The organism is Vibrio sp. OPT24 (assembly GCF_015163545.1).
GTDB classification, from domain to species: domain Bacteria; phylum Pseudomonadota; class Gammaproteobacteria; order Enterobacterales; family Vibrionaceae; genus Vibrio; species Vibrio cyclitrophicus.
The window spans coordinates 1-57,671 of the sequence record NZ_JADDYI010000048.1; the positions used below are offsets into that span (position 1 = coordinate 1).

Below are 57,671 nucleotides of genomic sequence, written 5' to 3' on the forward strand. Positions count from 1 at the left end.
GCGTCTGTAACTGAAGACGGTAAGCTACAAATGTTTACTGGTAACAACAAAGTTGAAGGCGAAGTGGCGTTCTCAGGTAGCCTAGCGGGTGAGCTTGGTATGCAACCTGGCAAAGACGTAACGGTTGATACTATCGACGTAACGTCAGTGGGTGGTGCACAAGAGTCTGTAGCAGTAATTGATGCGGCACTTAAGTACGTAGATAGCCACCGTGCTGAACTGGGTGCTTTCCAAAACCGTTTCGACCACGCTATCAGCAACTTAGACAACATTAACGAGAACGTTAACGCATCTAAGAGCCGTATTAAAGATACCGATTTTGCGAAAGAAACGACTCAGATGACTAAGTCTCAGATCCTTTCTCAAGCTTCAAGCTCGATTCTTGCTCAAGCGAAGCAAGCACCGAACTCGGCACTTAGCCTACTCGGTTAATCGATTGAAAGGCCACGTTGACCCATGACCCAATGCGTTAACGTTTGGTTTCCACAAATTAGCTCGTGGTGAGAGATGAGCGCTAAACAGACCCAGCTTCGGCTGGGTTTTTTATTGCCTGTGATTTAGCTAAGAGTGTAGTTTGAGAAAGTGCCGTAATGCTGAAAGGAGCAAAAGCGAGATTCCCTATAACGCTCGTCCCTCGCTGTAGGGAATGACGACTATAGAGAGGTAGTTATCCATTGTTTACCTGAATCGAAGTCGTTGGTCGTCATCTCAGAATCGATCTGAGCGAGATATCAGAGGTCTGTGTCTACCTGAAGTTATACCGCGTTATCTAACATGCAAGGTCAGCGCCTAGGGTGCGTTTAACTGGGTTTAATAACAAAGTAGTGCGGTTAGTTGGCAATTAAGGATTGGTATTGCTGTGGCTTATTGAGGGGCTGTCTACAAGGAGGTGAAGAGCGGCAGTCAGAACCGTTGTTTAAGGAACTCGATCAATATAACAGGCACAAAAAACGCCACCCTTGGGTAGCGTTTTTATTAAAGCAGATAAGTAATCAGAATTACTTAGTTACTTTAAGAACTGGAGTTTCACCAACAGTTACAGAACCAGAAAGCTTGTTCAGCTCTTTGATTTCGTCCATGTTAGAGATAACAACTGGAGTAAGCGTAGATTTCGCTTTCTCTTCTAGAAGCGCTAGGTCGAAAGTGATGATAGTGTCACCAGCTTTAACAGATTGACCTTCTTCAGCTACACGAGTGAAGCCTTCGCCTTTAAGTTCAACAGTATCGATACCGAAGTGAACGAAAAGCTCAACACCGTCGTCAGACTCGATAGAGAATGCGTGGTTAGTTTCGAAGATCTTACCGATAGTACCGTTAACTGGAGCTACCATTTTATCGCCAGCTGGTTTGATAGCGATGCCGTCACCAACGATTTTTTCAGCGAAAACTACATCTGGCACATCTTCGATGTTTACGATTTCACCAGAAAGAGGTGCGATGATTTCGATTGCACCAGCATCAGCGCTGTCATCAGATACAAGCTTTTTCAGTTTGTCAAACAGACCCATTGTGTCATGCTCCTAACGTTTAGTTTTATTCTGTAGAATATACTATACCAATCTAACAAATTAGACGACTATTTTTAGCCGTCTAATCTTATTAAGCTCTTGGCGATTACTGAGTTTTCTCAGCAATGAACTTTTCTACACAAGCTTCAATTTCTGCTGCTGTAGGTAGAGATAGTGCTTCATCTGCCATCGCTTTAACTTCAGCGAAGTTAGAGTTACGGATTACTTTCTTAACTTTAGGAATAGAGATACCGCTCATAGAGAACTCGTCTAGACCCATACCAAGAAGAAGTAATGTTGCACGTTCGTCACCAGCAAGCTCACCACACATACCAGTCCACTTACCTTCAGCGTGTGATGCGTCGATCACTTGCTTGATTACTGTAAGAACAGCAGGAGATAATGGGTTGTATAGATGAGAAATCATTTCGTTACCACGGTCTACCGCAAGAGTGTATTGCGTTAGGTCGTTAGTACCGATAGAGAAGAAAGACACTTCTTTCGCTAAGTGGTGTGCGATTGCAGCAGCTGCTGGAGTCTCAACCATTACGCCGATTTCGATTTCTTCATCAAAAGCTAGGCCTTCAGCGCGAAGTTCAACTTTGTACTCTTCGATTGCTTTTTTCAGTTCACGGATCTCTTCAACAGAAATGATCATTGGGAACATGATACGTAGTTTACCGTGTGCAGATGCACGTAGGATGCCACGCAGTTGGTCACGTAGGATTTCACGACGATCCAAGCTAATACGTACTGCACGCCAGCCTAGGAAAGGGTTCATCTCTTGTGGAAGGTCCATGTATGGTAGGTCTTTATCGCCACCGATATCCATAGTACGGATAATCACTGACTCGCCTTCCATTGCTTCAGCTACTTCTTTGTAAGCAACGTATTGCTCTTCTTCAGTAGGAAGCGCGTCACGGTCCATAAATAGGAACTCAGTACGGTACAGACCAACGCCTTCACCGCCATTACGCAGGATACCGTCACAGTCTTTTACTGTACCGATGTTGCCACAAACTTCTACACGGTGACCGTCTAGAGTTTCAGCATGCAAATCTTTTAGTTTTGCTAGTTCAACCGCTTCAGCTTCGAAATCTTCTTTGATTTTCTTAGCTTCTGCTAGCTCAGCTTCAGAAGGGTTGATGATGATTTTGTTGTTCATCGCGTCTAGCACAAGCATGTCGCCGTTCTTAACTTGCTTAGTGATATCGTTAGTACCAACGATAGCTGGAAGCTCAAGTGAACGTGCCATGATTGAAGTATGAGATGTACGACCGCCGATGTCACAAGCAAAACCAAGAACGTAATCTAGGTTGATTTGTGCAGTTTCAGATGGTGTTAGGTCGTAAGCAACTAGGATAACTTCTTCATTGATATCTGCTAGAGAAACAATGTTGATGCCTAGTGCATTTTTAACGAAACGAGTACCGATATCACGGATATCAGTCGCACGTTCTTTTAGGTACTCATCATCAAGTGACTCAAGTGCAACAGCTTGCTCTTCGATCACTGTGTAGATCGCGTTGTCTGCGTGCATTTTGTCTTTCTTGATGAGTGCTAAAATCTCTTCTTCTAGCTCTTCATCTTCAAGCAGCATGATATGGCCTTCAAAGATTGCTTCTTTTTCTTCGCCAAAAGTTTCAAGTGCTTTTTGCTTTACAACTTCAAGTTGTTGAGAAGATTTGTTACGAGCGTCAAAAAAACGCTGAACTTCTGCTTCAACTTGATCGTCTGAGATAGATTGAGTGTTTAGGACAATTTCATCTTCTTGAAGTAGTAGTGCTTTACCGAAAGCAATACCAGGAGATGCTAGGATGCCTGAAATCATAGCCTTACCTTAGTTGTTCAACTGTAAACGGGAGAATGTGTGACTTTAAGTCGTCGACTAATGTCGCGTTTATTGCTATCTATTTCGAACAAAGCCACTTTGCTATGCAAAATGGCTTTGAAAGAAGAAGACCGTATTAGTGTAGTTGATCCATAAGAGCAACTAGGTGGTCTACTGCTTGCTGAGCTTGAGGGCCTTCAGCAGAAATAGTAACGTTAGTACCTTTTACTAGGCCTAAAGTTTGTAGTTTGAACAGGCTTTTTGCGCTAGCGCTTTTGCCGTTAGAAGTCACTGTGATGTCAGCGTCGAAAGATTTTGCTTCTTTAACGAACTGTGCAGCTGGACGAGTGTGAAGGCCGTTTTCTGCTGTGATTTCTACTTGCTTCTCGTACATTTTATATACCCCAATTAATTTATTTTTTGTAAGTTTGTAACCAGATTAGCTTAACTGCTTTAGCCCAAATGCGCTAGAGGCTAGTACGCCATGTTCGTGTTAGAACTTAGACTGGTTATAAATTTTTATCCAGCCATGGTCATCTTTTATTGAGTACTCATGACTTTCAGAATTTGTTTATTGCTTCTTTTATTTTGAAGCGAAAAATAAAACAGACCCGATATTACCAAAGGTGGGGCAGGGATCAACAAAAAAGCCCCTAAACGGGGCTTTTTTGGACGAAAAATTGATTTGACCACATATTATTGTTGGTTCTCTTTTTCCGTAAAGATGCCAGCAAATAAGGCTGTACTTAGGTAACGTTCGCCTGAGCTTGGTAACACGGTAACAATGGTTTTTCCTTCAAATTCAGGTAGTTCCGCGATTCTGTTTGCCGCTACTACTGCTGCGCCAGATGAGATGCCCGCTAGAATACCTTCCTCTTTCATTAGGCGTTGAGCCATCTCAATCGCTTCTTCAGAAGTTACTGGCTCTACTCGGTCAATCAGGTCTAAATCTAGGTTACCAGGGATAAAACCGGCACCAATACCTTGGATTTTGTGTGGAGCGGGTTTGATTTCTTCGCCAGCAAGCGCTTGTGCAATCACTGGAGACTCTGCTGGTTCAACCGCGACTGAAGTGATTGCTTTACCTTTCTCGCCTTTGATATAGCGACTTGTACCTGTAAGCGTACCACCCGTACCCACGCCAGCGACAAAGACATCGATCTCACCGTCTGTTGCTTCCCAAATTTCAGGGCCTGTTGTCTTCTCGTGAATTTGTGGGTTAGCTGGGTTGTTGAATTGCTGAAGCAGCAGATACTTTTCTGGGTCTGAAGCGACAATTTCTTCTGCTTTAGCGATTGCGCCATTCATGCCTTTTGGCGCTTCAGTCAGTACTAAGTTTGCGCCTAACGCCTTAAGTAACTTACGACGTTCAAGGCTCATTGATTCAGGCATCGTTAGCGTTAGCTTGTAACCGCGAGCAGCTGCTACGAATGCAAGAGCAACACCTGTGTTACCACTTGTAGGTTCAACAAGTTCAATACCTGGTTTTAGAGTACCTGCTTTTTCTGCTTCCCAGATCATGTTTGAACCGATACGACACTTCACGCTGAAGCTTGGGTTACGAGCTTCAATTTTAGCTAGGATATTGCCTTTGCTTACTTTATTAAGGCGAACTAGAGGCGTGTTACCAATCGTTAGTGTGTTGTCTTCGTAGATCTTGCTCATGCGATATTCCTTCATTTAATGACAGAACTAAACGTAGTATATCAATCACTTTACCGTCTAGTGTCTTTCGATGTTTGTTTAGCTTGAATTTAGATTAAACAACTTGAAAAAAAGGTAAAAGGATTAAAAAGTTATATCATATAGATATGTCGCAGAATTCACGCCTATCTTTATGGAAATAAGAACTTCAAAAAAGATAGGCGCAGTTATTAAAAATTGAGGGAGTTTATAGGCGAGAACGTAGCGCTTGGTCTTTAAACTCAGCAACCCACATCGCAGTAGCGCCGCAGACGGCAACCGGCATAACGATGAGGTTTAGAATTGGAATCGTTGTGAACACAGAAACAAGCGCTCCGAAGCTGTAGGTCTTGCCTTGTTTTTGTTTCAAATTGTTTCTCATGTCATCAAATTTGATTTTATGGTTATCAAATGGGTAATCAGCGTATTGAATCGCTAACATCCATGCTGTAAAGATAAACCATAAAAACGGTGCAACGGTTTGTCCTAGCGCTGGAATTAACAAAAGTAGGAATAAACCGATCGCTTTTGGCAGAACGTAGACAAGTTTGCGCCATTCTCTCGCTAATATACGTGGAGTGTCTTTGAGAACATCGAGTAAACCATCATCATTGACTTTTTTGCCACTGAGCAACTCTTCTACCTTTTCTGCAAGCAAACCATTGAAGGGCGCGGCAATGAAGTTAGCAAGTGTGCTAAAGAAATACGAAAATGTTGCCAATACGGTTAATACTAAGAGTGGCCATAAAATATATGACAACCAAGACAAAAAGCTTGGCAGTGCTCCAATCCAGCCTTCTATCCAAGTGTTCAGATTGGAGAAAATATAAAATAGAGCACCACCAACGAGTAACACGTTAGCGATGAGAGGAAGTAGTACAAACTTACGAATACTCGGCGACAAAGCGATCTTTATTCCGAAAATAAAGTAGCCAAAGCCAGAGCGGGGAACAGATTCAATAGTCATATTTAAATTAGGTCACATGTGAATTTGGTTAAATAGCAAACATCCCTAGTGTACTCGACCGAAATTAAGAAAAAAAGCGTGGCGAAAATCACACCATGTAAGGAACTAATTGTATTAAGTTGTTCTAAAACAGTGGCTACTTTTGATAGAGTAGTGAAATTGGCCAAATTAACCCAACTTAGTGACAGCATCTTTATAGCTAGTTGACTAAGAAAGCTGAGAGCGAAAAATGCAGGAATTGCGATTTGTACTCATTATTGTTGGCGCATTAGCTATCGCCGCATTATTGTTTCACGGTCTGTGGACGAGTAAAAAAGAAGGAAAAGCAAAATTTGGTGATAAGCCGCTTGGTAAGCTTGATAACGATAGCTTAGATGACGCAGAAACTATCCCAAACCGTTCATTCGCCCCAGAAGATGATTTTGAGATAATCCGAAAAGAGCGTAAAGAGCCGGATTTTGCGGTTTCGCCATCTGCGACGGATCCTCTGATTGACTCAGATCCGTTAACCGCGCCACAAACAAAAGAAGTGCACGAAGATGGTATAGAATTGAGTGATCTTCCTTCTTTCAGTGTTGAAGACCCAATCAAGGTAGAAGAACCTAAAGAGCTTGAAGAAGTGGTTGAACATGAAGTTCCAAGCTTTGATTTGACTGATGAGCAGAGAGAAAATCACGCTGGCTTCCGAGAACAATATGGTTCTTTTGATGACAAGTCAGACGAGGTGATTGATGGACCTTTAACTCAAAGCGAGCGCTTGACGCCGAATGAGCCGTTCATTACAACAGAAGCCGTTGTGACACAAAGTGCTGCGCCTGTTGAAGAAGTTAAGCAAGATGAAGAGTTAGGTCTGGAAGTGATTGTTCTTAATGTTCACTGCGCTGGAGAGATTCCATTTGTTGGTACTGAACTTTTCCGTAGTATGGAGAGTAACGGCTTAGCCTATGGTGAGATGTCTATCTATCACTGTTTTGCGCAATCTAGTGCCAAGCCCAAAGTTATTTTCAGTGTTGCGAACATGATGCAACCAGGAACTCTAGAACACGACGATCCTGCTGACTTTACCACAAAAGGTATTTCGTTCTTTATGACGCTGCCTTGTTATGGCCAAGCTGATCAAAATTTCAACGTTATGCTCAGTGCTGCTCAGAAAATTGCCGACGACATGGGCGGTAACGTATTAGATGAGTCACGTAACTTAATGACACCAAACCGCTTGTCTGACTACCGTAAACAAATCAGAGACTTTATGACGGCTTCCAATGCCTAGCCTCATTGTTTAGCCTTGTAAATAATCTATATTTATAGAAAAGGGCTCCTAAGGGAGCCCTTTTTGATATTTCAATCACGACAGAGAATGATATGAAAGAATCGATTCAAGTTACCTTAGAGCAGTTAAGAGAAACTCTGCACTATCATGCCGTTCGTTATTACGTAGAAGATAGCCCTGAGATCCCTGATGTCGAATACGATCGCTTAATGCAGCAGTTGCTCAAGATTGAGGAAGAGAACCCGGAGCTAGTGACGGTAGATTCTCCGAGCCAGCGTGTTGGTGGCCAGCCTTTAGAGGGCTTCACGCAAGTGACTCATGAGATACCAATGCTTTCTTTGGACAATGCTTTCTCTGATGAAGATTTGGATGCGTTTAATAAGCGTATGTCTGATAGAGCGCCAACGGCAAACCTCAAGACTTTCTGTTGTGAGCCTAAACTTGATGGTTTAGCGGTGAGCTTACTCTATGTAAATGGCTCTTTAGTTCAAGCTGCAACTCGTGGTGATGGCGCAACAGGTGAAAACATAACCGAAAACGTGCGTACGATCAGTTCTATTCCGCTTAAGTTGCAAGGTGAAGGTTGGCCTGAGCGCATTGAAGTTCGCGGTGAAGTGTTTATGCCAAAAGCAGGCTTCAACAAACTGAATGAACTGGCGTTGAAAAAAGGCGAGAAAGTCTTTGTTAACCCTCGTAATGCCGCCGCAGGTAGTCTACGTCAGCTTGATTCTCGTATTACGGCAAAGCGACCATTAGCTTTTTACGCGTACAGTGTCGGTGTTGTGCAAGGTGCTGAGCTCTCTACTAGTCACTACCAACGTTTTATACAGCTTAAAGGCTGGGGTTTACCAATGTGCCCAGAGACCAAGCAGCTAACTTCACTCGATGATGTGAAAGCGTATTACCAAGATATTATGTCTCGTCGTGATGCTCTGGCCTATGAGATTGATGGGGTGGTGATTAAGGTCGATGACATTGCCGCACAAGAAACTTTAGGCTTTGTTGCACGAGCACCTCGTTGGGCTATTGCTTACAAGTTCCCAGCTCAAGAAGAGATTACTTTACTTAACGATGTTGAGTTTCAGGTTGGTCGTACTGGCGCGATTACGCCAGTGGCTAAACTAGAACCTATCTTTGTTGGTGGTGTGACGGTAAGTAATGCCACGCTTCACAATGCTGATGAGATTGCTCGTTTAGGCGTGAAGGTGGGCGACAGCGTTATCATTCGCCGTGCTGGTGACGTTATTCCACAAATAGTGGCTGTTGTACAAGACCGTCGTCCTGATACTGCTACAGACATTGTTTTCCCTGATACTTGTCCTGTATGTAACTCTACTGTTGAGCGCGTAGAAGGTGAGGCGGTAGCGCGTTGTACTGGCGGTTTGGTGTGTCAGGCACAGCGTAAGGAAGCGCTTAAGCACTTTGTCTCTAGAAAAGCACTTGATGTTGATGGTCTTGGTGTAAAAGTAATTGAGCAGCTTGTGGATCGTGAAATGGTAGAAACTCCAGCTGACTTATTTAAGCTCAGTGCAGGTGTGATTACGGTACTTGATAGAATGGGGCCTAAGTCAGCTCAGAACGTGGTGAGTGCTCTTAACAAAGCTAAAGACACAACACTGGCACGTTTCCTTTACTCACTAGGTATTCGTGAAGTGGGTGAAGCGACAGCAATGAACTTAGCGCAACACTTCAAGACTCTCGATTTAGTTCAAACAGCAACACATGAACAATTGGTTGAAGTGTCAGATATTGGCGACATTGTTGCTAGTCATATCACAAGCTTCTTCTCACAAGAGAAAAATAGGGCCGTAATCGAGCAGTTGCTAGAGCTCGGTGTTAACTGGCCTGCAATTGAAGCTGTTGCGGATGACCAAGATCTACCATTAGAAGGTAAAGTCGTTGTGTTAACAGGTTCATTGTCCCAATTAGGTCGAAGTGAAGCTAAAGCTGCGCTACAAGCATTAGGTGCGAAAGTGACGGGTAGCGTATCGAAGAAAACCGACATATTATTTGCTGGCGAAGCGGCAGGTTCTAAATTAACCAAAGCACAAGATTTAGGTATCGAAATAAGAACAGAAGATGATCTAATAGCCCTCATTTCGTAAGTAAATACAGATAAAAAAAGCTCAAAGGCACTCCTTTCTCTGGAGTGCTTTTTTTGTGTCCGCTATAAAAATTAAGGCTTTTTAATTGCTGAGAATTTTGTGTCTATACGAACTATAAAATCAGGACAGTGATGACGCTCAATATTAATGAAATGCTATTCTAGTTGTAGAATATTTGCGAGTCATATCAATTTTATGAAATCTAATTTTATTTTAAGTTATTGTTTTTAATTTAGTTTTGTGTGTTGTTTTGTGGTTTTTTAAAATTAGCGAGCGAGATCACTAAGTACCCAGTAAATTTGCACCAACTCATATTTTTTTAGATGAAAATTAAGTTCTCATTGATCTTTTTGAGGGCGAAGTTAGTCTTAATGCCATGGATGCACACGATGTGTATAACCAGAAAGGAAATAGAGAATTCAGAGTTTAGGGTTCTCAAACAAGAAAAGGTATTTCTCTCTACGGCGGCCAACTTTAGGCGGGGAATATTCAAACAGCTATATCCATTTTTAGGAGTTTTATTCCATGGAAAACAAATTTTTCAAACGTACTCTACTAGGTGCAACGGTTGCACTTTTATCGACAGGCGTAATGGCGAAAGAAGTTGGTATCAACTCTGACTTCAACGTTGACGTATACGGTGTTGCAGCTATCTCTCTAGTGAACTACAACACAACAGACAACAATGACTCTAGCTCAGGTTACGCTGTAGAGAATGAATCTCGTATCGGCTTTCGTGCACACAAAGAGATGTTTGATGACGTATTAATCACAATGCAGATTGAATCTGGTTACGTAGATAGCACAGACTGGTCTCATGGTGGTGTTTCAGGCGGTGTGCTTGGTTTCCGTGATACGTTCGTTGGTGCTTCTGGCTCTTGGGGTAACCTACGTGTGGGGCGTGTTCTTACGCCACTATACGAAATCGTCGATTGGCCATTCTCTAACCCTGGTCTAGGCTCAGTATTCGATTGGGGCGGCATCAACGGTCACTACGATCGTCAATCTAACCAAGTACGTTACGACTCAGCTAAATTTGGTGGTTTCTCTTTTGCAGCTTCTGTTGGTCGTGATGATAACGACAATGGTGGCGGTGCAGCGACTCGTGATGCGAACTTTGTTGGCGCAAGTGCTAAGTACAGCTTTGAAAAAATCACATTCATGGGTGCGGTTGAATCTGGTACACGTGTAGTTGCTGCTACTGGTGGAGATTGGTCTTTCGACGAAAATGGTCAGCCAGAGCAAGCTCCTGAAGTAGCTGGCTACGATGATGATACATTCGCATACATCGTTGGTTTTGAAGCTAGCCTACCTGCAGGTTTCGGCTTTGCAGCAGCATTCAAAGGCGAAGAGCTAGATAACGGTATCCGTAAGCAAACTCAAGATTCTTACTCTATTATTGGTCAATACTGGAATGGTCCAATCGGTTTCAAACTTGGTTATGCAGCGAACTTAGAATCTGAGCTTAACGGTAGCAAAGAAGCTAACACAGATAGCAACACTATCTCTGGTCAGCTAATGGCTGTTCACAATGGTTTCGTACCTTACCTACGTGTAGCGGGTCGTACTGTTGGTGACGCTGATACAGATATCGTAACTCGCGTTGGTCTTGAATACGGTTTCTAAGCTAAAGTTATCAGCTTAAAAATAGTTAGATAAAAATCAAAACGCTGGTAAATTATTTTGCCAGCGTTTTTCCATAGTGAACATAAGGAATTAGTCATAATGAATAAAGTTAGCGTAGTTGTATTATCATTATTTTTGGGAGCTTGTAGTTCACTTGATTCAAAAAGTAATTTTTCAGATTCAGTAGCAGATGTACAGCCTAAAGGTGGTTACATTCAAGTGACTGGACAATCTTACGTGGCGGAAAGTAAAGCGAACGTCGGTGCTGATATCCTGAAATCGTCACTCTACTTTACATACAACAAAGAAATAACACAGAGCTCGGCTCCAGAATCTTCAATTATCATGGATGTGAGTTACTTCCAGAGCTATAAAGAATACGAAACGGTGAGATTTTTTGGTAAAACGCTTGAGCTAGAAGATAGACAACTTCCAAGAGAAAGTTGCAGCGAACACTGCACAAAGACTCAATATATTAAATTTCCATTGAGCGAAGCTGACATCCAGCAAGCAAGAGAAAAGAATTTAGAATTTACACTTGATGGACAAAACTCAGTAATGAGTACAACTTTCATTGTGCCGAAAGCGTATATCGACACAATTTATAATGGTGCAAATAATCATACTGCGATCGCGGTTGCCCCAGTCGCGGTACCTGTAGCAGCGGTTGTTGCTGAAGAACCAAAAGCTTCACAAGCTCAAGAGATGGTTAACTACTGGTATGGGCAAGCGACAAAAGAAGAGCAGTCTGCAGTGACAGATTGGGCATTCAAAAATCGTAAGAACGCTTCTCCAGCATCAATTGAAGGCTCAAAAGAAATCGAGATGGTTTCATACTGGTTCAACAAGCTAGACAGCGAAGAAAAGTCTCAAACTATGATTTGGTTGTTAGAGCAAGAGTAAGCTTCCAACGTAAGTCTCTAACTATGTTTTTCAACCGCAGTATTGTATAACAGCAGTACTGCGGTTTTTCATTTTAGATATTACAGGTAATACAGTGAATATTGGTGAAGTAGCGAAACGTGTTGGCACAACAGCGAAGTCCATTCGTTTTTACGAAAGTAAAGGCATGATGAGCCCACCGCACCGTTCAGAAAATGGGTACAGGCAATACGGCGAGATTCACATCGAACAGTTAGAGTTTGTACTGAGAGCTAAAATGGTTGGGTTTACTCTCGGTGAGTGTAAGTCACTTGTCGAGTTGGCAATGAATCCCAACAGACAAAGCTACGAAGTAAAGAAAAAGGCCACTCAGAAGTTAGATGAAATAGAGTTGAAGCTTGTGGAGTTAAATAAGATGAAAGCTCAGTTGCAATCTTGGGTACATGATTGCCCAGGAGATGCTTCAACGGAATGCCCAATCCTAAACAATCTATCAGGTCGCAGTTAGCCGGTTTCAGTTATAAATAATCGTCAGGCTGCAATTACATCACTAGCCTGACTTAGTCTTCTATCACTGCACTTTTCCGCCGTAATGTTTACAGATCAGCAGTGGCACATGAGTGACTGCGTTTCCATCTGAACACTTAACAATAGGCCCCATATTGCCATTGCTTGGAGACTGACTGCTTGCTAAAGCGTTTCCAAATGATAGGCTGAAAATAGCTGTTAAAATTATTAAAAAATGTCTCATATGAACTCCATTATGTTTATCTCTAATCGAGATAAATGAAGTATGGACAAGGAAAAGAAAATTTCAAAAATTAGACAGACTTAACATTTTTATTAATTATAATTAAGCGAGTTTACGGCTTCCAATTCATATACATGTTGGTAAATAAACTAGGCTTTCTTATATCTTTTTAATCTTATTACGTAAATTAGCCTTACGAAATAAGAACTTATTTTTTATTTAGTTTGAACTATCACAATGATAATTCGAATATTATTGAGCCCTGAAAATCCCCTAAGCCTACACTTGTTCAAAATGCAGGCCTTATATTTCATTTTGCTATAAAGGTTCTATTATTAGAACAATTCCGTCTAAAGCGATGATCTTAATTTCGATACCAGAAGGGATATCTTGACTCGCTCTTGCTGACCAAGAAGAGTCGCCTACCTTAATACGGCAATTCCCGCGCTGAATATCTTCTGTTAAACGAACCGTTTGACCTACCAGTTGTTTCTCTCTTTGGTTTAACTCTCGCCCTGCGTCTGATTCCTTGTCATTAGACAACTGCCTTCTCCACCACAGCCAAGTGGTGATAAGAGAGAAGCTCGCGAAGGACAACCATTGCATCTGCCAACTCAGTGGTAATGCACCCAAAAGAGCCCCGACGAGCATGGCTGACATACCAATCCAAAGAAAGTAGCCAGCCGTTCCGATAAGCTCGAGAGCCAATAGTGCTAGACCAAACGCCAACCAATGCCAGTGGTTTACTTGTTCTAGTAATTCGACCATACGTTAGTCCTTACTGCCTTTGTCATTGCTTTGTGCAAACATCTCTGCGATACCTGCAACAGAACCCATTAGGCCAGTTGCTTCGAGTGGTAACATGATGATCTTACCGTTTTCAGCTTGGCCAATAGACTTCAATGCGTCGGTGTAACCTTGTGCTATAAAGTAATTAACTGCCTGCATGTCACCTTGAGCGATAGCTGTTGATACCATTTCTGTTGCTTTTGCTTCTGCTTCTGCAGCACGCTCACGCGCTTCTGCTTGCAGGATTGCTGCTTGCTTTTGACCTTCCGCTTTGAGGATCTCTGATTGTTTGTGGCCTTCTGCTTTTAAGATCTCAGCTTGTCGCACACCCTCTGCCTCTAAGATATCAGCACGTTTGTTACGTTCGGCTTTCATCTGAGCATTCATCGCGGCAGTAAGATCGGCTGGTGGTTGTACATCTTTAATCTCGATACGTGTAACCTTTACGCCCCAAGGATTTGTTGCTTCATCAACGATATTTAACAATTTGGTATTGATCATATCACGTTGGCTAAGCATCTCATCTAGCTCCATGGAACCAAGCACAGTACGGATATTAGTTAGGGTTAAGTTACGGATCGCATGCTCAAGATCATTGACTTCATAAGCAGCCTTTGGGGCATCTATGACTTGTACAAAGCACACCGCATCGATAACCACATTTGCGTTATCTTTGGAGATGACTTCTTGAGCCGGGATATCGAGAACTCGTTCCATCATACTGATGCGTTGTCCAACTTTATCGATAAATGGAATGATCAGATTTAATCCTGGCTTGAGTGTTTGTGTATAACGACCGAAGCGTTCTACAGTCCAGTTGTTGCCTTGCGGAACCGTTTTTACTCCAGCGAAAATGAACAGTATTGCGACGACAGTAAAGACGCCGATGGTAATTAATGTATCAATAGCCATACAAAATCCTTTGTAAGTTTAAGTTTTTGATAGTTCATTACTCATACTGGCTCATATTTAAAAATCGAGCAAATCTATAAATGAGAAATGGGCCATAAAACCTTGATTTTATGGCCCATTTAACGTTGTTCGATTCGTACGGTCTGCTGAGGGTTTGTTATCTATCGAGATAGGTATCAGCTAAACACTACGCTGTGATATGTGTGCTTTACTAATACAGTAGCGAGTACAGTTGACGACGGTATTTACTCGCAACTGCGTTACCTTGTCCTAATGCACTTAAGATATCCATGAACTCTTTCTTCATGTCGCCATCGAGCGTATTGAGATCTTTAGCTAGGAATGACCAAAGTAGATCCATAGCTTCTTCGCTACGATTTACTTGGTGATATTGCAATGCCAATTCAGAAGCGGTCTTCGCATCGCCTGGATTTTGCTGTAAAGCCGCTTCTAATGCTTGGATTTCTGGGCTGTCAGCAGCTTGCTTGTGAAGTTCAAGCTTAGCGACTAAGCCTTTATAGTAGTTGTCTTGGTACTCGAGAGGGATAGTGGCAAGCTGAGTTTCAGCGAGTTCAAACTGTTGTGTCTCTAAAAGGCATTCAGCGATAGCCAGTTTTACTTCACCTTTGTTTGTTAACTCTGTTGGCAGTTGTTGCATTGCCGAGAGTGCTTGTGCGTGCTCACCGGCTTGCATTTGCTCTAGAGCTTGGCGCAAAGCGAGCTCTTCTTGACTAGGTAAGTGCTTACTTAGCATTTCCACAATCGCTTCCACGCTTTGAGGACCACCTAATCCATCGACAGGTTGACCGTTAACAAACAGTGCGATGGTTGGCAGTGCTTGTACACCAAACTGGCTAGCAATGGCTTGCTCTTGCTCGCAATTCAACAGGGCTAGGGTGAAAGCGCCGTTGTATTGCTGAGTTAATGTTTGTAGTTCAGGAATGACTTGGGCGCTCTCTTGGCTCATTGGTGCCCAAAAATGGATGAGTACAGGAGTCTGCATCGAACCTTCTAATACTTGGCGAAAGTTCTGTTCATTAAGTTCAACAATATGCGGAGATTGCATTTACGTTCCTTGAGGGTTGTTTTATGGATACGTTGCAAATATGGGGGGATAAGTTGGTAACTTCAAGATCTAACTCTGTTATCTCAGATAAAAAGAGACAAATATAGAAAAACGCTATGCTTCTATGTTGGTAAAGTAGTTGTCTCTACATGGAAGGCATAGCGTTATCATAAAGGTAGTCAGTGAGGTGTTGCGTGAGATACTCAAAACAGAATAAACAACGTAATAGCCAAACCCACACCTACCCAATTAAGGCGGTTTAAAGTCATGAAGTTTCCAGAGTCTATTCATCAATCGGGAATAATTGATGAGATAGGGTAATCATGGCATCTTATTGTTACGGAAAAATTACATCGTTACATTAAAGTTTGCGACTATTGATACAAAGTTAGTAATTTATGCAGCTTTTCTCAAAATAGGGTCTAGCAAGCGACTTGGTAGAATTCTTTTCAATATCGCGAACACTTTAGTCGGGGTCGTAACTCGGTATCTTAGCTTGGGTTTATCGGCTGTGAGTGCATGAAATACTGGCCCAACGCAGCTTTCAGGCGGCAGAACAAACGCGTTGTTCGATGATTCTTTTTCGAGTCGGTCTTTTTGCTGTTGGTAAGCTTTTTGATGTGCACTACCTGAAATCGATATCCATTTGTTAAATGCTTTCAGGGCGTTGGTTCTAAATTGAGTCTCAATCGGACCAGGTTGCAGTAGAGAAATGTGGATACCACTGCCATGTAGCTCCAAGCGCAAGGTATCAGTCCATCCTTCAAGAGCGAACTTCGATGCATTATAAGCACCACGATATTTCATTGCTGCAAAGCCTAGCACAGAACTGTTTTGTACAATGCGCCCTTCACCACGCTCGCGCATGTGAGGAAGAATTTGACAAACTAAGTGATGCCAGCCAAAGAAGTTAGTTTCAAATTGCTCTCTAAGTCCTTGGATTGGTAAGTCCTCTAGTGCGCCAGCTTGGCCATAAGCCCCATTATTGAAGAGGCCGTATAATCCGTTCGGAGACAGTTCTAATGCTCGTTTTGCGCCTTGCTCGATGCTTTCCTGGTTGGAAAGATCCAGTTGGATACATGTGAGCCCTTCGTCTTGAAGACGTTTTACATCTTGTGGATCACGACAAGATGCGATGACATTAAAGCCGCGCTTTTGAAGTGCATGAGCACATGTGTAGCCAATACCCGTTGAGCAACCGGTAATAAGAATTGACTTGTTCACACTTAATCCTTAATTAGAGTTTCTATTGTTCTAGGGTAAAGAATTAGTCTTGATGTTGTAACAAGTTTTTCAGAGCAGGTTCGATTCTTGAATAACTAAAAATGAACCCCATCTCAGTGAGTTTCTTTGGCTTAGAGCGAATGCTGTCGAATAATAGACAAGAAGACTCACCCATGAGTAGTGACATTGCCCATTTAGGAGTGAAAAGGATATGCGGGCGTCGTAATTGCTTGGCTAATGTCCTACTAAAGTGTTTGTTGGTGACGGGATGAGGGGCACACAGATTGAATTCTCCTTGAGCGTGAGGGATCGACAATAAGTGGTTTATGGCCCGAACCATATCAAGCATGTGAATCCATGGCATGTACTGTTTCCCCGAGCCGAGAGGCCCACCAACTCCCAGTTTGTAGGGCGTCAGCATTTTCTTTAATGCACCGCCATTTTCGCCAAGAACAATGCCCGTGCGCAGCAAAACAACGCGCGTTTTGTCAGATTGAGCTCGTTTGGCGATTTCTTCCCAATGAGCACAAACTTTATGAGGAAAGCTTTCATCTTCCACTTCTAATGTTTCATCAAACGGCTTTTGTTGTTGATCACCATAGTAGCCGACGGCTGAGCCGCTGATAAAAGCTTCAGGCGGGTTGCTACTGGCATGAACTAATTCGACCAGTTTTTCCGTAATGTGCCAGCGACTGTTACAAATCCTGTCTTTTTGCTCTGAACTCCAGCGCTTGTCAGCGATAGGTTCACCTGCAAGATTAACCACCACATCGAAATCATTGAGATCGCTTAGTTCATCCAGAGATTGAATGTAATGAAGATTATTCTGATTAAGGTGGTTTAGGCTTTGCTTTGCTTTTTCTGGGCTCCGCGTCAGTAATGTCACGTCATCAGTGTTCCAAGTCTTGATCAATTCTGAGCCAATAAATCCAGTACCACCAGTTAACAATATCTTCATACCAATCTCCCTATTAAATATAATTATAGACATGGCTTGTTTTTAATAGCCAACCAATACGAAAAAATAACTATAACGATCAGTTGGTTTCAATCGTGTGATAGTGAAATTACGACCGCAATAAACAGGTACCTGAATTTAAATTTTGATGATGGACTATGTACCTTTATCACACTTATGAACTTTACTCAGATAGGTTACCAACTGCGTAATATTTGTCACACAAGCAATGATAAGGATTTGCCATGATTATTAGTAATTGATAACCGAACATAATCGCAAACAAAAGGAGTCACGATGACAGCAGTGCTTGCTTTGTTTCGAGCGATGTTAGGCAGTCTGAGAGATTTGTTACCGATTGTCGCGGTGATTGCTTTTTTTCAACTCGCGGTCCTCCAAGAGCCGCTTCCACATCTCTTTTCTATCCTTATTGGTTTGCTGCTGGTGGTTTTGGGTCTCACTTTCTTCATATTTGGACTCGAAATGGGACTTTTCCCGATTGGTGAGTCGATGGCTCAAGCATTTGCTCGTAAGGGGAGCGTGTTCTGGTTATTGACCTTTTCTTTTTGTTTGGGGTTTGGCACGACTATCGCTGAACCTGCATTAACTGCGGTAGCAGCCGAGGCGGCCGAAGTCGCGGCTGAGGGAGGGGTAATCCCTAACTCTTTAGATGAAATGGAACACTACGCGAATGGCTTACGATTCACTGTGGCGTTGTCAGTTGGTATCGCTATTTTACTCGGCGTATTGCGAATCCTAAAAGGCTGGCCAATTCAATACATGATTATTGGTGGTTATATTGGTGTCGTGGTGCTAACTGCATTTGCTCCTGAGAACATCATAGGCATTGCGTATGACTCTGGAGGGGTGACAACATCAACCATCACGGTTCCATTGGTTACAGCATTAGGGGTTGGTTTAGCTTCGGCAATCAAGGGACGTAATCCGATGATTGATGGGTTTGGCTTGATTGCTTTTGCTTCCTTGCTACCGATGATGTTTGTGATGGTTTATGGAATGGTGGTGACATTATGAGCTTTCAGCAATTTTTGGATACCTTTCTTGGTACCGTGACTGATGTCATTCCAATTGGGGTCATTATTTTTGGCTTTCAGTTAGTGGTGCTGCGTAAACCTGTGACTAATTTAGCCAAAGTATTGCTAGGTTTTTTCTACGTCATTTTAGGGTTATCTTTGTTTTTGATGGGACTAGAGTTGGCCCTGTTTCCTCTAGGGGAAACGATGGCGATGCAGTTGACCGAGCCAAACTTTTTATCGGAATTTAAGATCAGCTCAGGACATGGGTTGGTGTGGTTTGACTATTATTGGGTCTATCTGTTTGCATTTTTTATTGGCTTTAGTACCACTATTGCCGAACCTTCTTTGATTGCCGTCGCGATTAAAGCGAACCAAGTTTCTGGTGGCAGCATTAGTATCAACGGGTTAAGAATTGCGGTTGCACTCGGTGTTGCTATTGGTATATCTCTTGGGAGCTATCGTATCGTTGCAGGCGACCCTATACATTACTACATTATTTTCGGCTATGTCATCGTCGTGATTCAGACCCTTTATGCCCCCAAATTAATCATCCCTCTCGCATACGATTCTGGCGGTGTAACCACATCAACGGTGACGGTACCCTTGGTGACCGCGCTAGGATTAGGACTTGCTTCAACCGTACCTGGACGTAATCCAGTGATCGATGGTTTCGGCTTGATTGCATTTGCCAGCTTATTTCCAATTATTTCGGTTATGGGTTATGCCCAAATAACTCATTGGTTAAACCGTATATACACCTCTAAGGAGAGTAAAGATGCGCTTTAAACTGATCTTAGCGTTTGTAGAAGAGAGCAAGACAGACATCGTACTTGACGCCGCGCGTGATGCTGGAGCAACCGGGGCGACGGTGATTAACAATGCCAGAGGGCAAGGTTTAAACCAGAAACGTACCTTTTTTGGTTTGACGTTAGAGGTTCAAAAAGACGTGCTGCTGTTTGTCGTCGAGGAGCATCTAGCAAGGCATATTCTCGAAAGAATTAGTGAAGTGGGGGAGTTTGACCAAGAATCGGGACAGGGTATTGCGGTACAGATAGATGTCGAAGATGCCGTAGGGGTTGCGCATCAAGTAGAGAAGCTAACCAAGGTTGTGGAGGATGAACTATGAGTAGCAGCGAAAAAATCCGAGTAAGTGATGTGATGGCCAATACTTATGTGATTATCGATGGGTTAACCACCGTGTTAGAAGCGATTGAGATGGCAAGAGACCACAAGGTAAAAGCGATTATCGTTGACAAGCGTCATGAGGATGATGAATACGGCATTGTACTAATGAACGATATTGCTAAGAAAGTGCTTGCTAAGAACCGCTCTCCAAAGCGTACAAATGTTTATGAGATCATGACAAAACCAGCCTTAAGCGTATCGGCAGATATGAACGTTAAGTATTGTGCTCGTTTGTTTGAGCGCTTTGGTATCAGCCGTGCTCCGGTGGTCTGTGACAATAAGATAGTCGGTATGGTTAGTTACAATAATATCGTGATCAATGGTATGGCGAGAGATGACGTTTAACCTTTCAATACGTACAATAGACACATAATTTTTATGGAGAAGTATGTGTGAAATTATTTTTTACTTCCGATCTACACGGATCGCTACCAGCTACTGAAAAGGCATTAGAACTTTATCAAGCGTCTGGTGCGCAATATTTAGTTCTATTGGGTGATATTCTGAATCATGGTCCAAGAAACCCGATTCCTGAGGGATATAATCCGCCTGCGGTCGCAGAAAAGTTAAATGCGTTTTCAGAAGAGATTATCGCCGTTCGCGGTAATTGCGATAGCGAAGTGGATCAGATGTTGCTGTCTTTCCCGATGATGATGGATTATTCATGGGTACTGTTAGAGTCTGGCGCGCGTATCTTCTTAACTCATGGTCACCTTTATAACACCAACAAGCGACCTGTATTAAAAGCGGGTGATGTAATTGCGCACGGGCATACTCACATCCCTGTTGCAGAATACCAAGATGGTGTATTTATCTTCAATCCAAGCTCAGTCACGTTTCCAAGAGATGGTCATGCCGCTAGCTATGGCATCTATGAAAACAACACATTTCAAGTGATTAGCCTCGAAGGCGACTTGCTTGTGAGTGGCAATCTATAAACTGGTCGTCGTGAGTAAACCGATCAGAGACTTATGAATACTACAGTCGCCGATTGAGGAGAGTCGTTGATTTGAGTGCCTCAGTTAATTAAAAACAACAGTTAATTGAGGCTAAATAGCTAAACCCTTCTGGAACGCTTATTTTGAGTCTACGTGGCCAAGATCTTTATCTGGAGCAATGATGTTTCGAACTCTTTGCTTCAGTACTTTAGCTTCAGGAAAGCCTCCATCTGCTTTTCTTTCCCAAATTTGCACGCCATTACAAAAGATTTCGAACCTGCCTCCTGTGCCTGGGTTCAAACTCACTTGCTCTATTTCTTCACTGAAAGTATGCAGTAATTCTTGGCACAACCAACTAGAGCGAAGCATCCAATTACATTGACGACAATAGTGTATGGATATAGATGCTTTAGTGATTGATGATGCTTTGTCTGAGCTTGTATTCATTGGACGTCCTTTAAGTATGAGTAAATCCTGATACCAACATCATGACTTCAATGAGAATACAGATGCTACAGGTAATAAAAAAAAGGAGCATCATGCCCCTTTTTCTATTGGTATACCGTTTAAGGTTGCACAGCTATGGGTATGAGGTAGGAGCTATTCGACCTTAGTTTGAAAACAATACTGTAGAACCGTGATTCAAGCTAGTGAGTAACAGCGTTTTCGTGTTCACAATATCAATTCGACGGCTCTGTTCTGCATCCATCTTGATAACCTGAGTGATTAGGTTTAGCTGCTCTTCAGAGAAATCTTGGCGCTGGGCCGAAGTCACATCCTTAAACTCAGTAGGAGAGACAAGTAAGTAGTTGTCATTGATATCCCATTGACCCGTTTCTGAAATGTTGATCACATTCGCCGGTGCAGTTTGTGTGCTATATAGCCTAACTATCGACATTCTTAAGTAAGTGCCATTAGGTAAGTATTTTGCGTTGGAAGATAGTTCAACCTTACGAAGTGGGCCAATCGAGTCAGCTTGTTTGTTGTCAGTGATCAGAGTCACCATTTTTGACTGCCACTCGTGCTGAGTAAGTAGTCGCTCGACTTTTGCATCACTTCCCCAATACAACCAACCACTTAGGAATGCAGACAGGACCAGTAAAATAATGGATACTTTTAATTTCATATTACTGATTACCTTTACAAATGTCGTTTAAATCCGCCTGGTTAGCGTAAATTCTAAGGGTTACATTTTCACTCGAATATTCTTGGGGGTGAATATAGTTAAGAGCAAGATTATTGGTTTGACCGCCTGTCGCAATCACTTCAGCTGGCTTTAGCATTCCTGTGTGATTGGTATTGTAATGCAACACACATTTTTCTATGGCTGGTAGCCAACTGGATAGATCAGGGTGATTGATTGGTGATTGTACTTTCACGCCGTCAACCTCAGCTAACGTGCGAAACTCTGATTCTGCAGGATTAGTAAACGTCAAAACCAGAATAGGCATGATGAAAGCTGCAAGCAGTAACGAAAACGTTAGCCATTTATTGTTGTTGGTCGAAGCTAAAACGGGCGTTATGGTTGGCTCGACCTCAACTTTTGTCTCTTGAATTTTCGTGATTGGTGTTAGTTCTATGGTTTCAGATGCGATATCTTCGGTCGTCGTAGTATGTGCAAATGTCAAGATTGGTTCGACGTCATTTTCTGCAATTTCAGTCATCATTGACTGGTCACTTGATGAAAGTGGTGCAGAACGCTCAACAGTGGCAATAAATTGGTAACCCCGTTTTGGAACGGTCTTAACGAACTCTGGAGATTTGGTCGAGTCTTTCAGCATCTTTCTCAGTGTCGATACTGCTTGCGTTAAGCTTGAGTCATCGACCTCAAAGCCTTGGTCTCGCCAAACATATTCGTGCAATTCATTGCGAGTGATAACTTCATTGGGCCTTTCTGACAGCATTAGGAGAATGCGGCTTTCATTGCTACCAAGACGTACGACTTCGCCGTCGCTCATTTGGTCAACAAGTGAATTGCTATTTGGATCGAATACGAACCGCTGTGCGAGAATAAACTTTGTGCCGATATTGCTCATTGAATTCTTCTATTTTTGGATGATTTTGGGTGCGAAATAGACAAATTAGAGGTGAAGTTCGTCTGATTCTTCACCAAATTATGGCTTCTTTTATGTTCTTTTATATTTATCAGGCTCAAGGATAATAAAAACAGATCAAAAAAACAGTGTTTTTATGATTTTTGACCTTGAATTTACAATTGTCATCCTCATGTTAATGAACATATGAGAGGTATTCAATATAACGCCCCTGTATTTGTTCAACATAAAGTATAGATGTTTTGGAGTAAAAATGAGCGAAACGGCAACGCAAAATAAAGAGACTCGTGGCTTTCAATCTGAAGTAAAACAGCTACTTCATCTGATGATTCACTCACTGTATTCAAACAAAGAAATTTTCCTACGAGAGTTGATTTCTAACGCATCTGACGCGGCTGACAAGCTTCGTTTTCAAGCGCTATCGAATGGTGACCTCTACCAAGGTGACGCGGATCTAGGTGTTAAACTGTCGTTTAATGCGGAAGCAAATACTTTAACGATTTCTGACAACGGTATCGGCATGAGCCGCGACAACGTTATTGAGCATTTAGGTACGATCGCGAAGTCAGGCACTGCAGACTTTTTCTCAAAGTTGTCTGAAGATCAGAGCAAAGACTCTCAGCTGATCGGTCAATTTGGTGTTGGTTTTTATTCTGCATTTATCGTGGCAGACGCAGTAACTGTTCGCACTCGTGCAGCGGGCCTAGCGAGCAATGAAGCCGTTCAATGGCACTCTGCAGGTGAAGGTGATTACACCATTGAAGACATCACTAAAGAGTCTCGCGGTACCGACATCATTCTTCATATGCGTGAAGACGGCAAAGAGTTCTTAAATGAATGGCGTTTGCGTGAAGTGATCGGTAAATACTCTGACCACATCGGTATCCCGGTTTCTATCTTAACAGCCGTTAAAGATGACGAAGGTAAAGATACCGAGGAGGAGCATTGGGAACAGATCAATAAAGCGCAAGCACTTTGGACCCGCAACAAATCTGATATCGAGAAAGAAGAATACCAAGAGTTCTACAAACATGTATCTCACGACTTTGCTGATCCATTAACATGGAGCCACAACAAAGTTGAAGGTAAGAACGACTACACAAGCTTGCTTTACATCCCAGCGAAAGCTCCTTGGGATATGATGAACCGTGACCATAAGAGTGGCTTGAAACTCTACGTGCAGCGTGTATTCATTATGGATGATGCTGAACAATTCATGCCATCTTACATGCGTTTCGTTCGTGGTTTAATTGACTCAAATGATCTGCCTCTCAACGTGTCTCGTGAAATTCTCCAAGACAACAAGGTAACTCAATCTCTACGTGGTGCATGTACTAAACGTGTTCTAACGATGCTTGAGCGTATGGCAAAGAATGATAACGATAAGTACCTAGAGTTTTGGAAAGAGTTTGGCCTAGTGATGAAAGAAGGCCCAGCGGAAGACATGGCTAACAAAGAGAAGATCGCTGGTCTACTTCGTTTCTCATCTACGGAAGTAGACTCTGCAGAGCAAACCATCAGCCTTGCTTCTTATGTTGAGCGCATGAAAGAAGGCCAAGACAAGATTTACTATCTAACTGCTGATAGCTACGCAGCCGCTAAGAACAGCCCTCACTTAGAGCAGTTTAAAGCCAAAGGCATTGAAGTGGTTCTAATGTACGATCGCATTGACGAGTACGTGATGAACTACCTAACGGACTTCGACGGTAAGCAGTTCCAGTCAATCACTAAAGCTGGCTTAGATCTAAGCAAGTTTGAAGGTGAAGAAGAGAAAGAGAAGCAAAAAGAGACAGAAGAAGAGTTCAAATCTGTTGTCGAACGCACTCAAGCTTACCTTGGCAATCGTGTTAAAGAAGTTCGTACTACTTTCAAGCTAGCAACAACGCCAGCAGTCGTTGTCACTGACGACTTCGAAATGGGTACGCAAATGGCTAAACTTCTTGAAGCTGCTGGCCAAGCGGCACCTGAAGTTAAGTACATTTTTGAGATTAACCCTGAGCATGCTCTGGTTAAACAAATGGCAGATGAAGCGGACGAGCAAGCGTTCGGTCGTTGGGTTGAGTTACTCCTTGGCCAGGCTATGCTAGCTGAAAAAGGCTCAATGGAAGATCCGTCACAATTCTTGGGTGCAATCAACGAGCTACTAACAAAGCGTTAGTCTTTCGACTTTGGGCTAATCCAATAATTGTAATAAAAAGCTCGCAAATGCGAGCTTTTTTTATGAACGTCGTTGAAAATTCGGTAAATGTGGCCAACGCCACCGTTATCGTTACTACAAATGTTGTCGATGCATTCTTTAGTCGTAAATTCAGCCAAATTGAATATTAATGTGATAGAATGCTCGACCTAATCAGCTGGGACTAGGAACCTATCGTTCCCAGTTGTATGATTTTTAAACGTTATACCGAAACTTACCGTTTGGCTTCTATTTGCAGTTTTACTTAACCTCAATGGTTATCTAACGCTTTCTGTTTATCCTAAAAATGAACTACGAAAGTGGAATAGTGAGCTTCGGTATAAATCATAATTTTATAAGAGGATTAAACATGCGCATCATTCTTCTAGGTGCTCCTGGCGCGGGTAAAGGCACTCAAGCTAACTTCATCATGAACAAATTTGGTATCCCTCAAATTTCAACTGGTGACATGCTACGTGCTGCTATCAAAGCGGGTACTGAGCTTGGTAAGCAAGCAAAATCAGTAATCGACGCTGGTCAGCTAGTTTCTGATGAAATTATCCTTGGTCTTATCAAAGAGCGTATTGCTCAAGATGACTGCGAGAAAGGTTTCCTACTAGACGGTTTCCCACGCACAATCCCACAAGCTGATGGCCTTAAAGAAATGGGCATCGCTGTAGATTACGTTGTTGAATTTGACGTAGCTGATGATGTGATTGTTGAACGTATGGCTGGTCGTCGTGCTCACCTTCCTTCTGGTCGTACATACCACAATGTGTACAACCCACCTAAAGAAGAAGGCAAAGATGACATCACTGGCGAAGAACTAGTTGTACGTGATGACGACAAAGAAGAAACAGTTCGTGCTCGTCTAGGTGTGTACCACGATCAAACAGCTCCGCTTATTTCTTACTACGGTAAAGAAGCGGAAGCAGGCAACACTAAGTACCTTAAATTTGACGGTACTAAGCAAGTCGCTGAAGTTAGTGCAGAACTTGAGAAAGCACTAGCATAATTGGCTAACAGCCAGTTTTAGAATTTGATATATTAGAAGCGACCTTACGGGTCGCTTTTTTTGTTCCAAATTTTAGTACGATACCAATCTCGATAAGTTTGATTGCACATGATTCAAGATTATTAGTCCTGATGATAGATAGCAGTGTGGAGCTTGAGGTACCTCATGTTCAGAATGATTATTCAAACATTTGGTATACACAATGATCTTGAACTTATTCCGATTAGTATATTACTTTCCAGAAAATCACATATTAGTCTCAGGTATCTATGGAAAATAATAAAAAGCAGGGCGTTTTACTGGTGAACTTAGGGACTCCAGATTCGGCAACCCCGGCTGGCGTTCGTCGATTTTTGAGTGAATTCTTACATGACAAGCGAGTGGTAAACCTAACTCGTTGGCTCTGGTGTCCAATCCTGCATGGTGTAATCTTACCGATTCGAGCTCCGAAAGTGGCTAAATTGTATCGGTCTGTGTGGATGGACGATGGATCACCGCTGCTTGTGTACTCACAAAGACAAGCTGAGAAACTGCAGAAGAAATTGCAAATGCCTGTTGCGTTGGGTATGACCTATGGCAACCCAAGTCTTAAGACGGGTGTCGAACAGCTGATGGAGAAGGGCGTCGAAGACATCATCGTACTACCTCTGTACCCTCAGTACTCTGGAACAACGACAGCGGCTGTTTCTGATGGTTTAACTAAAGCCTTTAAACAGATGTCTGTGATTCCAAGCTACCGCTTTATTCGTGACTACTACGCGCATCCAAGTTACGCAAAAGCACTGGCTGAAAGCGTTCGTAGCCATTGGGATAAAAATGGCAGAGCCGATCATTTAGTGTGTTCTTTCCATGGTATCCCTAAGCGATTGGCAGATGAGGGTGATATTTACCCGCAGCATTGCGAAGCGACGACAAAATTACTGGCTGCAGAGTTAGAGTTGTCAGAGGACGATATTACCATGACGTACCAGTCTCGGTTTGGTCGAGAAGAGTGGTTGAAGCCTTACACTGACGAGACGCTGGAATCACTGCCGAGCAAGGGCATCAAAAAGATCGATATCATGGCACCTGCATTCTCAGTTGACTGTCTGGAAACGTTGGAAGAGATTTCGGACCAGTGCAAAGAGACCTTCATTGAAGCTGGTGGTTCAGACTTTAGCTATATTATGTGTCTCAACGACAGGGACTCTCATATTGATATGATGGCAGAGCTAGTGGCGATTCATCGCTAACGACTGTTTACTGGCAACAGCACTTCACATAATAGAAATAAAAAAGGACTGCTCATAGAGCAGTCCTTTTTTATTTTGATGTTTCGTCTAGTAATAGACGCTTAGCTATTAAACAGCTGAAGCTTCTGTTGTTTTTGGTTCAGCTTCTAGCAAGGTGTTAGTTTCTACGCCATGCATCCATGACACGAGTTTACCAGCACACAGCAACAGTAATATGCCACTCACCGTTGCAGTAATCGCAATACCACTGAAAATAGACATAGCACCAAGCTCACCTACGTGTGAACCTACCAGGCCTGCTACGTAGTTTGCAATGGCGTTAAAGCCAAACCATGCCCCCATCATTAACGATGCTAGGCGAAGTGGAGCTAACTTAGTGACCAACGACAGGCCAATAGGAGATAGACAAAGCTCACCAAGAGTATGGAAGAAGAAAGCACCGACTAGCCAAAGCATGGATGTTTTGACTGTTAGGTCGCCACCTTGTTCCATTACTGCCCCCATCATGCACACGAAGCCTAGAGCTAAGAAAAACAGAGCCATCGCAAATTTCACAGGAGAGTTTGGTTCGCGCTTACCAAGTTTGACCCAGAATGCGGCTATTAATGGCGCAAGTGTGATGATGAAGAACGGGTTCAGAGACTGGAACCAAGCAGCTGGTACTTCAAAATCGCCGATCATACGGTCAGTATATTGCTGAGTATAAATATTCATTAGGCCACCGGCTTGTTCAAAGCCTGCCCAGAAAACGATCACGAACAGACCCATAACCAGAATAACTTTTAATCTGTCGAACTCTTCTTTTGTGAGTGGCGTTTTCTCTTTCGACTTGTTCAGTGCTTTTGCTCGTGCAGCTGCTGGCACCGAACCGATGTTACCTAACCAAGATTGAGCCATCGTCATTTGCATAATCAGGCTAATGACCATACCAATACCGGCGGCAAGGAAACCTGCCTTCCAGCCGAAAGAGTCGACTGCAGCGCCTGAAATTAAGCCACCAAGTAGTGCGCCTAAGTTAATGCCCATGTAGAAAATGGTGAAAGCACCGTCACGTCGGTTATCGCCTTCTTGGTACAGATCGCCAACCATGGTCGAGATGTTTGGTTTAAACATGCCGTTACCACTGATAAGCAGCGCTAAACCAAGGTAAAGAGCGTTTACTTGGTCTAAGCCAATGAAACCATTGGGCAGAGCAAGTGTAAATTGACCAAGTGCCATTAATAGGCCACCAATCAAGATCGATTTACGTTGACCTAGGTAATTATCGGCAATCCAGCCACCAATTAATGGTGTGATATAGACTAAACCGGTGTAAATACCATAGAGATCGAGTGCGTCTTTTGTTGACCAACCAAGTCCACCGTTGAGGGTAGTGTCAGTTAAGAATAAAACCAGAATTGCACGCATCGCATAGTAGGAAAAACGTTCCCATAGCTCTGTGCTAAAAAGTAGAAATAGGCCTCTAGGGTGGCCAAAAATTTTGTGATTGCTTGGCATAAGTTTTACTAATTTTAGGTATTAAAAGATTTTATAGTTACTTATGTATACAGAGTAGAATAACCATCTGCAATAGGTGTATTTTATGGTTACGACAACTTATTTTTTATAAGTAAATGATAATGTGAGGTTTTCTTTGTAATGTCACCCAGTTAACGCGTGCTGCAAACTAATTTTTCAAATTTGGTTTGGTGGCGTAATAAACAATTCAAGCGCATCCCTGAATGGTTTAATTGTTATGTATTAGTTTGGTGTATTACTTCGGGTTTTAAAGAGTATGCTATGCATAATAGGAGTGGCGTACACACGCTTACAATAATGCACCTTTTTATCTGAAAACGATCCCTGTACAATGCTTAACCACTTTTGCTACCTATAACTTTTTGTTGATAAATTGGTCTGCTACGCATTATTTCTTGCTTGCTCGATTCATTTTATTAATGGCGATTCAACCGTTTTAGGCATGTGGTAAAATATCTAAAAATATAAAATGGCTAGTAAAATGAAACGTTGGTATTTACTTTACTGTAAGCGTGGTGATCAAAAACGCGCGCAGTTGCACTTAGAAAATCAAGGGGTGGAGTGTTTTTATCCCCAAATAGAAGTTGAAAAGGTTGTTCGAGGGAAAGAAAAGCAGGTCAAAGAACCGTTATTTCCATCTTACATCTTTGTTCGCTTTGATTATGAGCAAGGCCCAAGTTTTACGACGGTTCGCTCTACTCGTGGTGTTGTCGACTTTATTAAATTCGGATCTAGGCCACATGAAGTACAAGGTGATTTAGTGTTTGAGCTTAAAGAGTTCGAGAAATGTTTTAGTGACGATACTGAAGACTGTTGTATTGAGTTTGAATCAGGGCAAGTCGTGAAAATTAAGAGTGGTCAGTTTGCTGGTATTGAGGCTATCTATCATCAAAAAGATGGTGAGGCGCGTTCTATCATGTTAGTTAAGATGATCAGTCAAGTGGTACCTGTCAGTATTGAGAACGAGGCACTTCAAGCCCAAGCATAAGCGCAAGAATAAAAACAAGGCTTAATAAAAAAGGCGCATTATGCGCCTTTTTAGTGTTTAGCATTTATTCAAACGAAACCTCTTAGTAAGAGTCGTTGTGAACGGCTTGTACCGCACGACCAGATGGGTCTACACAGTTTTTGAATGACTCATCCCATTCAATGGCTTTCGCAGATGAACAGGCAACCGAAGGACCGCCAGGGACACATTCTGCTGCTGATTCTAGAGGGAATAACTCTTCGAAGATCTCACGGTAAGCGTAACCTTCTTTGGTTGTTGGCGTGTTGTAAGGGAAACGGAATTTAGCGGCTTCCATTTGTTGATCCGTTACTTTTGCTTCAGCCGTTGCTTTCAACGTATCGATCCAATCGTAGCCAACGCCGTCAGAGAACTGTTCTTTTTGACGCCAAGCGATTGAGTCTGGTAGGTAGTCTTCAAAACACTCACGTAGGATGTGTTTCTCCATCTTACCGTTACCACACATTTTATCTTCAGGGTTCAGACGCATTGCTACATCAATGAACTCTTTATCTAAGAATGGTACACGACCTTCAACGCCCCATGCCGCCAGTGATTTGTTTGCACGAGCACAGTCGAACATGCTTAGAGCAAGTAGCTTACGTACTGTCTCTTCATGGAACTCTTTTGCGTTTGGTGCTTTATGGAAGTATAGGTAACCACCAAAGATCTCATCAGCACCTTCGCCAGACAGTACCATTTTGATGCCCATTGCTTTGATCTTACGAGCAAGTAAGTACATCGGCGTTGATGCACGAATCGTCGTTACATCGTAAGTCTCGATGTGGTAAATAACATCACGGATGGCATCTAAGCCTTCCTGAATGGTGTAAGTCATCTCGTGGTGCACTGTACCGATCTTGTCTGCAACTTCACGAGCAGCGATAAGATCTGGTGCGCCTTCAAGGCCAACAGCGAATGAGTGCAGTTGTGGCCACCAAGCTTCAGATTGCTCATCATCTTCGATACGCATTGCTGCAAAGCGTTTAGCGACTGCTGAAGTAATTGATGAATCAAGGCCTCCAGATAGAAGTACACCGTAAGGAACATCAGTCATTAGTTGACGTTTAACGGCTGCTTCTAGCGCTTCAGTCAGTTCTTCTTTGCTTGTGCTGTTGCCTTGTACCGCAGCGTACTCGTTCCAATCGCGGATGTAATAGCGTTGAGGTTCTGCATCTTTTGAAGAGTAGAAGCTACCCGGAGGGAATTCACTGATTGTTTTACATACTTCAACCAATGCTTTCATCTCTGAAGCAACGTAGTAGTTGCCGTGCTCATCGTAACCTTGATAAAGCGGGATAATACCAATATGGTCGCGGCCCACTAGGTACTCGTCTTTCTCTTCGTCGTATAAAACGAATGCGAAAATACCGTTAAGCTCTTCTAAAAGGTCTGCGCCCATTTCTTGGTATAACGCTAGGATTACTTCACAGTCAGAATCTGTCTGAAACTGGTACTTATCTTCATAGCGTGCACGAAGTTCTTTGTGGTTATAAATTTCGCCGTTCACTGCAAGAATGTGTTTTTTATCTTGGCTGTATAGTGGCTGTGCGCCACTGTTCAGGCCAACGATAGCCAAACGTTCGTGAGCGAGGATTGCTTTTTCACCAGCGTAGATACCAGACCAGTCTGGACCACGGTGACGAAGCTTCTTTGACATTTCTAAAGCAATAGGGCGAAGTGCTGCGGCATCACTTTTAATGTCGAGAATGCCAAATACTGAACACATAGAACTTCCTTTTAAATAATTTCTAAATTAACTGCATTCAATTTGCCATTCTGGCTAAAAAAAGCAACCAGATGTGAGCAAAAAAATAATATAAAGGGTGTTCTGTTAGAAAATATCTAATTATTTAGCGTTTTTGGTGTTTGCTATCTAATTGTGGTCGGTTTTTTGTACAGAAACCTCCCAAAAGTGCAAAAAAACAGCAAATTTGAGAGGTTTGGCAGAGGGCATTTAAGGTTAGGTTTTATCGATATTTGGGTTTAGTTGTTCGCAGACGTGTCGAGCAAAACCACTACCCGCTTCGCTGTAAATATTAAATGCCGCATCGACGCCATTCTCTTTCAGTGTTTCGAGCTGATCGGGATACTCAGCAATCGCCGCAATTTGACCTTTAAAGTGGCGTGACTTCAATTGCTCTAAGGCGGTTTGATTTCCTTGGTGATGAGGCATCGCCAAGATCACTAACTTCACGTTTGCTGTATCTAAGATACGCTCCCAGAAATCTGGGTCAGTTGCATCGCCAGAAATAACGTTTCTTCCTAGGTTTCTATGGTTGTGTGCCGCTTCTTCACGAACTTCGACACCTAAGCTAACCTTGCCATAGCGCGAACGTAATTCATCGTAGGCGCCAGTACCAATACGTCCCATACCTAGAATCAATACCTGTGCACGGCCCGGGTCAATTCGTTTATCACGTTGGTTAAGTTTTTCAGCTGCATGCTCTTTTAACCAGCGGCCTGATTGTTGATAAAGTTTGTGGCCCGCTTTGTTTAGAGGCGCAGCGATCAAAAACGATAGCGAAACTGCAATCGCCACAGCCACCAAGATGTCACCAGACATCCAACCCATCTTAAAGGCTAAACCGCCAACGATAAGACCAAATTCACTGTAGTTAAACAGTGATAGAGAGGCGAGTAGGGATGTTCGAACACGGAATTTGAAGCGGTTGAGTACCAAGAAGTAAAGCACGCCTTTCACTGGCAGCAACAGCAAGAATAAGATGGCGAGCATGAAGCCTTGGATAGTAGGTTGCTCGGATAACCCAATATTCAAGAAGAAGCAAACGAGGAAAAGCTCTTTGAGGTTAAACAGCGATTTCGACAGCTCTGAAGCTTTTGGGTGACCTGCTAGCAACATACCTAAGATAAGAGCGCCCAAGTCTGGTTTTACACCTACAAACTGGAACAAGCCAGCACCAACAACTAATGCGAAAAAGATGCCGAACAGCACCAACATTTCACCGTGCCCAACCCAATCAAGGATTTTGTAGAACAGCGGACGTAAAAATGGTAAAGCGAAGAGTGCGATGGCGTACCACTCTGGAATCTTACCTGTCGATGCGGTCAAAAAGACCACTGCAAAGATATCCTGCATGACGAGAATACCAATCGCTAGCGTGCCATAGGTCGCGTTCATTTCCCCTTTCTCTTGCAGAGACTTTACCGCGAATACGGTACTAGAGAATGAGAGAGCGAAACCGAGTAGAACGATTTGTTCTATCGACATTGCTGCTAGAGACGAAATACCTAAGAATTTAAAACCAAACAGGGCTACAGCAAAAAACAGAGTGGATAAAAGGTTATGGATGGTAGCACCGGCCCAGATCTCTTTAGAGAGTAGGGTTTTGATGTCTAGCTTTAAGCCAATAGTAAATAGGAGCAGGGTGACACCAAGGTCAGCCAAGGTAATGATGGTGTCATTGGTTTCAAAACCCAGAGCAAATAGCCCAAAACCAGCGACCAAAAAGCCGACCAATGGGGGAAGGTGACACTTTAAAGCAATAAATCCTGCAATAAACGCAGTGGATATTAATATAAGTTCCATAACTTGTTGTTGTAGTTCCCTAGCTTAAAAAAACGGGCCGTGTTTATACAAACACGGCCCGCGGACAATCAGAATTGTTTTTCTTTAGTCTTCGAGTAGCTTTTGAAGTAACACACCGTTGAGCATGGCGCGCTTGATCATGGCAAAAGCTCCCATCGTAGGATGTTTATCGATCTGAGATGCTACAATAGGCAGGCCGCTATGGAAAGCCGTTAACGACTGATTCTCAACATTGCGCTTAATCGCAGGGAAAACAATCTCTTGTGCCTTAGTTATATCACCAGCAATGATAACTTTCTGAGGGTTAAATAAGTTAATCGTCATTGCGATAGCCTTACCTAACTGATTTCCTACTCGAACTAAGCTTTGCTTCGCTAGTTCATCACCATTAATCGCGTGGTCACAAACATCTTGAATCGTAATATGTTCAAGCTCGGTCAAAGAAGACTCATAGCCTTGCTTAATCAGCTTCTGTACTCGCTCAACAATGGCCGGGTTTGCCGCTACTGTTTCAAGACAGCCGAAGTTACCACATTGGCATTGCTCGCCGAGCGGATCAATTTGGATATGACCAATTTCACCCACGTTGCGGTTATGGCCTAGGAACACTTGACCATTTACAATAATGCCGGCACCTGTACCGCGGTGAACACTAACTAAAATAGAGTCTTGGCTATCTTTACTCGCACCGAAGTAGTGCTCAGCAAGTGCCATTCCTCTAACGTCATTACCCACAAAACAAGCAACATGGAATGTGTCACGAATAATGTCGCTTAATGCTAGGTTATCGATGTCTGTGTTTGGCATGTACTCAACAACACCTGTTGTTGGGTTAACCAAGCCAGGAAGAGTGACACCAATGGCAATCAACTGATCGATCTTTGGTTGATGTTCAGCAATGAAAGCCTTCAAGCTATTGACCAAGCCTTGGGTAAGGTCTGATTGGTCTGAATAATTCAGGTCTTGTTGTTGGAAAGCCAATTCACGACCGCCAAGGTCATGCAGGCTTATTTGAATGTAGTCTCGCCCCAAACGCACAGCAACAGAATGAAAGGGTTCTACTTCTGTGGTTAGGGAAATAGCGCGTCTACCGCCAGTAGACGCTTGCTGCGCAACCTCTTTAATTAGGCCGCGTTCTAAAAGTTGGCGGGTAATTTTTGTAACACTTGCCGGTGCGAGTTGGCTTACATCAGCCACTTGTATACGACTGATAGGCCCTTGTTGGTCTATAAGTCGGTATACCGCTGCACTGTTTAGTTGTTTAACTAAGTCTACGTTACCTATTTGTCCGCCATTCATACTTAATTGTGCTCGTATTGTCCGTTAACAACAGTCGCTTTAACGTTAAAGTCTCGGTCAAATACGGCAAGGTTTGCAACCATGCCTTTTTTGATTCGACCTAGCTTGCTTTCTACACCGATAGCCTGAGCTGGGTATAGCGTAGCCATGCGAAGAGCTTCGTCTAAAGCGATACCAGCGTGCTCAACTGTATTCTGAACTGCTTCAATCATAGTCAGAGCTGAGCCGCCCAGTGTGCCGTTTTCATCAACACACTTACCATCACGGTAATATACTTTCTTACCGACAAAAATAAAGTATTCCATGTCAGCACCTGCAGGAGCTGTGGCATCCGTCACTAATACCAACTTTTCTCCTTTTATTTTATGTGCAATTCGGATGTTTGCGTAATCAACGTGGAAACCGTCAGCGATGATGCCAGCGTAAACTTCAGGCGTGTCGTAAATCGCGCCAACAACGCCAGGTTCACGACCAACCATAGGTGTCATAGCGTTGAACAGGTGAGTCGCGAAAGTGATGCCTGATTCAAAGCCTTGACGCGCTTCAGCGTAAGTGGCATTGGTGTGGCCGATAGAAACCACTACGCCAGCTTTGTGTAGACGCTCAATATGTTCTGGGTCGTTGAGCTCAGGAGCCAGTGTTACTTTGGCCACAAGGTCACTGTTTTCACAGATAAGCTCAATCATTTCATTGTCAGATTTACGAATGTGATCGACACTGTGGATGCCTTTTTTCGCAACGTTTAGATATGGGCCTTCAAGGTGCAAACCTAAAGACTGGTTTTGGTATTGGTTGTGGTATTCACGAGCTGCCGTAATAACCGCGCGCATATCTTCGTCCGAAGAGGTGATTAGCGTAGGTAAAAAGCTAGTACAGCCCGATTTAAGGTTTGCTTTATGCATGATCTGCATTGTGTCAGCAGTGATCTCATCATTCAGCATTACACCGCCACAGCCATTCAGTTGTAGATCAATAAAACCCGGGCTTAGATTTGTACCATCTAGGTCACGGACCTCGATTCCTTCTGGTAATTCAGAGATAGGACAGACTTTTTTGATCAGTTCGTTTTCAATTACAACAGCATGATCGGTTAGAACATCACTACCAGTGTAAATTTTACAGTTACTTAGCGCGTACATAGTCAGCTAATCCTTATTTCATGAGATCTTTTAAATTTGTTCGTTACCTAAATGTGGACTTAGTTTGCGAGCATCATTTACGTAACGATTTATCTTTTACGAGCAAACGTTTTTAAAATGAGAAACGTATTTAAGTGTTTGAAAAACAAATGAACAATTAGTTAATTTTATAGTTTTAAGCTAATGTTTTTCGGTTGTTTATTGGCATTTTCTACCTAAAATAACCGGGCATTAACCCAATCTTTATATTTGGATTTTATCTATAAATGTTCATTTTTTTGAATGATAAAATAAGTTTTATGATCTCGCTAGCAAAAACCTCTGGATTTGGTAAAAACTGGTGATTAGGATCACAAATGGTAAGGTTTTAATTTGCGGAGCAAAATTAATTGAATACACTGAATAGGACTAAATTGAGCGACTAAAATAAGTTTCTCAGACGAATTCTAAAAAATCCTATAGGGGGAAACAACTGGTGAATATTCTAGGATATGCACAGAAGCTAGGTAAAGCGTTAATGCTACCTATCGCAACGCTTCCGATTGCGGCGCTTCTACTACGTTTAGGTCAAGGCGATCTACTTGATATTCCATTTATGGCGCAAGCTGGTGGTGCTATCTTCGGTAACCTACCATTGCTTTTTGGTCTAGGTATCGCGATTGGTCTTTCTAAAGATGGTAACGGCGCAGCGGGTCTTGCTGGTGCAGTTGCTTACTTCGTACTAACAGCTACAGCAACGACAATTAACGCCGACGTTAACATGTCGTTCTTCGGCGGTATCTTCGCAGGTATCATCGCAGGTCACTCTTACAACGCCTTCCATGCAACACGTCTTCCTGAGTGGCTGGCTTTCTTCGCAGGTAAACGTTTAGTACCAATCATGGCCGGCTTATTTGCACTTGTTGCAGGTGCTGTGTCTGGTGTGGTTTGGCCTGGTGTTCAATCTGGTCTAGACGCACTAGCTCACGCAGTATCAACGTCTGGCGCTGTTGGTCAATTCGTTTACGGTACTCTTAACCGTGCACTTATCCCTGTTGGTCTTCACCACGTATTGAACTCATACTTCTGGTTTGGTATGGGCACATGTCAAGAAATCATCGTTGCTGGTCAAGGCGCATTCGCTGGTATCACTCAACTTTGTGTTGACCCTGCACTGGCTAAAACACTAGTTGTTGGTCAAGAGCACACGTTCACATTCGCTAACTCTGTTACTCCAGAAATCACAACTGTTGTGAAAGAAGTGACTGAAACAGTTAAATCTGGCGACCTACACCGTTTCTTCGGTGGTGATAAAGGTGCTGGCGTATTCATGAACGGTTTCTTCCCTGTAATGATGTTTGGTCTACCAGGTGCTGCACTTGCAATGTACCTAGCTGCTCCTGCTGAAAAACGTAGTCAAGTTGGTGGCGCACTGTTCTCTGTTGCATTCTGTTCATTCCTAACAGGTATCACAGAGCCGCTAGAATTCATGTTCGTATTCCTAGCTCCTGCTCTATACGCAATGCACGCTGTATTTACTGGTCTGTCTCTAGTTGTTGCTAACATGTTTGGTACTTTGCACGGTTTCGGTTTCTCTGCTGGTCTTATCGACTTCGTATTGAACTGGGGTCTAGCAACTAAACCATTCACTCTACTATTGATTGGCTTAGCATTCGGTGCTCTATACTTCTTCACTTTCTCTTTCGCAATCCGCGCTTTCAACTTGAAATCGCCAGGTCGTGAAGATGATGACGAAGCTGTAGCGGCTCCTGCTGGCGACGCACCTAAAGGTGAGGTTGCACGCCAATACCTAAAAGCACTAGGTGGTCACGAAAACCTGACTTCAATCGATGCTTGTATCACTCGTCTACGTCTAACGCTAAAAGACCGCTCTATCGCTGATGAAGTTGTTCTTAAGAAGCTCGGCGCTAAAGGTGTGGTTAAACTAGGTGAAAACAACCTACAGGTTATCCTAGGTCCACTAGCTGAAATTGTAGCTGGCGAAATGAAAGCTATCGGTGCAGGTGAAGACCTATCTGATGTAAAACTTCCATAGTAAGGGAAGTACTTAATTAAGACGTAAAGTTACTCTTAAGTAAGTGTCAAATTGAAAGCCTCCCACATGGGAGGCTTTTTTGTGCCTGTTGTTTAGAGCCAGTGAACAATGTTCGTTCTATTCTTCATCGAATCGGAGAAATAATCACAATTAAAGGACGGTTCTTATTGTGCAAAGGCGCAGAATTGTGGATGATTAGCAACAATGATCTTTCTATCTTTGACAGGCAATAAAAGCGGCCTTTGTCTCGGATATGAAAGATAACTTTCTCTGACAATACTAAATACATAGAGGTGCTATAGATGAGTGAAGCTGAGGCTCGTCCATCGAATTTCATTCGCCAAATTATTGATAAAGATTTAGCGGATGGTACACACAGTAGCGTGCATACTCGTTTCCCGCCGGAGCCAAATGGCTACCTGCACATTGGTCACGCTAAATCTATTTGCTTGAACTTTGGTATTGCTCAGGACTACCAGGGACAATGTAATCTTCGTTTCGATGATACAAACCCTGAAAAAGAAGACGTTGAATACGTTGAGTCAATTAAGAATGATGTAAGCTGGTTAGGCTTCGAATGGTCTGGTGATATTTGTTATTCATCAAACTACTTCGATACGCTTTACGCTTATGCTGTGGAATTAATTAATAAAGGCTTAGCGTATGTTGACGAGCTAAGTCCTGAGCAGATCCGTGAATACCGTGGCACGTTAAAAGAGCCTGGTAAAGCGAGTCCATATCGTGACCGCAGCCCTGAAGAGAACCTAGCGTTGTTTGAAAAAATGCGTGACGGTGGCTTTGAAGAAGGTAAAGCGTGCCTACGTGCTAAGATCGACATGAGCTCTTCATTTATGGTGATGCGCGATCCTGTTATCTACCGTGTTCGTTTTGCTCACCACCATCAGACAGGTGACAAGTGGTGCATTTACCCAATGTACGACTTCACACACTGTATCTCTGATGCACTAGAAGGCATTACCCACTCTATCTGTACGCTTGAATTCCAAGATAACCGTCGTTTGTATGACTGGGTGCTAGACAACATCACGATTGATTGCCAACCTCGTCAGTACGAGTTTAGCCGTCTGAATCTTGAATACACGGTAATGTCGAAGCGTAAGCTGAACCAGCTTGTGGTTGAAAACCTAGTTGAAGGTTGGGACGACCCTCGTATGCCAACTATCTCTGGTCTACGTCGTCGTGGTTTCACTTCAAGCTCTATCCGTGAATTCTGTAAGCGTATTGGTGTGACTAAGCAAGAGAACATGATTGAGTTCGGTTCACTTGAATCTTGTATCCGTGATGATCTGAACGAAAATGCACCTCGTGCAATGGCTGTTCTGGATCCGGTTAAGATCGTTATCGAAAATTACGAAGCAGACGCAGTAGAAACGCTAACCGTTGCAAACCATCCAAACAAGCCAGAAATGGGCACTCGTGAAGTACCATTTACGCGTGAAATTTGGATTGAACGTGATGACTTCCGTGAAGAAGCAAACAAAAAGTATAAGCGTTTGGTTCTAGGTAAAGAAGTTCGTTTACGTGGTGCTTACGTGATTAAAGCTGAACGTATCGAAAAAGATGCAGAAGGCAACATTACGACTATCTTCTGTTCTTACGATAACGAAACCTTGGGTAAGAACCCTGCAGATGGCCGTAAAGTGAAAGGCGTTATCCACTGGGTATCGGCTGATAAAGCATTGCCTGCTGAGATTCGTTTGTACGATCGTCTATTCACCGTGGCAAACCCAGCTGCTGCTGATGACTTTGCTGCAACGCTCAACCCTGAATCACTTGTTACACTTAACGGTTTTGTTGAACCTAGCCTAGCTGAAGGTGTAGCAGAGCAAGCGTACCAGTTTGAACGAACAGGTTACTTCTGTGTAGATTCGAAAGATTCTAAAGCAGCTGCACTAGTATTCAACCGTACGGTTGGTCTACGCGATACTTGGGGAAAAACTGAAGCTTAATCGCTAAAGTGATTCGCTTTCGATAAGCACCCTAATAAAAAACCGGCTTAGAGCCGGTTTTTTTGTATCTGAATAAAGTCGTCAATTATAGAATAAGTTGCGATTAATCGTCTTATGTAGTGACCATATAAAAAACGCCGGCCCAAGCCAGCGTTCTATGTTACTTCTTCGCTTTATGCGCGTCTGGATTGCCTTTGCAATCTCCGGTAATGCTCTTTCCGTATAAGTACAAACTGTGGTTTGTCAACTTCACGTTGTAACGCTCTGCAATTTCTTTTTGTCTTTCTTCGATAAGGTCATCAGAGAATTCGATAACTTCGCCACAGTCTAGACACACTAGGTGATCATGGTGGTGCTGTGTTGAAAGTTCAAATACAGACTTACCGCCTTCAAAGTGGTGACGCGTTACAATACCTGCGTCATCGAACTGGTTAAGCACTCGATAAACGGTAGCAAGGCCAATCTCTTCACCTAAGTCGATCAGCTTTTTATATAAATCTTCAGCACTAATATGTTGGCAGTCTGGCTGTTGTAATACTTCTAAAATTTTGAGCCGTGGAAGGGTCACTTTAAGACCAGCATCTTTTAGCGCTTGATTATTGTCTGACATATACTTTCCTGTTGATGATCTGCCGCAATTAACAGAATTCAATATTAATACCATTATAGTTTAGTCAGGCATAACAATAAACCACGAACTTCAAAGGGTTACTCATTGACATCACAATCTGTTTTGTAAAATAGAGGCATCTCACTTATAGTGGAGGTTCGACCAGTCAAGGTGACGGTGTTTCTGATATGAACATGGAATGTTGTTATGAATAAGCAACTCGCAAAAATCTACAAACCGAACATTGTAAAATTCGCACTCAATATTTGGCCACCTTTCTGGGGAGCGGGTATTCGTATTGCTCATATAAGCCCTGACTTTAGAGTCGTTAAGACGATATTAAAGCTACGCTGGTGGAACAAAAACGCCAATCGCACTCAATATGGCGGCAGCATATTTTCTTTAACTGACCCTGTTTACTCTTTGATGTTAATGGGAATTTTAGGTGAGCGGTATTATGTTTGGGATAAGGAAGCGAGCATTAACTTCATTAAGCCTGGTCAGTCTGACTTGTACGCCGATTTTGAAATCAGTCAGGGGCAGCTTGATGAAATTTATCGTCAGACACAGCTTGGAGAAAAATGTTTCCCTGAATTTGTTATCTATGTGAAGGATAAGAAGGGGAATGTGGTTTCAGAAATTCAGCGCACTCTGTATGTTAGAAAGAAACCGCAGTTTAGAGAGGATGACGACGGATTAGAAGCTGAATGCTAATCCGGCGATATAAATAGTAAAAAACCTCCTAAATGGAGGTTTTTTCATATCTGTATAATCGTGACTAATTAGTCACGATTAGTGAACGGGCACTAGTCTTCTAGCTCTGCTAAGCACATTTCTTCATGGATTTGTTTAACCCAATTAGAAACGCGTTCGTCAGTCAGTTCAGGTTGACGATCTTCATCGATACATAGACCAACGAATTGGCTATCATCGCCTTCAACTAAACCTTTCGATGCTTCGAATTCGTAGCCTTCAGTTGATGTGTGACCTAAGATAGTACCGCCTTTTGCTTCAACGATGTCACGGATAGTACCCATAGCATCACAGAAGTATTCTGCGTAATCTTCTTGGTCGCCACAACCAAAGATAGCAACAAGCTTCGTTGAGAAATCAATAGCTTCTAGCTCTGGGAAAAAGTCATCCCAATCACATTGTGCTTCGCCGTAGTACCACGTAGGGATACCAAGCAGCAGTAGATCGAAGTTATCGATATCTTCTTTGCTGCTTTTTGCAATGTCTTGAACGTGAACGAGCTGCTTGCTCAATTGCTTTTGAATCATCTTAGCAACAGCTTCAGTGTTACCTGTATCGCTACCAAAGAAGAGACCTACACTTGCCATAGAATCATTACCTTTAATTTTGTCTGTTGTCGGTGTAACAAAGTTCGGAGGAAATCGTTAGATCCCAGTTCCTTCCCAGCTTAGTTGGATTATCCCTTTAGCGATAAAACCTGCGCAGCCAAGGAAAAGTACTAACCATACAATACGACGACCAAATGCAGGAACATTTCCCTGCTTTAGAACGTCCTTAATTGCCATACCGATTAAAAAGAAAATCGCGGCAAACAGGAGATCTAAACCAATAGATTCAATGATGTTCATGTAGTCGTAAAGCATGGGAACCTTATATACCAATTTTGCTTGGGCGCACTATATCACTGTTGTGAGATAAAGTTAATCTGCAGTGATTGCACAGTTCTCATTTATCTGCATGAAAAAGAGCAGTTAAGCGATGAATTTTCTGATTACTCTGAGTACTTCAGCTGGTTTTTCTGCATGCAGCCAGTGCCCAGTATTCGCAATGACATGAGCCTTAGCGTTAGAAAATTGTTGTTGAACCGCGGCTTGATGATCGGCAGTGAGGTAATCAGAATCACCGCCTTTTATTAGCAATGTTTTGACCGAGGTTTTATCTACGGGTTCCCAACCAATAATCTGGGGGTAGTTATTCAATAGTGATGCCACGTTAAAACGCCATTCCATAATGCCTTGTTCTGTTTTGAACAAAGATTTTGTTAAGAACTGACGAACCCCGTCGATCTCGATATGTTTTGAGAGGATCTTTAGCGCATCCAATCGTGAGGTCGGCTTTTCTTCGATAACCGCTTGCAGACCGGCGAATACGTTGTCGTGGCGACTTTGGGTGTATGCGACCGGTGCCATATCTAAGACAATCAACTTATGCAGTGTAAGATGCTGTGTCAGTGCCATCGCTACTTTGCCACCCATAGAGTGACCAATTACAGTGACGTCTTTTAACTCAAGATCACGCAGCAATTGGGCAACATCTTGGGCCATTGCTTGATAATTATGGGTGTCGCTATGGAAGGATTGACCGTGATTGCGTAGATCGATGCTAAGTACCTGATGATCGGCTTTTAGATCCCTAGCGAGCAGGCCAAGGTTGTCCAGATTACCGAATAATCCATGGATCAAAACAATGGTGTGACCCTCACCTTCAATTTTATAGTTGAGCTGTACTGACATTTTTATCTTATTCATGGTGGGTTTGACGTAGAGTATCCGCGCGGATCTCGCTATAATCCCCCAGAGTTTAAACATTGAGATTGTGAAAAGCGAATGAAAACAATTGAGGTTGATGAGGACCTATACCGTTTTATTGCGGGTCAGACAGAACGTATTGGCGAAAGCGCTTCAGATATTCTGCGCCGCTTGTTACAGGTTGATAGCCAAGGCATGGTTCCGATCGATGAGATCGTTGAACCAAAAGGTATCGTTGTTAGCAAAGAGGTAGGCTTTACTCCAGAGAAGTTCGATGGCGTTAAAGAAATGCGCTCACTACTAATATCAGATGAGTTTGCATCACTAAAGAAAGCCATTGATCGTTTCATGCTTGTGTTATCAACACTGCATAAAATCGACCCTTTAAGCTTTTCAGAAGCAACTCAAGTAAAAGGCCGTAAGCGTGTTTACTTTGCAGATAACGAAGAGACGTTGTTAGCAAACGGGAATACAACCAAGCCTAAAGCGATTCCACACAGTCCTTTTTGGGTTATTACTAATAATAATACTAGCCGCAAAAGACAGATGGTTGAGCAGCTTATGAGCCGCATGAATTTCCAAGCAGAATTGATAGAAAAAGTAACAGGTTCAATTTAAAGAAATCTGATTTAAACCTCATAATATCCATGGATAAGAAGATATTATGAGGTTTTTTTGTTTTTAAATTTTATATATAAGGATGTCGAAAAATGGCTATGCACCCTCGTGCCGGGCAAAAAGCTCAGCAGGAAGATCTTCATAATATTCCGGCTTTAGTGGCTAACTATTTCTTACAGCAACCGGATGCTAGTAACCCTGAGCATAAAGTTCTATTCGGTACTTCGGGTCACCGTGGTACAGCAGACAAATCAACATTTAACGAAAACCACATTCTCGCGATCGCACAAGCGGTGGCTGAAGTTCGTGCTGAACAGGGTACAACAGGCCCACTTTTCTTAGGTAAAGATACTCACGCTCTATCTGAGCCTGCGTTTTCTACTGTTATCGAAGTGCTTGTAGCGAACGGTGTTGAAGTTATTATTCAAGAAAAAAATGGCTTTACTCCAACACCAGGCATCTCGCACGCGATCCTTACGCATAACCTAGTAAATGATAAAAAAGCCGACGGCATTGTTATCACACCTTCACATAATCCACCTCAAGACGGTGGTATTAAATACAATCCGACACACGGTGGCCCTGCTGAAGCTGAGCTAACTCAAGCGATTGAAGATCGTGCGAACGTCATCATTGCTGAGAAAATGCAAGGTGTTAAACGTACCCCTATCACGCTAGCTAAACAGTCTGATTTAGTAAAAGAAGTTGATCTCGTTGCTCCTTACGTTGCTGACTTGGTTAACGTGGTTGATATGGAAGCGATTCAGAAAGCAAACATCAAAATTGGTGTGGATCCACTAGGTGGTAGCGGCATCGATTATTGGCGTCAAATTGGTAAAGCGTACAACTTAGATCTTACTTTGGTAAGTGAAGCTGTTGATCCTTCGTTCCAGTTTATGTCTTTAGATAAAGATGGCGTGGTTCGAATGGATTGTTCTTCTCCGTACGCGATGGCAGGTTTACTGGCCCTTAAAGACGATTATCAATTAGCGTTTGGTAACGACCCTGATTACGATCGCCACGGTATTGTTACACCAAAAGGCTTAATGAATCCAAACCATTTTCTAGCAGTGTGTATCGACTACTTATACCGTAACCGTGAAGGTTGGGGTAAAGACGTTGCTGTTGGTAAGACGTTAGTATCAAGCGCTCTGATTGACCGCGTTGTTGCTGATTTAGGCCGCGAGCTTTGCGAAGTGCCAGTTGGTTTCAAATGGTTCGTTGATGGCCTTTATAACGGTCAGTTTGGTTTCGGTGGTGAAGAAAGTGCGGGTGCATCTTTCTTACGTAAAGACGGTACGCCTTGGTCTACAGACAAAGATGGCCTGATTCTTTGCTTACTTGCGGCTGAAATCACAGCCGTTACTGGTAAGAACCCACAAGAGTACTATGAAGAACTTGCCGCTAAACACGGTGAATCTAAGTACAACCGAATTCAAGCAGTCGCTAATGGCGCACAAAAAGACGTGCTTAAAAAGCTCTCTCCAGAGATGGTTTCTGCTGAGACGCTTGCTGGGGATGCAATTACTGCACGCCTAACACACGCTCCAGGTAACGGTGCTGCGATTGGTGGCCTTAAAGTGACAACTGAGAACGGTTGGTTTGCTGCTCGTCCATCAGGTACTGAAGACATCTACAAGATCTACTGTGAGAGCTTTAAAGGTGAAGAGCACCTAAAAGCAATTGAAGCAGAAGCTCAAGAGATTGTGAACCAAGTATTTGCAGCGGCTGGTCTATAATCGATTACGATTCATAGAATTATCAAGCAAATAATAGAAGGGTTGATGTGAAAGCATCAGCCCTTTTTATTTGCGCTGGTTGCGTGTAAGCGGGAAAAGCAAAATGAGTTAGCTTAGGCGGCTAACCGTGTGGCCAACTTTGTGGCATCACAAACCAGAATTGCCCAGATTGGGTTTGCCCATGTACAAAGCGCTCACCAAACTCAGTAAGAGGTTCACTGGTGAAGTCATCAGTACCCGCAGCCCATTCCTCTTTGCTGAGAGGGTAGAGCGCTTCAGTGATTAAATGGGCTTGGTTTTGATAGCACCAAAAACCGTTTACTTGACTTGAGTTAATGTCGTAGCCCAAACATTCAGTAGGTATTTTTTGATCTAAGAATGGGTTGGTATAGAGACGACCCTGCATGAGGAGATGTTTTGAGTCGACATCGATCTCTGGATATTGTTCAAGAAAGGCCGTTGAAGACGACATACCCAATTGGTGGTCCAACATTCGATCGAGCTTCTTATCTAATTGGTCGTGAGAGTTCGGACCAAACCATGTCTGTTCATGGAGTAGATAAAACTTAATCGCTACTTCCCAATGTTGCAGTTTTTGGCTGTTCTCTTCTTCGAGAATAAAGTCGATAGCACCTAGTGTTCTACCTTCGACATTGATCTGAATCTCATCGTGCTTGATTGAATAATTATCCGAAGAAATGATGACTTGTTCACATAGGTGTTGGTAGAGAAAGCCTAATCTAGGATTACCATTATAAGTATGTGATTCGTCGATTTCTAGGTGGCTTGAGAATGCACCGAGATCAGATATGGGCGGCTTGATTTCCAATAATGGCGGTGAGTCGATAACCCATTGGTAAAAACGTTGCAGTGCTGTCATCTCTTCCTCATAAACATAGCTCTTTATAAACGTAGATCTTTATAAACATGGCCCTGGGGCTTTCGACATTCTACCCGTAAATTGATATAACGGCGTTATTATAAAGGTAAGCTGGAAATAAAAATGAATAACATACAATTAGAAAAGCTACTGAACGAAAAACTGCAGCCACAGCAGATTAAAGATTACTGCCCGAATGGTCTTCAAGTCGAGGGGGCTTCTGAAGTGAAGCGCATCGTTACTGGTGTAACGGCCTCTCAAGCTCTGATTGATAAAGCGGTAGAATTGAATGCCGATGCTTTGTTGGTTCATCACGGTTTCTTTTGGAAAGGTGAGTCAGAAGCGATTCGAGGCATGAAGGGCAAGCGCATTCGTACTCTGATTAAGAATGACATTAATCTTCTAGGTTATCACTTACCTCTCGATATCCACCCTGAACTTGGTAACAATGCTAAGCTCGCTGAACTGCTTGATATTGAAGTTGAAGGTGGCTTGGAAGGACATCCACAATCGGTTGCAATGTTTGGTAAATTAAAAACACCAATGACAGGTGAAGAGCTTGCTGCAAAGATTGGTCAAGTTTTGAATCGTATACCGTTACATATTGCTCCTGAAAACACCGATAAAATGATTGAAAAGGTAGGTTGGTGTACTGGCGGTGGCCAAGACTACATTGAACTAGCGGCTTCTCAGGGTATTGATGCATTTATCTCTGGTGAAATTTCAGAGCGCACGACTTACTCAGCACGTGAGCAAGACATCCATTATTTTGCTGCGGGTCACCATGCAACAGAGCGATATGGCGTGAAGGCATTAGGTGAGTGGCTAACGAAAGAGCACGGTTTAGATGTCGAGTTTATTGATATTGATAATCCTGTGTAAAACAGGTAAGTGATTGGGAATATCTAGTCGATTGTAGCTTTTGCAAAGAAAGAATTTCTATAAGAGTACAGTTGGTAAGGTTAGGTAAAGATTCAAAGTATCCCGTATAAAAGAAAAGGGGTTGATGTTCTCACATCAACCCCTTTTAACATTATGCTTTATAGCAACTACTCACGTTCGTGAAGTGCTTTAAAGTCACGTTGTTCTTCACCAGTATACAGCTGACGAGGACGACCGATACGGTTCGTCGGATCGCTGTGCATTTCATTCCAGTGAGCAATCCAACCGATAGTACGAGACATCGCGAAAATTACTGTGAACATTGATACTGGAATTCCGATTGCTTTCAGAATGATACCTGAGTAGAAATCTACGTTCGGGTATAGCTTCTTAGAAACAAAATACTCATCGGAAAGGGCAATACGCTCAAGTTCCATTGCTACATCGAGTAGCGGATCTTGTATGTTTAACTCTTTAAGTACTTCGTGACATGCTTCGCGCATTACTGTTGCACGTGGGTCATAGTTTTTGTAAACACGGTGACCGAAGCCCATCAAACGGAATGGGTCATCTTTGTCTTTTGCTTTCGCAACATATTCTTCAATGTTATCTACACTACCAATCTCTTCGAGCATACGTAGGCAAGCTTCGTTTGCACCGCCGTGAGCAGGCCCCCAAAGTGATGCGATACCTGCCGCAATACACGCAAACGGGTTAGCACCAGATGAACCGGCTAGACGTACTGTGGACGTTGAAGCGTTCTGTTCGTGGTCTGCGTGTAGTGTAAAGATTTTATCCATTGCACGTGCAACGATAGGGTTCACTTCATATTCTTCACATGGGTTTGCAAACATCATATGTAAGAAGTTTTCTGCGTAGCCTAGGTCGTTACGTGGGTAGATAAACGGTTGACCTATTGAATATTTGTAACACATTGCTGCCAGCGTTGGCATTTTTGAAATTAGGCGATAAGCCGCAATTTCACGGTGTGTATCGTTGTTGATATCAAGTGAGTCGTGGTAGAACGCCGCTAGAGCGCCTACAACACCACACATTACAGCCATAGGGTGAGCGTCACGACGGAAGCCGTGGAAGAAACTAGCAATTTGCTCATGCACCATAGTGTGACGTGTCACGGTAGTCTTGAACTTTTCGTATTCAGTTCGAGAAGGGGCTTCACCGTATAGAAGTATGTAACATACTTCTAAGTAATCAGCGTTATTGGCAAGTTGGTCAATTGGATAACCACGATGTAAAAGGATACCTTTTCCACCGTCAATAAAAGTGATTTGAGACTCACAAGATGCAGTGGCAAGAAAACCAGGATCAAAAGTAAAAAAACCATTAGAACCTAGTGTACGAACATCGATCACTGGTGTACCAAGTACACCCTCTGTAATCGGCAGTTCGATCGGCGCATGACCTTCAATGTGAAGGGTAGCTTTCTTATCCGCCATAACAATCTCCTTTGTTTATTATTTTATCCGTCCAGGATGTTTATGTGCCATTTTTTTACTGGTCTTACGTCCGAAAGTCAATTTTTCTGCAGCTTTGTGTGCACTTGTTAGTGTTTTTTACATTAAATTCGTTAAAAATCTGGTCTGTGTAGCATTATTTGTTACATCAATTGTATTAGAATGTTGCCAGCCGTATAGTGGCGCTGAAAAGTTTGGTTAAAACCTTATAAATGCAAGGCTAAGAAGAAATGTGAGGTGTCTTTCTTAATCGAGCAATTAACAATTATTTTACAATTATCTAAGGCTCAACTTCAGTTATTTGTTAAGTTAATGTTAAATTTTGAAGGTTAGCAATCAAATTTTGTCCATAACAATATCATAAGGTTATTTAATGACCATAATGCTCAATGGAGCTGAGTGAGCAAGCCCGTGAAAGAAAGAAAGACAAGACCTGTTAATTTAGATTTACAGACCATCCACTTTCCGATCACAGCAATAGCTTCCATCCTACACCGTGTGTCTGGGGTGATAACTTTTGTCGCGATTGGAATTCTGCTTTGGTTACTATCCACTTCCCTCTCATCCCCAGTAGGCTTTATGGAAGCTAGCGACATTGTCGACGGTTTCTTCGTGAAGTTTATTCTGTGGGGCATTTTAACCGCTTTGGCTTACCACATTGCTGGTGGTATTCGTCACCTTCTTATGGACCTCGGTCACTTCGAAGAGCTGGAATCTGGCGCTAAGAGCGCTAAGGTTGCATTCGCAGCAACAGCGGTATTGTCTCTACTAGCGGGGATCTTAGTATGGTAAACAACGTTTCTACTTTTGGTCGTAATGGTGTTCACGATTATTTATTGATCCGTGCAACTGCCATCATTATGACTCTCTACACTATCTACCTAGTGAGCTTCTGTGCTTTCTCTGGTGATATTTCTTACGCATCTTGGACGCAATTCTTTGGTGGAACCTTCACTAAAGTCTTCACTATGTTAGCGCTTACTTCTGTTTTGGTTCACGCGTGGATCGGTCTATGGCAAGTACTAACTGACTACATCAAATGCGCAAAACTGCGTGTTGGTCTTCAAGTCGGTGTTGTTGCAGTTCTTCTTGGATATTTCTTCTCTGGTCTGTTTATTTTGTGGGGTGCGTAAGTGACTATTCCTGTTCGTGAGTTTGATGCCGTAGTTATCGGCGCTGGTGGTGCAGGTATGCGTGCCGCACTGCAAATTTCTGAGCAAGGCCTATCTTGTGCATTGCTTTCTAAAGTTTTCCCTACTCGTTCTCATACGGTTTCAGCGCAAGGTGGCATTACTGTTGCTCTTGGCAATGCGCATGAAGACCATTGGGAACAACATATGTACGATACTGTAAAAGGTTCCGATTACATCGGTGACCAAGACGCTATCGAATATATGTGTAAAAACGGTCCTGAGTCGGTAATCGAACTTGAAAAAATGGGCCTACCATTCTCTCGTTTTGAGAACGGTACTATTTACCAACGCCCTTTTGGTGGTCAATCGAAAAACTTTGGTGGTGAGCAAGCGGCTCGTACAGCAGCGGCAGCCGACCGTACTGGTCACGCACTGCTTCATACGCTTTACCAACAAAACATTAAGCATAAAACGACGGTTTTCTCTGAGTGGTATGCACTGGATCTTGTTAAGAACGAAGATGGTGCAATTTTAGGCACAACCGCGCTTTGTATGGAAACGGGTGAGGTTTGTTACTTCAAAGCGAAGGCAACAATTCTTGCGACTGGTGGTGCGGGTCGTATCTACGCATCAACAACTAATGCACATATTAATACTGGTGACGGTGTTGGTATGGCTATCCGTGCTGGCGTTCCTATGCAAGACATCGAAATGTGGCAGTTCCACCCAACGGGTATCGCTGGTGCAGGTGTATTGGTAACGGAAGGTTGTCGTGGTGAAGGTGGTTACCTTCTCAATAAAGACGGCGAACGCTTCATGGAACGTTATGCACCAAACGCTAAAGACTTAGCGGGTCGTGATGTTGTTGCTCGTTCAATGATGGTTGAAATTCGTGAAGGTCGCGGTTGCGATGGTCCATGGGGTCCACACATCAAGCTGAAACTTGATCACCTAGGTAAAGAGACGCTTGAATCTCGCCTACCTGGTGTATGTGAACTGTCTCGTACCTTTGCTCACGTTGATCCAGTAAAAGAGCCAATCCCAGTAATCCCGACATGTCACTACATGATGGGTGGTGTCCCAACACAAGTTTCTGGTCAAGCTATTAAGCAAACCGAAGACGGCAGCGATGTTGAAATCCAAGGTCTATTTGCTTGTGGCGAAATTGCATCAGTATCCGTTCACGGTGCTAACCGTCTAGGTGGTAACTCACTACTTGATTTGGTGGTATTTGGTCGTGCGACAGGTTTACACTTAGGTGAGACTCTGAAGAAGCAAGAAGAAGCTAAGCCAGCAACTGAAGCTGACATTGAGCGTTCTCTAGAGCGTTACAACCGTTGGGAAAACAGTACAGACGGCGAAGACCCTGCGCAAATTCGTAAAGATCTTCAGCAATGTATGCAGAACAACTTCTCAGTATTCCGCGAAGGCAAAGCAATGGCTGAAGGCTTAGAAGAGCTTAAAGTAATTCGTGAACGTCTGAAAAATGCACACCTATCTGACAAATCTACGGAGTTCAACACTCAGCGTATTGAGTGTCTAGAGCTTGAAAACCTGATGGAAACAGCGTTTGCAACAGCTGTTGCTGCTAACTTCCGTACAGAGAGCCGTGGTGCTCATGCTCGTTTTGACTTCCCAGACCGTGACGATGAGCAATGGTTATGTCACTCACTGTACAACCCTGAATCTGAAAGTATGACTAAGCGTGGCGTAAACATGGAACCAATCCATCGTGAAGCGTTCCCGCCTAAAGCACGTACGTACTAAGGAGATATGACCATGAAACTGAATTTCTCTTTATATCGTTACAATCCAGATGTCGACCAAAAGCCTTACATGAAGGAATACACCCTAGAGGTGGATAAAGGTTCAGACATGATGCTTTTGGACGCGCTTATTCTGTTGAAAGAACAAGATCCAACAATCTCATTCCGTCGCTCGTGCCGTGAAGGTGTGTGTGGTTCAGATGGTCTGAACATGAACGGTAAGAATGGACTGGCTTGTATTACTCCGTTGTCTGCGCTTTCTGGCCAAGACAAAATTGTAATCCGCCCATTACCTGGTTTGCCAGTTGTTCGTGACTTGATTGTCGATATGACGCAGTTCTACGACAACTACGAGAAGGTTAAGCCATTCCTCGTGTCAGACGGCAATGTACCGCCGGCACGTGAAAACTTACAAAGCCCTGATGAGCGCGCGCATTTAGATGGACTGTACGAATGTATCATGTGTGCATGTTGTACAACTTCATGCCCGTCGTTCTGGTGGAACCCTGATAAATTCATCGGTCCTGCTGGCTTGCTTGCAGCGTACCGTTGGCTAATTGATAGCCGAGATACGGCGACAGACGAACGTTTGTCCGATCTTGATGATGCATTTAGCGTTTTTCGTTGCCATGGCATCATGAATTGTGTAAGTGTTTGTCCTAAGGGATTAAATCCGACGAAAGCGATTGGTCATATTAAGACCATGCTGGTAAATCGTTCGGTTTAAGTTATAAAAAAATTGCCGCCCTAGAAGTTTTGGGGCGGCCTTTTAATAGCTCGGCTCAGACCGCAGCAAACGTGAAAACTACTGGTTAAGGGAAAATATGCACAACGGCGTGATGAAGGCATGGCTCGAGTCTTCACACTTGGCTGGCGCCAATGCAACGTACGTAGAAGAACTCTATGAACTGTATCTAAGTGATCCCGATTCGGTAAGTGACGAATGGAGAAGCGTTTTCGAAGAATTGCCTGTGCAAGCTTCAGAAACGGTGGAACAACCACACTCTCGTGTTCGTGAATACTTCCGTCGACTCGCTCAAGAAACAAAGCATTACAGTGTCCAAGTTAGTGATCCAGATGTCGATGCGAAACAAGTAAAAGTTCTGCAACTTATTAATGCCTATCGATTCCGAGGGCATCAAGCAGCAAATCTAGACCCCCTCGGTTTATGGAAAAGAGATACAGTTGCAGAGCTGGATCCTTCTTTCCACACTCTTACCGAAGATGACCTCAATGAGACGTTTAACGTCGGTTCTTTTGCCATTGGCCAAGAGACGATGGTGCTTAAAGATCTCTATAAATCTCTTAAGCAAACTTATTGTGGATCTATCGGTGCTGAATACATGCACATGACGAATACAGAGCAAAAACGTTGGATTCAACAACGTTTAGAATCTGTATCTGGTCAACCATCTTTCAATAAAGAAGAAAAGCAAGCTTTCCTAGAAGAGCTAACAGCTGCTGAAGGTCTTGAGCGCTATCTTGGTGCTAAGTTCCCAGGCGCTAAACGTTTCTCATTAGAAGGTGGTGATGCTCTTATTCCAATGACGAAAGAAATTATTCGTCATGCTGGTGGACAAGGCATGCGTGAAGTTGTTGTTGGTATGGCTCACCGTGGTCGTCTAAACATGCTGGTCAATGTGCTTGGTAAAAAGCCACAAGATCTGTTTGACGAATTTGCGGGCAAGCACAATGACGACACGTGGGGCACTGGTGATGTGAAATACCACCAAGGTTTCTCTGCAGACTTCGCAACACCAGGCGGCAATGTTCACCTAGCACTCGCATTTAACCCATCACACTTAGAAATCGTAAACCCGGTAGTTATCGGCTCAGTGCGTGCTCGTCAAGATCGTCTAGGCGATAAAGATGGCAGCAGCGTACTTCCAATTACTATTCACGGTGACTCAGCAATTGCTGGCCAAGGTGTAGTACAAGAGACGTTTAACATGTCTCAAGCGCGTGGTTTCTGTGTCGGTGGTACGGTTCGTATCGTTGTAAATAACCAAGTTGGTTTTACAACATCTAACCCTCGCGATACACGCTCTACGATGTACTGTACTGATATTGCGAAGATGGTTCAGGCTCCGATTTTCCATGTCAACTCTGATGATCCAGAAGCGGTCGCTTTCGTTGCTCGCCTGGCACTAGATTATCGTAATACGTTTAAGCGTGATGTTGTTATTGATTTGGTTTGTTACCGTCGCCATGGTCACAATGAAGCCGATGAGCCAAACGCAACACAGCCTTTGATGTACCAAAAAATCAAGAAGCACCCAACACCACGTAAGCTGTATGCTGACGTACTGATGGAGCGCGGTGAGTTTGGTATTGATACGGCAACCCAACTCGTTAACGAATATCGTGATGCACTTGATCATGGTGAAGTTGTGGTTAAAGAGTGGCGCCCAATGGCACTTCATTCTGTTGACTGGTCTCCATACCTTGGTCACGACTGGAACATTGAATGGGACAACAAAATTGATATCGAGCGCCTGAAAGAGCTTGGTAGCAAACTTTGCCAATACCCAGACAGCCATAAGCTGCAAAGCCGAGTCAATAAACTGTACAACGATCGTACTGCCATGGTGAATGGTGAAAAACAAGTCGATTGGGGTATGGCTGAAACTCTGGCTTACGCAACACTGGTTGATGATGGAAAACGCATTCGTATCTCTGGCCAAGATTCTGGTCGTGGTACCTTCTTCCACCGTCACTCAGTTTTGCACAATCAATCAGATGCGAGCACTTACGTTCCTCTTGCGAACATCCATGATAAACAAGGGCCATTCCAAGTGTTTGACTCTGTGTTATCTGAAGAAGCAGTACTAGCGTTTGAGTATGGTTATGCAACAGCAGAGCCAAGCGGTCTAACCCTTTGGGAAGCACAATTTGGTGATTTCGCAAACGGTGCACAGGTTGTGATCGACCAATTTATCTCATCAGGTGAGCAAAAGTGGGCACGTCTATGCGGCCTAACAATGTTACTTCCTCACGGTTATGAAGGCCAAGGCCCAGAGCACTCTTCTGCACGTCTTGAGCGTTACCTTCAGTTATGTGCTGAACAAAACATGCAGGTTGTTGTTCCTTCAACGCCGGCGCAGGTTTATCACATGATTCGACGTCAGGTTGTTCGACCAATGCGTCGTCCTCTGATCGTAATGTCGCCTAAATCATTGCTTCGTCACCCTTTGTGTACGTCTTCTATGGAAGATTTAGCCGAAGGTACGTTCCAACCAGCAATAGCAGAAATTGATGATCTGGCTCCTGAGAACGTAAAGCGCGTCGTGTTCTGTTCAGGTAAGGTTTACTTTGACCTGCTTGATCAAAGACGTAAGAACGAGCAAGACGATGTCGCTATTGTACGCATTGAGCAACTTTACCCGTTCCCTTATGAGGACGTAAGAGCTGCAATCGCACAGTACACAAATGTAGTCGATTACGTTTGGTGTCAAGAAGAGCCACAAAACCAAGGTGCTTGGTACAGTAGCCAACATAATTTCCGAGCTGCTATCCCAGTAGGTGCTGATATTCAATACGCAGGTCGTCCTGCGTCAGCATCACCAGCTGTTGGCTATATGTCGGTACACTTGAAACAACAAAAAGCGTTAGTTGACGACGCTTTGACCCTACTTAAGAACTAGAAGTAAAAGGAAAATACGCACATGACAATTGAAATTCTGGTTCCAGATTTACCTGAATCTGTGGCTGATGCAACAGTTGCTACTTGGCACAAAAAACCGGGCGAAGCGGTTGCACGTGATGAAGTCATTGTAGATATCGAAACAGATAAAGTAGTTCTAGAAGTACCGGCTCCTGAAGCGGGTGTTCTGGAAGCTATCATCGAAGAAGAGGGTGCTACGGTACTTTCTAAGCAACTTCTGGCTAAAATCAAGCCGGGTGCTGTCGCTGGTGAACCAACGAAAGACACCACTGAAGATACAGAAGCATCTCCTGATAAGCGCCATAAGGCTGCGCTAACAGAAGAGAACAACGATGCACTAAGCCCAGCTGTTCGTCGCCTGCTTGCTGAACACAACCTACAACCGGTTGACGTTAAAGGCACTGGTGTTGGTGGTCGTATAACTCGTGAAGACATCGACGCACATCTAGCAGCAGCGAAAGCGGCGCCGGCAGCAGCATCTGCACCAGCAGTTGAAGCGCCAGCAGCGGCTCGTAGCCAAAAACGTGTGCCTATGACTCGCCTACGTAAGACAGTTGCAAACCGTCTTCTAGAAGCGAAAAACAGCACAGCAATGCTGACTACTTTCAACGAAGTGAATATGAAGCCAATCATGGACCTTCGTAAGCAGTACAAAGACCAATTTGAGAAGCGTCACGATACGCGTCTTGGTTTCATGTCTTTCTACGTGAAAGCAGTAACAGAAGCACTGAAACGTTTCCCAGAAGTGAACGCTTCTATTGATGGTACAGATATCGTTTATCACAACTACTTCGACATCAGCATGGCAGTATCAACGCCACGTGGTCTGGTGACTCCAGTACTGAAAGACTGTGACACACTAGGTTTCGCTGACATCGAAAAAGGCATCAAAGAGCTAGCAATCAAAGGCCGTGACGGCAAGCTAACTGTTGACGAGCTGATGGGCGGTAACTTTACTATCACAAACGGTGGTGTATTTGGTTCTCTAATGTCTACGCCAATCATTAACCCGCCTCAAGCGGCAATTTTGGGTATGCACAAAATCCAAGACCGTCCAATGGCTGTTGATGGCAAGGTAGAGATTCTACCAATGATGTACCTAGCGCTTTCTTACGATCACCGTCTAATCGATGGCCGTGAATCAGTTGGCTTCCTAGTGACCATCAAAGAGCTTCTAGAAGATCCTGCACGTCTGCTATTAGACGTTTAGTATCGCTAAAACGTCTAGTTAACCCTGTTAGCTAGACGTAAAAAGTTTCAAAGGCTAGGCTGCTCAACGTCTGGCCTTCAATTGAACTGTAAAGCCATTAGAAAATGGACAGCAGTTGATTTGAGAAGACCCTACAGACGTAACACAGGAAACTGTGTCGTTATGGAAATAATAATCCCTTAAGGGAAAATAAACGGAATATCAAAATGAATTTGCATGAATACCAAGCCAAACAGCTGTTTGCAGAATTCGGTTTGCCTGTACCTGAAGGTTTCGCGTGTGACACAGCACAAGAAGCTTTCGAAGCTGCAGGCCGTATTAGTACAGCCAAGAAAGTTGTTAAGTGTCAAGTACACGCTGGTGGTCGCGGTAAAGCGGGCGGCGTAGAGCTACATGACACTAAAGAAGGCGTTAAAGAGTTTGCACAAAAGTGGCTAGGTAAAAACCTAGTGACTTACCAAACAGACGCTAATGGTCAGCCTGTAACAAAAATCCTAGTTGAAGAAGCATCGAACATTGCTAACGAGCTTTATCTAGGTGCTGTTGTTGACCGTGCAACGCGCAAAATTGTATTCATGGCGTCAACTGAAGGCGGTGTGGACATTGAGAAGATCGCTGAAGAAACTCCAGAGTTGATTCACCAATCTGCGATCGACCCTCTTGTTGGCCCTCAAGCTTACCAAGGTCGTGAACTTGCGTTCAAACTTGGTCTAGTTGGCGATCAAATTAAACAGTTCGTTAAGATCTTCATGGGTCTTGGCCAAATGTTCTCTCAGTACGACCTAGCTCTACTAGAAATCAACCCGCTTGTAATCACTGGCGAAGGCAACCTGCTTTGTCTAGACGGCAAGATCAACATCGACTCAAACGCGATGTACCGTCAGCCTAAACTACGTGAAATGCACGATCCATCTCAAGAAGACGAACGCGAAGCACACGCAGCACAGTGGGAACTGAACTACGTAGCACTTGATGGCAACGTTGGCTGTATGGTTAACGGTGCAGGCCTTGCGATGGGTACGATGGATATCGTAAACCTACACGGCGGCAAGCCAGCAAACTTCCTTGATGTAGGTGGCGGCGCGACAAAAGAACGTGTAGCTGAAGCATTCAAGATCATCCTTTCTGATGACAATGTTAAAGCAGTACTAGTAAACATCTTCGGTGGCATCGTTCGTTGTGACATGATCGCTGAAGGTATTATTGGTGCGGTTAAAGAAGTTGGCGTAACAGTTCCTGTAGTTGTTCGTCTAGAAGGTACTAACGCAGACCTAGGTCGCGAAGTACTTGCTAATTCTGACGTTGATATCATTGCAGCTGAATCTCTAACAGATGCTGCTCAGAAAGTTGTTGCTGCTGCGGAGGCTAAATAATGTCTGTATTAATTAACAAAGACACTAAAGTAATCTGTCAGGGTTTCACTGGCGGTCAAGGTACATTCCACTCAGACCAAGCTATCGCATACGG

The 57,671-nt window shown here is 43.3% G+C and carries 53 protein-coding genes (1 of these 53 running past the window's edge); 29 read left to right on the plus strand and 24 right to left on the minus strand.

Annotated features, from left to right (window positions below; all coding sequences use genetic code 11):
- The coding region (locus IQO02_RS09860; RefSeq protein WP_265575857.1) for a flagellin at positions 1 to 432 on the plus strand (432 nt) is incomplete at its 5' end.
- A 566-nt stretch (positions 433 to 998) separates the two neighbouring features.
- On the opposite strand, the gene crr is transcribed toward IQO02_RS09860, so the two are convergent.
- From crr to cysZ, 5 genes are all read right to left on the minus strand, one after another.
- The gene (gene crr / locus IQO02_RS09865) at positions 999 to 1,508 is read right to left on the minus strand and encodes a PTS glucose transporter subunit IIA (protein ID WP_004737851.1); all 510 of its coding nucleotides are present in this window, start codon (positions 1,506 to 1,508) and stop codon (positions 999 to 1,001) included.
- A gap of 106 nt (positions 1,509 to 1,614) precedes the next feature.
- Positions 1,615 to 3,339 carry a phosphoenolpyruvate-protein phosphotransferase PtsI gene (gene ptsI / locus IQO02_RS09870; RefSeq protein WP_010436632.1) on the minus strand — a complete coding sequence of 575 codons (1,725 nt, stop codon included), beginning with the start codon at positions 3,337 to 3,339 and terminating at the stop codon, positions 1,615 to 1,617.
- A gap of 136 nt (positions 3,340 to 3,475) precedes the next feature.
- Positions 3,476 to 3,733 (minus strand): HPr family phosphocarrier protein, encoded by a 258-nt coding sequence (locus IQO02_RS09875; protein ID WP_004734263.1) that lies wholly within the window; start codon positions 3,731 to 3,733, stop codon positions 3,476 to 3,478.
- A 302-nt stretch (positions 3,734 to 4,035) separates the two neighbouring features.
- The gene (cysK, locus tag IQO02_RS09880; RefSeq protein ID WP_016793820.1) at positions 4,036 to 5,004 is read right to left on the minus strand and encodes a cysteine synthase A; all 969 of its coding nucleotides are present in this window, start codon (positions 5,002 to 5,004) and stop codon (positions 4,036 to 4,038) included.
- A 226-nt stretch (positions 5,005 to 5,230) separates the two neighbouring features.
- Positions 5,231 to 5,989, minus strand: coding sequence for a sulfate transporter CysZ (gene cysZ / locus IQO02_RS09885; protein WP_016767454.1), 759 nt, complete (start codon positions 5,987 to 5,989; stop codon positions 5,231 to 5,233).
- A 229-nt stretch (positions 5,990 to 6,218) separates the two neighbouring features.
- On the opposite strand from cysZ, the gene zipA reads away from it, so the two are divergent.
- From zipA to cueR, 5 genes are all read left to right on the plus strand, one after another.
- The gene (zipA, locus tag IQO02_RS09890) at positions 6,219 to 7,259 is read left to right on the plus strand and encodes a cell division protein ZipA (protein WP_010436639.1); all 1,041 of its coding nucleotides are present in this window, start codon (positions 6,219 to 6,221) and stop codon (positions 7,257 to 7,259) included.
- Positions 7,260 to 7,351: 92 nt separating this feature from the next.
- Positions 7,352 to 9,364 carry an NAD-dependent DNA ligase LigA gene (gene ligA, locus IQO02_RS09895; RefSeq protein WP_010436641.1) on the plus strand — a complete coding sequence of 671 codons (2,013 nt, stop codon included), beginning with the start codon at positions 7,352 to 7,354 and terminating at the stop codon, positions 9,362 to 9,364.
- Positions 9,365 to 9,889: 525 nt separating this feature from the next.
- A complete protein-coding gene (locus tag IQO02_RS09900; RefSeq protein ID WP_016789596.1) occupies positions 9,890 to 10,990 on the plus strand; it encodes a porin in 1,101 nt (366 codons plus the stop codon).
- A gap of 99 nt (positions 10,991 to 11,089) precedes the next feature.
- On the plus strand, positions 11,090 to 11,893 hold the full coding sequence (locus IQO02_RS09905; RefSeq protein ID WP_016793821.1) for a DUF2057 family protein: 804 nt from the start codon (positions 11,090 to 11,092) through the stop codon (positions 11,891 to 11,893).
- A 94-nt stretch (positions 11,894 to 11,987) separates the two neighbouring features.
- Positions 11,988 to 12,380, plus strand: a complete 393-nt coding sequence (cueR, locus tag IQO02_RS09910; RefSeq protein WP_016789598.1) for a Cu(I)-responsive transcriptional regulator — start codon at positions 11,988 to 11,990, stop codon at positions 12,378 to 12,380.
- A gap of 561 nt (positions 12,381 to 12,941) precedes the next feature.
- On the opposite strand, the gene IQO02_RS09915 is transcribed toward cueR, so the two are convergent.
- From IQO02_RS09915 to IQO02_RS09935, 5 genes are all read right to left on the minus strand, one after another.
- Positions 12,942 to 13,391: an NfeD family protein gene (locus tag IQO02_RS09915; RefSeq protein WP_102282537.1), complete on the minus strand. Its 450-nt coding sequence runs from the start codon at positions 13,389 to 13,391 to the stop codon at positions 12,942 to 12,944.
- Positions 13,392 to 13,394: 3 nt separating this feature from the next.
- Positions 13,395 to 14,324: an SPFH domain-containing protein gene (locus IQO02_RS09920; protein ID WP_016793824.1), complete on the minus strand. Its 930-nt coding sequence runs from the start codon at positions 14,322 to 14,324 to the stop codon at positions 13,395 to 13,397.
- A 211-nt stretch (positions 14,325 to 14,535) separates the two neighbouring features.
- Complete coding sequence (locus IQO02_RS09925) at positions 14,536 to 15,390, minus strand: co-chaperone YbbN (protein ID WP_016793825.1); 855 nt, start codon at positions 15,388 to 15,390, stop codon at positions 14,536 to 14,538.
- Between the two features lie 396 nt (positions 15,391 to 15,786).
- Positions 15,787 to 16,614, minus strand: a complete 828-nt coding sequence (locus tag IQO02_RS09930; protein WP_016767474.1) for an SDR family oxidoreductase — start codon at positions 16,612 to 16,614, stop codon at positions 15,787 to 15,789.
- A gap of 43 nt (positions 16,615 to 16,657) precedes the next feature.
- Positions 16,658 to 17,572, minus strand: coding sequence for a TIGR01777 family oxidoreductase (locus IQO02_RS09935; protein ID WP_016793826.1), 915 nt, complete (start codon positions 17,570 to 17,572; stop codon positions 16,658 to 16,660).
- A 297-nt stretch (positions 17,573 to 17,869) separates the two neighbouring features.
- Between IQO02_RS09935 and IQO02_RS09940 the strand changes: the two genes are divergently transcribed.
- Genes IQO02_RS09940 through yfcE form a run of 5 tightly spaced genes read left to right on the plus strand, consistent with a single transcriptional unit; the run spans position 17,870 to position 20,732 of the window.
- The gene (locus IQO02_RS09940; RefSeq protein WP_016793827.1) at positions 17,870 to 18,607 is read left to right on the plus strand and encodes a DUF1538 domain-containing protein; all 738 of its coding nucleotides are present in this window, start codon (positions 17,870 to 17,872) and stop codon (positions 18,605 to 18,607) included.
- Entirely contained in the window at positions 18,601 to 19,395 is a 795-nt protein-coding gene (locus IQO02_RS09945; protein ID WP_010436686.1) for a DUF1538 domain-containing protein, read from the plus strand. The genes IQO02_RS09940 and IQO02_RS09945 overlap by 7 nt, the downstream gene beginning before the upstream one ends.
- On the plus strand, positions 19,385 to 19,735 hold the full coding sequence (locus IQO02_RS09950) for a P-II family nitrogen regulator (RefSeq protein WP_010436689.1): 351 nt from the start codon (positions 19,385 to 19,387) through the stop codon (positions 19,733 to 19,735). Before IQO02_RS09945 ends, IQO02_RS09950 begins: the two co-directional genes overlap by 11 nt.
- On the plus strand, positions 19,732 to 20,139 hold the full coding sequence (locus IQO02_RS09955) for a CBS domain-containing protein (protein ID WP_010436692.1): 408 nt from the start codon (positions 19,732 to 19,734) through the stop codon (positions 20,137 to 20,139). Before IQO02_RS09950 ends, IQO02_RS09955 begins: the two co-directional genes overlap by 4 nt.
- 47 nt (positions 20,140 to 20,186) lie before the next feature.
- Positions 20,187 to 20,732 carry a phosphodiesterase gene (gene yfcE, locus IQO02_RS09960; RefSeq protein ID WP_010436695.1) on the plus strand — a complete coding sequence of 182 codons (546 nt, stop codon included), beginning with the start codon at positions 20,187 to 20,189 and terminating at the stop codon, positions 20,730 to 20,732.
- A gap of 138 nt (positions 20,733 to 20,870) precedes the next feature.
- On the opposite strand, the gene IQO02_RS09965 is transcribed toward yfcE, so the two are convergent.
- From IQO02_RS09965 to IQO02_RS09975, 3 genes are all read right to left on the minus strand, one after another.
- On the minus strand, positions 20,871 to 21,179 hold the full coding sequence (locus IQO02_RS09965; RefSeq protein WP_010436699.1) for a SelT/SelW/SelH family protein: 309 nt from the start codon (positions 21,177 to 21,179) through the stop codon (positions 20,871 to 20,873).
- Positions 21,180 to 21,342: 163 nt separating this feature from the next.
- Positions 21,343 to 21,858: a regulatory protein ToxS gene (locus IQO02_RS09970; RefSeq protein WP_010436702.1), complete on the minus strand. Its 516-nt coding sequence runs from the start codon at positions 21,856 to 21,858 to the stop codon at positions 21,343 to 21,345.
- 1 nt (position 21,859) lies between these two features.
- The gene (locus tag IQO02_RS09975; protein WP_010436705.1) at positions 21,860 to 22,768 is read right to left on the minus strand and encodes a transcriptional regulator; all 909 of its coding nucleotides are present in this window, start codon (positions 22,766 to 22,768) and stop codon (positions 21,860 to 21,862) included.
- Positions 22,769 to 23,039: 271 nt separating this feature from the next.
- Here IQO02_RS09975 and htpG point away from each other — a divergent pair, with 271 nt between their 5' ends.
- The 3 genes from htpG to hemH all read left to right on the plus strand — a co-directional run bounded on the left by htpG (position 23,040) and on the right by hemH (position 27,209).
- Positions 23,040 to 24,944: a molecular chaperone HtpG gene (htpG, locus tag IQO02_RS09980; protein ID WP_010436709.1), complete on the plus strand. Its 1,905-nt coding sequence runs from the start codon at positions 23,040 to 23,042 to the stop codon at positions 24,942 to 24,944.
- Between the two features lie 388 nt (positions 24,945 to 25,332).
- A complete protein-coding gene (gene adk, locus IQO02_RS09985; protein WP_009847341.1) occupies positions 25,333 to 25,977 on the plus strand; it encodes an adenylate kinase in 645 nt (214 codons plus the stop codon).
- 269 nt (positions 25,978 to 26,246) lie between these two features.
- Positions 26,247 to 27,209, plus strand: coding sequence for a ferrochelatase (gene hemH / locus IQO02_RS09990; RefSeq protein WP_016787731.1), 963 nt, complete (start codon positions 26,247 to 26,249; stop codon positions 27,207 to 27,209).
- Between the two features lie 108 nt (positions 27,210 to 27,317).
- Here hemH and IQO02_RS09995 read toward each other — a convergent pair whose 3' ends face one another.
- Positions 27,318 to 28,706 carry a peptide MFS transporter gene (locus tag IQO02_RS09995; RefSeq protein ID WP_016787730.1) on the minus strand — a complete coding sequence of 463 codons (1,389 nt, stop codon included), beginning with the start codon at positions 28,704 to 28,706 and terminating at the stop codon, positions 27,318 to 27,320.
- A gap of 502 nt (positions 28,707 to 29,208) precedes the next feature.
- Here IQO02_RS09995 and rfaH point away from each other — a divergent pair.
- The gene (rfaH, locus tag IQO02_RS10000; RefSeq protein WP_016787729.1) at positions 29,209 to 29,715 is read left to right on the plus strand and encodes a transcription/translation regulatory transformer protein RfaH; all 507 of its coding nucleotides are present in this window, start codon (positions 29,209 to 29,211) and stop codon (positions 29,713 to 29,715) included.
- 82 nt (positions 29,716 to 29,797) lie between these two features.
- On the opposite strand, the gene asnB is transcribed toward rfaH, so the two are convergent.
- The 4 genes from asnB to nagA all read right to left on the minus strand — a co-directional run bounded on the left by asnB (position 29,798) and on the right by nagA (position 35,721).
- Positions 29,798 to 31,462, minus strand: a complete 1,665-nt coding sequence (gene asnB, locus IQO02_RS10005) for an asparagine synthase B (protein ID WP_016767477.1) — start codon at positions 31,460 to 31,462, stop codon at positions 29,798 to 29,800.
- A 234-nt stretch (positions 31,463 to 31,696) separates the two neighbouring features.
- Entirely contained in the window at positions 31,697 to 33,283 is a 1,587-nt protein-coding gene (locus tag IQO02_RS10010) for a cation:proton antiporter family protein (RefSeq protein WP_016783781.1), read from the minus strand.
- Positions 33,284 to 33,367: 84 nt separating this feature from the next.
- Positions 33,368 to 34,582: a DNA-binding transcriptional regulator NagC gene (nagC, locus tag IQO02_RS10015; protein WP_010436729.1), complete on the minus strand. Its 1,215-nt coding sequence runs from the start codon at positions 34,580 to 34,582 to the stop codon at positions 33,368 to 33,370.
- 2 nt (positions 34,583 to 34,584) lie between these two features.
- Positions 34,585 to 35,721, minus strand: coding sequence for an N-acetylglucosamine-6-phosphate deacetylase (gene nagA / locus IQO02_RS10020; RefSeq protein ID WP_016767479.1), 1,137 nt, complete (start codon positions 35,719 to 35,721; stop codon positions 34,585 to 34,587).
- A 475-nt stretch (positions 35,722 to 36,196) separates the two neighbouring features.
- On the opposite strand from nagA, the gene nagE reads away from it, so the two are divergent.
- Both nagE and glnS read left to right on the plus strand, forming a co-directional pair.
- Positions 36,197 to 37,756 carry an N-acetylglucosamine-specific PTS transporter subunit IIBC gene (gene nagE, locus IQO02_RS10025; protein ID WP_010436734.1) on the plus strand — a complete coding sequence of 520 codons (1,560 nt, stop codon included), beginning with the start codon at positions 36,197 to 36,199 and terminating at the stop codon, positions 37,754 to 37,756.
- A 302-nt stretch (positions 37,757 to 38,058) separates the two neighbouring features.
- Entirely contained in the window at positions 38,059 to 39,726 is a 1,668-nt protein-coding gene (glnS, locus tag IQO02_RS10030) for a glutamine--tRNA ligase (RefSeq protein WP_016767481.1), read from the plus strand.
- A gap of 160 nt (positions 39,727 to 39,886) precedes the next feature.
- On the opposite strand, the gene fcrX is transcribed toward glnS, so the two are convergent.
- Positions 39,887 to 40,336: a ferric iron uptake transcriptional regulator FcrX gene (gene fcrX, locus IQO02_RS10035; protein ID WP_010436739.1), complete on the minus strand. Its 450-nt coding sequence runs from the start codon at positions 40,334 to 40,336 to the stop codon at positions 39,887 to 39,889.
- Between the two features lie 207 nt (positions 40,337 to 40,543).
- On the opposite strand from fcrX, the gene IQO02_RS10040 reads away from it, so the two are divergent.
- On the plus strand, positions 40,544 to 41,050 hold the full coding sequence (locus IQO02_RS10040; protein ID WP_010436742.1) for a DUF4442 domain-containing protein: 507 nt from the start codon (positions 40,544 to 40,546) through the stop codon (positions 41,048 to 41,050).
- A 92-nt stretch (positions 41,051 to 41,142) separates the two neighbouring features.
- Here the strand turns inward: IQO02_RS10040 and fldA are convergent, their stop codons facing one another.
- From fldA to IQO02_RS10055, 3 genes are all read right to left on the minus strand, one after another.
- Positions 41,143 to 41,676 carry a flavodoxin FldA gene (fldA, locus tag IQO02_RS10045; RefSeq protein WP_010436745.1) on the minus strand — a complete coding sequence of 178 codons (534 nt, stop codon included), beginning with the start codon at positions 41,674 to 41,676 and terminating at the stop codon, positions 41,143 to 41,145.
- Positions 41,677 to 41,733: 57 nt separating this feature from the next.
- The gene (locus IQO02_RS10050) at positions 41,734 to 41,952 is read right to left on the minus strand and encodes a DUF2788 domain-containing protein (RefSeq protein ID WP_010436749.1); all 219 of its coding nucleotides are present in this window, start codon (positions 41,950 to 41,952) and stop codon (positions 41,734 to 41,736) included.
- Between the two features lie 108 nt (positions 41,953 to 42,060).
- Positions 42,061 to 42,822 carry an alpha/beta fold hydrolase gene (locus IQO02_RS10055; protein WP_016767482.1) on the minus strand — a complete coding sequence of 254 codons (762 nt, stop codon included), beginning with the start codon at positions 42,820 to 42,822 and terminating at the stop codon, positions 42,061 to 42,063.
- Between the two features lie 93 nt (positions 42,823 to 42,915).
- Here IQO02_RS10055 and seqA point away from each other — a divergent pair, with 93 nt between their 5' ends.
- Both seqA and pgm read left to right on the plus strand, forming a co-directional pair.
- Positions 42,916 to 43,455: a replication initiation negative regulator SeqA gene (gene seqA / locus IQO02_RS10060; RefSeq protein ID WP_010436756.1), complete on the plus strand. Its 540-nt coding sequence runs from the start codon at positions 42,916 to 42,918 to the stop codon at positions 43,453 to 43,455.
- A 92-nt stretch (positions 43,456 to 43,547) separates the two neighbouring features.
- Positions 43,548 to 45,194 (plus strand): phosphoglucomutase (alpha-D-glucose-1,6-bisphosphate-dependent), encoded by a 1,647-nt coding sequence (gene pgm, locus IQO02_RS10065; RefSeq protein ID WP_010436758.1) that lies wholly within the window; start codon positions 43,548 to 43,550, stop codon positions 45,192 to 45,194.
- 121 nt (positions 45,195 to 45,315) lie between these two features.
- Here the strand turns inward: pgm and IQO02_RS10070 are convergent, their stop codons facing one another.
- Positions 45,316 to 46,074, minus strand: a complete 759-nt coding sequence (locus IQO02_RS10070) for a DUF1853 family protein (protein ID WP_193838527.1) — start codon at positions 46,072 to 46,074, stop codon at positions 45,316 to 45,318.
- 123 nt (positions 46,075 to 46,197) lie between these two features.
- Here IQO02_RS10070 and IQO02_RS10075 point away from each other — a divergent pair, with 123 nt between their 5' ends.
- The gene (locus IQO02_RS10075; protein ID WP_010436762.1) at positions 46,198 to 46,956 is read left to right on the plus strand and encodes a Nif3-like dinuclear metal center hexameric protein; all 759 of its coding nucleotides are present in this window, start codon (positions 46,198 to 46,200) and stop codon (positions 46,954 to 46,956) included.
- 167 nt (positions 46,957 to 47,123) lie between these two features.
- Here IQO02_RS10075 and IQO02_RS10080 read toward each other — a convergent pair whose 3' ends face one another.
- Entirely contained in the window at positions 47,124 to 48,413 is a 1,290-nt protein-coding gene (locus IQO02_RS10080; RefSeq protein ID WP_010436764.1) for a citrate synthase, read from the minus strand.
- Between the two features lie 417 nt (positions 48,414 to 48,830).
- Between IQO02_RS10080 and sdhC the strand changes: the two genes are divergently transcribed.
- From sdhC to sucD, 8 genes are all read left to right on the plus strand, one after another.
- On the plus strand, positions 48,831 to 49,223 hold the full coding sequence (gene sdhC, locus IQO02_RS10085) for a succinate dehydrogenase cytochrome b556 subunit (protein WP_010436766.1): 393 nt from the start codon (positions 48,831 to 48,833) through the stop codon (positions 49,221 to 49,223).
- The gene (gene sdhD / locus IQO02_RS10090; protein WP_010436768.1) at positions 49,217 to 49,564 is read left to right on the plus strand and encodes a succinate dehydrogenase, hydrophobic membrane anchor protein; all 348 of its coding nucleotides are present in this window, start codon (positions 49,217 to 49,219) and stop codon (positions 49,562 to 49,564) included. The genes sdhC and sdhD overlap by 7 nt, the downstream gene beginning before the upstream one ends.
- Positions 49,565 to 51,331 carry a succinate dehydrogenase flavoprotein subunit gene (gene sdhA / locus IQO02_RS10095; RefSeq protein ID WP_010436771.1) on the plus strand — a complete coding sequence of 589 codons (1,767 nt, stop codon included), beginning with the start codon at positions 49,565 to 49,567 and terminating at the stop codon, positions 51,329 to 51,331. It begins immediately after the preceding gene.
- 12 nt (positions 51,332 to 51,343) lie between these two features.
- Complete coding sequence (locus IQO02_RS10100; protein WP_193838528.1) at positions 51,344 to 52,057, plus strand: succinate dehydrogenase iron-sulfur subunit; 714 nt, start codon at positions 51,344 to 51,346, stop codon at positions 52,055 to 52,057.
- 97 nt (positions 52,058 to 52,154) lie between these two features.
- The gene (gene sucA, locus IQO02_RS10105; RefSeq protein ID WP_010436776.1) at positions 52,155 to 54,974 is read left to right on the plus strand and encodes a 2-oxoglutarate dehydrogenase E1 component; all 2,820 of its coding nucleotides are present in this window, start codon (positions 52,155 to 52,157) and stop codon (positions 54,972 to 54,974) included.
- A gap of 21 nt (positions 54,975 to 54,995) precedes the next feature.
- Positions 54,996 to 56,204: a 2-oxoglutarate dehydrogenase complex dihydrolipoyllysine-residue succinyltransferase gene (gene odhB / locus IQO02_RS10110; RefSeq protein WP_016767487.1), complete on the plus strand. Its 1,209-nt coding sequence runs from the start codon at positions 54,996 to 54,998 to the stop codon at positions 56,202 to 56,204.
- Positions 56,205 to 56,410: 206 nt separating this feature from the next.
- Entirely contained in the window at positions 56,411 to 57,577 is a 1,167-nt protein-coding gene (sucC, locus tag IQO02_RS10115; RefSeq protein WP_010436793.1) for an ADP-forming succinate--CoA ligase subunit beta, read from the plus strand.
- Positions 57,577 to 57,671 carry the beginning of a succinate--CoA ligase subunit alpha gene (gene sucD / locus IQO02_RS10120; protein WP_004734209.1) on the plus strand. 778 nt of this gene lie beyond the right edge of the window, so 95 of the gene's 873 nt are visible here — the first part of the coding sequence; the start codon lies at positions 57,577 to 57,579; the stop codon falls past the right edge of the window. Before sucC ends, sucD begins: the two co-directional genes overlap by 1 nt.

Excerpts from the sequence above, each read along its gene's own strand:
- crr (WP_004737851.1), bottom strand. The coding sequence starts at position 1,508 with ATGGGTCTGTTTGACAAACTGAAAAAGCTTGTATCTGATGACAGCGCT.
- ptsI (WP_010436632.1), bottom strand. The coding sequence starts at position 3,339 with ATGATTTCAGGCATCCTAGCATCTCCTGGTATTGCTTTCGGTAAAGCA.
- IQO02_RS09875 (WP_004734263.1), bottom strand. The coding sequence starts at position 3,733 with ATGTACGAGAAGCAAGTAGAAATCACAGCAGAAAACGGCCTTCACACT.
- cysK (WP_016793820.1), bottom strand. The coding sequence starts at position 5,004 with ATGAGCAAGATCTACGAAGACAACACACTAACGATTGGTAACACGCCT.
- cysZ (WP_016767454.1), bottom strand. The coding sequence starts at position 5,989 with ATGACTATTGAATCTGTTCCCCGCTCTGGCTTTGGCTACTTTATTTTC.
- zipA (WP_010436639.1), top strand. The coding sequence starts at position 6,219 with ATGCAGGAATTGCGATTTGTACTCATTATTGTTGGCGCATTAGCTATC.
- ligA (WP_010436641.1), top strand. The coding sequence starts at position 7,352 with ATGAAAGAATCGATTCAAGTTACCTTAGAGCAGTTAAGAGAAACTCTG.
- IQO02_RS09900 (WP_016789596.1), top strand. The coding sequence starts at position 9,890 with ATGGAAAACAAATTTTTCAAACGTACTCTACTAGGTGCAACGGTTGCA.
- IQO02_RS09905 (WP_016793821.1), top strand. The coding sequence starts at position 11,090 with ATGAATAAAGTTAGCGTAGTTGTATTATCATTATTTTTGGGAGCTTGT.
- IQO02_RS09915 (WP_102282537.1), bottom strand. The coding sequence starts at position 13,391 with ATGGTCGAATTACTAGAACAAGTAAACCACTGGCATTGGTTGGCGTTT.
- IQO02_RS09920 (WP_016793824.1), bottom strand. The coding sequence starts at position 14,324 with ATGGCTATTGATACATTAATTACCATCGGCGTCTTTACTGTCGTCGCA.
- IQO02_RS09925 (WP_016793825.1), bottom strand. The coding sequence starts at position 15,390 with ATGCAATCTCCGCATATTGTTGAACTTAATGAACAGAACTTTCGCCAA.
- IQO02_RS09935 (WP_016793826.1), bottom strand. The coding sequence starts at position 17,572 with ATGAAGATATTGTTAACTGGTGGTACTGGATTTATTGGCTCAGAATTG.
- IQO02_RS09940 (WP_016793827.1), top strand. The coding sequence starts at position 17,870 with ATGACAGCAGTGCTTGCTTTGTTTCGAGCGATGTTAGGCAGTCTGAGA.
- IQO02_RS09950 (WP_010436689.1), top strand. The coding sequence starts at position 19,385 with ATGCGCTTTAAACTGATCTTAGCGTTTGTAGAAGAGAGCAAGACAGAC.
- IQO02_RS09955 (WP_010436692.1), top strand. The coding sequence starts at position 19,732 with ATGAGTAGCAGCGAAAAAATCCGAGTAAGTGATGTGATGGCCAATACT.
- IQO02_RS09965 (WP_010436699.1), bottom strand. The coding sequence starts at position 21,179 with ATGAATACAAGCTCAGACAAAGCATCATCAATCACTAAAGCATCTATA.
- IQO02_RS09970 (WP_010436702.1), bottom strand. The coding sequence starts at position 21,858 with ATGAAATTAAAAGTATCCATTATTTTACTGGTCCTGTCTGCATTCCTA.
- IQO02_RS09975 (WP_010436705.1), bottom strand. The coding sequence starts at position 22,768 with ATGAGCAATATCGGCACAAAGTTTATTCTCGCACAGCGGTTCGTATTC.
- htpG (WP_010436709.1), top strand. The coding sequence starts at position 23,040 with ATGAGCGAAACGGCAACGCAAAATAAAGAGACTCGTGGCTTTCAATCT.
- adk (WP_009847341.1), top strand. The coding sequence starts at position 25,333 with ATGCGCATCATTCTTCTAGGTGCTCCTGGCGCGGGTAAAGGCACTCAA.
- hemH (WP_016787731.1), top strand. The coding sequence starts at position 26,247 with ATGGAAAATAATAAAAAGCAGGGCGTTTTACTGGTGAACTTAGGGACT.
- IQO02_RS09995 (WP_016787730.1), bottom strand. The coding sequence starts at position 28,706 with ATGCCAAGCAATCACAAAATTTTTGGCCACCCTAGAGGCCTATTTCTA.
- rfaH (WP_016787729.1), top strand. The coding sequence starts at position 29,209 with ATGAAACGTTGGTATTTACTTTACTGTAAGCGTGGTGATCAAAAACGC.
- asnB (WP_016767477.1), bottom strand. The coding sequence starts at position 31,462 with ATGTGTTCAGTATTTGGCATTCTCGACATTAAAAGTGATGCCGCAGCA.
- IQO02_RS10010 (WP_016783781.1), bottom strand. The coding sequence starts at position 33,283 with ATGGAACTTATATTAATATCCACTGCGTTTATTGCAGGATTTATTGCT.
- nagC (WP_010436729.1), bottom strand. The coding sequence starts at position 34,582 with ATGAATGGCGGACAAATAGGTAACGTAGACTTAGTTAAACAACTAAAC.
- nagA (WP_016767479.1), bottom strand. The coding sequence starts at position 35,721 with ATGTACGCGCTAAGTAACTGTAAAATTTACACTGGTAGTGATGTTCTA.
- glnS (WP_016767481.1), top strand. The coding sequence starts at position 38,059 with ATGAGTGAAGCTGAGGCTCGTCCATCGAATTTCATTCGCCAAATTATT.
- fcrX (WP_010436739.1), bottom strand. The coding sequence starts at position 40,336 with ATGTCAGACAATAATCAAGCGCTAAAAGATGCTGGTCTTAAAGTGACC.
- IQO02_RS10040 (WP_010436742.1), top strand. The coding sequence starts at position 40,544 with ATGAATAAGCAACTCGCAAAAATCTACAAACCGAACATTGTAAAATTC.
- fldA (WP_010436745.1), bottom strand. The coding sequence starts at position 41,676 with ATGGCAAGTGTAGGTCTCTTCTTTGGTAGCGATACAGGTAACACTGAA.
- IQO02_RS10050 (WP_010436749.1), bottom strand. The coding sequence starts at position 41,952 with ATGCTTTACGACTACATGAACATCATTGAATCTATTGGTTTAGATCTC.
- IQO02_RS10055 (WP_016767482.1), bottom strand. The coding sequence starts at position 42,822 with ATGTCAGTACAGCTCAACTATAAAATTGAAGGTGAGGGTCACACCATT.
- seqA (WP_010436756.1), top strand. The coding sequence starts at position 42,916 with ATGAAAACAATTGAGGTTGATGAGGACCTATACCGTTTTATTGCGGGT.
- pgm (WP_010436758.1), top strand. The coding sequence starts at position 43,548 with ATGGCTATGCACCCTCGTGCCGGGCAAAAAGCTCAGCAGGAAGATCTT.
- IQO02_RS10070 (WP_193838527.1), bottom strand. The coding sequence starts at position 46,074 with ATGACAGCACTGCAACGTTTTTACCAATGGGTTATCGACTCACCGCCA.
- IQO02_RS10075 (WP_010436762.1), top strand. The coding sequence starts at position 46,198 with ATGAATAACATACAATTAGAAAAGCTACTGAACGAAAAACTGCAGCCA.
- IQO02_RS10080 (WP_010436764.1), bottom strand. The coding sequence starts at position 48,413 with ATGGCGGATAAGAAAGCTACCCTTCACATTGAAGGTCATGCGCCGATC.
- sdhD (WP_010436768.1), top strand. The coding sequence starts at position 49,217 with ATGGTAAACAACGTTTCTACTTTTGGTCGTAATGGTGTTCACGATTAT.
- IQO02_RS10100 (WP_193838528.1), top strand. The coding sequence starts at position 51,344 with ATGAAACTGAATTTCTCTTTATATCGTTACAATCCAGATGTCGACCAA.
- sucA (WP_010436776.1), top strand. The coding sequence starts at position 52,155 with ATGCACAACGGCGTGATGAAGGCATGGCTCGAGTCTTCACACTTGGCT.
- odhB (WP_016767487.1), top strand. The coding sequence starts at position 54,996 with ATGACAATTGAAATTCTGGTTCCAGATTTACCTGAATCTGTGGCTGAT.
- sucC (WP_010436793.1), top strand. The coding sequence starts at position 56,411 with ATGAATTTGCATGAATACCAAGCCAAACAGCTGTTTGCAGAATTCGGT.